General features: G+C 69.0%; 54 protein-coding genes (1 of these 54 cut by a window edge). 30 read left to right on the forward strand and 24 right to left on the reverse strand.

All coding sequences use genetic code 11. The features are described from left to right. A protein-coding gene (gene gltB, locus PARJ55_RS0111280; protein ID WP_028713137.1) for a glutamate synthase large subunit crosses the window boundary here: on the forward strand, positions 1–1,774 show its final stretch. Its footprint begins 2,774 nt before the window's first position; 1,774 of the gene's 4,548 nt are visible here — the last part of the coding sequence; the start codon falls outside the window, past its left edge; the stop codon is at positions 1,772–1,774. Positions 1,775–1,994: 220 nt separating this feature from the next. Beyond that, positions 1,995–2,882, forward strand: coding sequence for a cation diffusion facilitator family transporter (locus PARJ55_RS0111285; RefSeq protein ID WP_028713138.1), 888 nt, complete (start codon positions 1,995–1,997; stop codon positions 2,880–2,882). 9 nt (positions 2,883–2,891) lie between these two features. Here the strand turns inward: PARJ55_RS0111285 and PARJ55_RS0111290 are convergent, their stop codons facing one another. The 5 genes from PARJ55_RS0111290 to PARJ55_RS0111310 all read right to left on the reverse strand — a co-directional run bounded on the left by PARJ55_RS0111290 (position 2,892) and on the right by PARJ55_RS0111310 (position 7,977). Next, positions 2,892–3,884, reverse strand: coding sequence for an ABC transporter ATP-binding protein (locus tag PARJ55_RS0111290; protein ID WP_028713139.1), 993 nt, complete (start codon positions 3,882–3,884; stop codon positions 2,892–2,894). A 25-nt stretch (positions 3,885–3,909) separates the two neighbouring features. Beyond that, a complete protein-coding gene (locus PARJ55_RS0111295) occupies positions 3,910–4,749 on the reverse strand; it encodes a carbohydrate ABC transporter permease (protein ID WP_028713140.1) in 840 nt (279 codons plus the stop codon). Positions 4,750–4,759: 10 nt separating this feature from the next. Continuing rightward, positions 4,760–5,677, reverse strand: coding sequence for a carbohydrate ABC transporter permease (locus tag PARJ55_RS0111300; protein ID WP_028713141.1), 918 nt, complete (start codon positions 5,675–5,677; stop codon positions 4,760–4,762). A 113-nt stretch (positions 5,678–5,790) separates the two neighbouring features. Further along, positions 5,791–7,050 (reverse strand): ABC transporter substrate-binding protein, encoded by a 1,260-nt coding sequence (locus PARJ55_RS0111305; protein ID WP_028713142.1) that lies wholly within the window; start codon positions 7,048–7,050, stop codon positions 5,791–5,793. A gap of 48 nt (positions 7,051–7,098) precedes the next feature. After that, positions 7,099–7,977: an N-acetylmuramic acid 6-phosphate etherase gene (locus PARJ55_RS0111310; protein ID WP_028713143.1), complete on the reverse strand. Its 879-nt coding sequence runs from the start codon at positions 7,975–7,977 to the stop codon at positions 7,099–7,101. A gap of 153 nt (positions 7,978–8,130) precedes the next feature. Between PARJ55_RS0111310 and PARJ55_RS0111315 the strand changes: the two genes are divergently transcribed. From PARJ55_RS0111315 to PARJ55_RS0111335, 5 genes are all read left to right on the forward strand, one after another. Then, complete coding sequence (locus tag PARJ55_RS0111315) at positions 8,131–8,964, forward strand: BadF/BadG/BcrA/BcrD ATPase family protein (RefSeq protein ID WP_028713144.1); 834 nt, start codon at positions 8,131–8,133, stop codon at positions 8,962–8,964. Next, a complete protein-coding gene (locus PARJ55_RS0111320) occupies positions 8,964–9,731 on the forward strand; it encodes a GntR family transcriptional regulator (protein WP_036698233.1) in 768 nt (255 codons plus the stop codon). Before PARJ55_RS0111315 ends, PARJ55_RS0111320 begins: the two co-directional genes overlap by 1 nt. Continuing rightward, positions 9,731–10,756, forward strand: coding sequence for an SIS domain-containing protein (locus tag PARJ55_RS0111325; RefSeq protein ID WP_028713146.1), 1,026 nt, complete (start codon positions 9,731–9,733; stop codon positions 10,754–10,756). The genes PARJ55_RS0111320 and PARJ55_RS0111325 overlap by 1 nt, the downstream gene beginning before the upstream one ends. After that, positions 10,756–11,880 (forward strand): N-acetylglucosamine-6-phosphate deacetylase, encoded by a 1,125-nt coding sequence (nagA, locus tag PARJ55_RS0111330; RefSeq protein WP_028713147.1) that lies wholly within the window; start codon positions 10,756–10,758, stop codon positions 11,878–11,880. The genes PARJ55_RS0111325 and nagA overlap by 1 nt, the downstream gene beginning before the upstream one ends. A gap of 93 nt (positions 11,881–11,973) precedes the next feature. Next, positions 11,974–12,648, forward strand: a complete 675-nt coding sequence (locus PARJ55_RS0111335; protein ID WP_028713148.1) for a Crp/Fnr family transcriptional regulator — start codon at positions 11,974–11,976, stop codon at positions 12,646–12,648. 45 nt (positions 12,649–12,693) lie between these two features. On the opposite strand, the gene PARJ55_RS0111340 is transcribed toward PARJ55_RS0111335, so the two are convergent. The 8 genes from PARJ55_RS0111340 to PARJ55_RS0111375 form a co-directional block, all read right to left on the reverse strand. Next, on the reverse strand, positions 12,694–12,927 hold the full coding sequence (locus PARJ55_RS0111340) for a cytochrome C oxidase subunit IV family protein (RefSeq protein WP_028713149.1): 234 nt from the start codon (positions 12,925–12,927) through the stop codon (positions 12,694–12,696). Positions 12,928–12,930: 3 nt separating this feature from the next. After that, positions 12,931–13,467, reverse strand: coding sequence for a cytochrome c oxidase subunit 3 (locus tag PARJ55_RS0111345; RefSeq protein ID WP_028713150.1), 537 nt, complete (start codon positions 13,465–13,467; stop codon positions 12,931–12,933). Beyond that, positions 13,467–15,383 carry a nitric oxide reductase activation protein NorD gene (locus PARJ55_RS0111350; RefSeq protein ID WP_028713151.1) on the reverse strand — a complete coding sequence of 639 codons (1,917 nt, stop codon included), beginning with the start codon at positions 15,381–15,383 and terminating at the stop codon, positions 13,467–13,469. The genes PARJ55_RS0111345 and PARJ55_RS0111350 overlap by 1 nt, the downstream gene beginning before the upstream one ends. Before the next feature lie 15 nt (positions 15,384–15,398). Further along, a complete protein-coding gene (locus PARJ55_RS0111355) occupies positions 15,399–16,211 on the reverse strand; it encodes a CbbQ/NirQ/NorQ/GpvN family protein (RefSeq protein ID WP_028713152.1) in 813 nt (270 codons plus the stop codon). Positions 16,212–16,214: 3 nt separating this feature from the next. Beyond that, positions 16,215–17,603, reverse strand: coding sequence for a cbb3-type cytochrome c oxidase subunit I (locus PARJ55_RS0111360; protein WP_028713153.1), 1,389 nt, complete (start codon positions 17,601–17,603; stop codon positions 16,215–16,217). Between the two features lie 13 nt (positions 17,604–17,616). Next, complete coding sequence (locus PARJ55_RS0111365; protein WP_028713154.1) at positions 17,617–18,069, reverse strand: cytochrome c; 453 nt, start codon at positions 18,067–18,069, stop codon at positions 17,617–17,619. Positions 18,070–18,159: 90 nt separating this feature from the next. Continuing rightward, a complete protein-coding gene (locus PARJ55_RS0111370) occupies positions 18,160–19,056 on the reverse strand; it encodes an FAD:protein FMN transferase (RefSeq protein ID WP_028713155.1) in 897 nt (298 codons plus the stop codon). Further along, a complete protein-coding gene (locus tag PARJ55_RS0111375) occupies positions 19,053–21,098 on the reverse strand; it encodes a NosR/NirI family protein (RefSeq protein WP_051416246.1) in 2,046 nt (681 codons plus the stop codon). The genes PARJ55_RS0111370 and PARJ55_RS0111375 overlap by 4 nt, the downstream gene beginning before the upstream one ends. Positions 21,099–21,225: 127 nt before the next feature. Here PARJ55_RS0111375 and PARJ55_RS0111380 point away from each other — a divergent pair, with 127 nt between their 5' ends. From PARJ55_RS0111380 to katG, 11 genes are all read left to right on the forward strand, one after another. Then, the gene (locus PARJ55_RS0111380) at positions 21,226–23,016 is read left to right on the forward strand and encodes a nitrite reductase (protein WP_028713157.1); all 1,791 of its coding nucleotides are present in this window, start codon (positions 21,226–21,228) and stop codon (positions 23,014–23,016) included. Between the two features lie 65 nt (positions 23,017–23,081). Beyond that, a complete protein-coding gene (gene cobA / locus PARJ55_RS0111385) occupies positions 23,082–23,996 on the forward strand; it encodes a uroporphyrinogen-III C-methyltransferase (RefSeq protein ID WP_028713158.1) in 915 nt (304 codons plus the stop codon). Continuing rightward, positions 23,989–24,300 carry a cytochrome c gene (locus PARJ55_RS0111390; RefSeq protein ID WP_028713159.1) on the forward strand — a complete coding sequence of 104 codons (312 nt, stop codon included), beginning with the start codon at positions 23,989–23,991 and terminating at the stop codon, positions 24,298–24,300. Before cobA ends, PARJ55_RS0111390 begins: the two co-directional genes overlap by 8 nt. Further along, positions 24,297–25,448: a cytochrome D1 domain-containing protein gene (locus PARJ55_RS0111395; protein ID WP_036698254.1), complete on the forward strand. Its 1,152-nt coding sequence runs from the start codon at positions 24,297–24,299 to the stop codon at positions 25,446–25,448. Before PARJ55_RS0111390 ends, PARJ55_RS0111395 begins: the two co-directional genes overlap by 4 nt. 2 nt (positions 25,449–25,450) lie before the next feature. Beyond that, complete coding sequence (locus PARJ55_RS0111400; protein ID WP_036714057.1) at positions 25,451–26,422, forward strand: AsnC family transcriptional regulator; 972 nt, start codon at positions 25,451–25,453, stop codon at positions 26,420–26,422. Further along, complete coding sequence (locus PARJ55_RS0111405; protein WP_028713162.1) at positions 26,419–26,892, forward strand: Lrp/AsnC family transcriptional regulator; 474 nt, start codon at positions 26,419–26,421, stop codon at positions 26,890–26,892. Before PARJ55_RS0111400 ends, PARJ55_RS0111405 begins: the two co-directional genes overlap by 4 nt. Further along, positions 26,889–27,371 carry an AsnC family transcriptional regulator gene (locus tag PARJ55_RS0111410; RefSeq protein WP_028713163.1) on the forward strand — a complete coding sequence of 161 codons (483 nt, stop codon included), beginning with the start codon at positions 26,889–26,891 and terminating at the stop codon, positions 27,369–27,371. The genes PARJ55_RS0111405 and PARJ55_RS0111410 overlap by 4 nt, the downstream gene beginning before the upstream one ends. A 13-nt stretch (positions 27,372–27,384) precedes the next feature. Further along, entirely contained in the window at positions 27,385–28,608 is a 1,224-nt protein-coding gene (gene nirJ / locus PARJ55_RS0111415) for a heme d1 biosynthesis radical SAM protein NirJ (RefSeq protein WP_028713164.1), read from the forward strand. Continuing rightward, positions 28,583–30,037, forward strand: coding sequence for a nitrite reductase (locus PARJ55_RS0111420; protein ID WP_028713165.1), 1,455 nt, complete (start codon positions 28,583–28,585; stop codon positions 30,035–30,037). Before nirJ ends, PARJ55_RS0111420 begins: the two co-directional genes overlap by 26 nt. Further along, a complete protein-coding gene (locus PARJ55_RS0111425; protein WP_028713166.1) occupies positions 29,994–30,260 on the forward strand; it encodes a hypothetical protein in 267 nt (88 codons plus the stop codon). The genes PARJ55_RS0111420 and PARJ55_RS0111425 overlap by 44 nt, the downstream gene beginning before the upstream one ends. A 209-nt stretch (positions 30,261–30,469) precedes the next feature. Beyond that, the gene (gene katG / locus PARJ55_RS0111430; RefSeq protein WP_028713167.1) at positions 30,470–32,647 is read left to right on the forward strand and encodes a catalase/peroxidase HPI; all 2,178 of its coding nucleotides are present in this window, start codon (positions 30,470–30,472) and stop codon (positions 32,645–32,647) included. A 193-nt stretch (positions 32,648–32,840) separates the two neighbouring features. Here katG and PARJ55_RS0111435 read toward each other — a convergent pair whose 3' ends face one another. Beyond that, positions 32,841–35,042 carry a primosomal protein N' gene (locus tag PARJ55_RS0111435; RefSeq protein WP_028713168.1) on the reverse strand — a complete coding sequence of 734 codons (2,202 nt, stop codon included), beginning with the start codon at positions 35,040–35,042 and terminating at the stop codon, positions 32,841–32,843. A gap of 289 nt (positions 35,043–35,331) precedes the next feature. On the opposite strand from PARJ55_RS0111435, the gene fsa reads away from it, so the two are divergent. The 4 genes from fsa (at position 35,332) to PARJ55_RS0111460 (ending at position 38,528) form a co-directional block, all read left to right on the forward strand. Continuing rightward, positions 35,332–35,985 carry a fructose-6-phosphate aldolase gene (gene fsa, locus PARJ55_RS0111445; RefSeq protein ID WP_024843021.1) on the forward strand — a complete coding sequence of 218 codons (654 nt, stop codon included), beginning with the start codon at positions 35,332–35,334 and terminating at the stop codon, positions 35,983–35,985. Then, entirely contained in the window at positions 35,985–36,695 is a 711-nt protein-coding gene (locus PARJ55_RS0111450; RefSeq protein WP_028713169.1) for a DUF484 family protein, read from the forward strand. The genes fsa and PARJ55_RS0111450 overlap by 1 nt, the downstream gene beginning before the upstream one ends. Beyond that, positions 36,692–37,630: a tyrosine recombinase XerC gene (locus PARJ55_RS0111455; protein WP_028713170.1), complete on the forward strand. Its 939-nt coding sequence runs from the start codon at positions 36,692–36,694 to the stop codon at positions 37,628–37,630. The genes PARJ55_RS0111450 and PARJ55_RS0111455 overlap by 4 nt, the downstream gene beginning before the upstream one ends. 139 nt (positions 37,631–37,769) lie before the next feature. Then, the gene (locus PARJ55_RS0111460) at positions 37,770–38,528 is read left to right on the forward strand and encodes a TSUP family transporter (RefSeq protein ID WP_028713171.1); all 759 of its coding nucleotides are present in this window, start codon (positions 37,770–37,772) and stop codon (positions 38,526–38,528) included. A 211-nt stretch (positions 38,529–38,739) separates the two neighbouring features. On the opposite strand, the gene PARJ55_RS0111465 is transcribed toward PARJ55_RS0111460, so the two are convergent. Further along, positions 38,740–39,558, reverse strand: a complete 819-nt coding sequence (locus PARJ55_RS0111465) for a calcium-binding protein (RefSeq protein ID WP_051416244.1) — start codon at positions 39,556–39,558, stop codon at positions 38,740–38,742. A gap of 139 nt (positions 39,559–39,697) precedes the next feature. Beyond that, positions 39,698–40,684 (reverse strand): asparaginase, encoded by a 987-nt coding sequence (locus PARJ55_RS0111470; protein ID WP_028713173.1) that lies wholly within the window; start codon positions 40,682–40,684, stop codon positions 39,698–39,700. Between the two features lie 151 nt (positions 40,685–40,835). On the opposite strand from PARJ55_RS0111470, the gene PARJ55_RS0111475 reads away from it, so the two are divergent. After that, complete coding sequence (locus PARJ55_RS0111475) at positions 40,836–41,363, forward strand: invasion associated locus B family protein (RefSeq protein ID WP_028713174.1); 528 nt, start codon at positions 40,836–40,838, stop codon at positions 41,361–41,363. A 109-nt stretch (positions 41,364–41,472) separates the two neighbouring features. Then, the gene (gene rlmN, locus PARJ55_RS0111480) at positions 41,473–42,672 is read left to right on the forward strand and encodes a 23S rRNA (adenine(2503)-C(2))-methyltransferase RlmN (protein WP_028713175.1); all 1,200 of its coding nucleotides are present in this window, start codon (positions 41,473–41,475) and stop codon (positions 42,670–42,672) included. A 107-nt stretch (positions 42,673–42,779) separates the two neighbouring features. On the opposite strand, the gene PARJ55_RS0111485 is transcribed toward rlmN, so the two are convergent. Continuing rightward, positions 42,780–43,727, reverse strand: a complete 948-nt coding sequence (locus PARJ55_RS0111485; protein ID WP_028713176.1) for a metallophosphoesterase — start codon at positions 43,725–43,727, stop codon at positions 42,780–42,782. 174 nt (positions 43,728–43,901) lie between these two features. On the opposite strand from PARJ55_RS0111485, the gene gpmI reads away from it, so the two are divergent. Genes gpmI through PARJ55_RS0111505 form a run of 4 tightly spaced genes read left to right on the forward strand, consistent with a single transcriptional unit; the run spans position 43,902 to position 48,557 of the window. Beyond that, on the forward strand, positions 43,902–45,425 hold the full coding sequence (gpmI, locus tag PARJ55_RS0111490) for a 2,3-bisphosphoglycerate-independent phosphoglycerate mutase (RefSeq protein WP_028713177.1): 1,524 nt from the start codon (positions 43,902–43,904) through the stop codon (positions 45,423–45,425). Further along, positions 45,422–46,657, forward strand: coding sequence for a murein hydrolase activator EnvC (locus PARJ55_RS0111495; protein ID WP_028713178.1), 1,236 nt, complete (start codon positions 45,422–45,424; stop codon positions 46,655–46,657). The genes gpmI and PARJ55_RS0111495 overlap by 4 nt, the downstream gene beginning before the upstream one ends. Continuing rightward, positions 46,654–48,069 carry a S41 family peptidase gene (locus PARJ55_RS0111500; RefSeq protein WP_028713179.1) on the forward strand — a complete coding sequence of 472 codons (1,416 nt, stop codon included), beginning with the start codon at positions 46,654–46,656 and terminating at the stop codon, positions 48,067–48,069. The genes PARJ55_RS0111495 and PARJ55_RS0111500 overlap by 4 nt, the downstream gene beginning before the upstream one ends. Beyond that, a complete protein-coding gene (locus PARJ55_RS0111505) occupies positions 48,066–48,557 on the forward strand; it encodes an RNA pyrophosphohydrolase (protein ID WP_028713180.1) in 492 nt (163 codons plus the stop codon). The genes PARJ55_RS0111500 and PARJ55_RS0111505 overlap by 4 nt, the downstream gene beginning before the upstream one ends. 81 nt (positions 48,558–48,638) lie before the next feature. Here the strand turns inward: PARJ55_RS0111505 and PARJ55_RS0111510 are convergent, their stop codons facing one another. Together PARJ55_RS0111510 and PARJ55_RS0111515 are read right to left on the reverse strand one after the other, a co-directional pair. Next, on the reverse strand, positions 48,639–49,889 hold the full coding sequence (locus tag PARJ55_RS0111510) for a lytic murein transglycosylase (protein ID WP_028713181.1): 1,251 nt from the start codon (positions 49,887–49,889) through the stop codon (positions 48,639–48,641). A 91-nt stretch (positions 49,890–49,980) separates the two neighbouring features. Beyond that, positions 49,981–50,301, reverse strand: a complete 321-nt coding sequence (locus PARJ55_RS0111515) for a hypothetical protein (protein ID WP_028713182.1) — start codon at positions 50,299–50,301, stop codon at positions 49,981–49,983. A gap of 56 nt (positions 50,302–50,357) precedes the next feature. On the opposite strand from PARJ55_RS0111515, the gene PARJ55_RS0111520 reads away from it, so the two are divergent. Continuing rightward, a complete protein-coding gene (locus PARJ55_RS0111520; protein ID WP_028713183.1) occupies positions 50,358–50,828 on the forward strand; it encodes a YbaK/EbsC family protein in 471 nt (156 codons plus the stop codon). Positions 50,829–50,863: 35 nt separating this feature from the next. Here PARJ55_RS0111520 and PARJ55_RS0111525 read toward each other — a convergent pair whose 3' ends face one another. Beyond that, positions 50,864–51,115, reverse strand: coding sequence for a GlsB/YeaQ/YmgE family stress response membrane protein (locus tag PARJ55_RS0111525; protein ID WP_028713184.1), 252 nt, complete (start codon positions 51,113–51,115; stop codon positions 50,864–50,866). Between the two features lie 106 nt (positions 51,116–51,221). After that, positions 51,222–52,046: a 2,3,4,5-tetrahydropyridine-2,6-dicarboxylate N-succinyltransferase gene (gene dapD, locus PARJ55_RS0111530; protein WP_028713185.1), complete on the reverse strand. Its 825-nt coding sequence runs from the start codon at positions 52,044–52,046 to the stop codon at positions 51,222–51,224. A 94-nt stretch (positions 52,047–52,140) separates the two neighbouring features. Here dapD and PARJ55_RS0111535 point away from each other — a divergent pair, with 94 nt between their 5' ends. Beyond that, on the forward strand, positions 52,141–52,968 hold the full coding sequence (locus tag PARJ55_RS0111535; protein WP_028713186.1) for an LOG family protein: 828 nt from the start codon (positions 52,141–52,143) through the stop codon (positions 52,966–52,968). A 651-nt stretch (positions 52,969–53,619) separates the two neighbouring features. On the opposite strand, the gene PARJ55_RS0111540 is transcribed toward PARJ55_RS0111535, so the two are convergent. The 3 genes from PARJ55_RS0111540 to rsfS all read right to left on the reverse strand — a co-directional run bounded on the left by PARJ55_RS0111540 (position 53,620) and on the right by rsfS (position 55,196). Continuing rightward, positions 53,620–54,153 (reverse strand): hypothetical protein, encoded by a 534-nt coding sequence (locus PARJ55_RS0111540; RefSeq protein ID WP_028713187.1) that lies wholly within the window; start codon positions 54,151–54,153, stop codon positions 53,620–53,622. A 116-nt stretch (positions 54,154–54,269) separates the two neighbouring features. Further along, the gene (gene rlmH / locus PARJ55_RS0111545; protein ID WP_028713188.1) at positions 54,270–54,737 is read right to left on the reverse strand and encodes a 23S rRNA (pseudouridine(1915)-N(3))-methyltransferase RlmH; all 468 of its coding nucleotides are present in this window, start codon (positions 54,735–54,737) and stop codon (positions 54,270–54,272) included. Positions 54,738–54,740: 3 nt separating this feature from the next. Continuing rightward, positions 54,741–55,196, reverse strand: a complete 456-nt coding sequence (gene rsfS, locus PARJ55_RS21930; RefSeq protein ID WP_084637832.1) for a ribosome silencing factor — start codon at positions 55,194–55,196, stop codon at positions 54,741–54,743. Positions 55,197–55,206 lie beyond the last annotated feature (10 nt).

The following is a 55,206-nucleotide window of genomic DNA, read 5'->3' on the forward strand; positions in this document are numbered from 1 at the left end:
CAGCCACCCGCTGCCGAATGGTGACAACCCCTGCGCCAAGATCAAGCAGGTCGCCTCGGGCCGCTTCGGCGTCACCGCCGAATACCTGAACGCCTGCGAGGAGCTGGAGATCAAGGTCGCGCAAGGGGCCAAGCCCGGCGAGGGCGGCCAGCTTCCGGGCATGAAGGTCACCGACCTGATCGCCCGGCTGCGGCATTCGACCAAGGGCGTGACGCTGATCTCGCCCCCGCCGCATCACGACATCTATTCGATCGAAGACCTTGCGCAGCTGATCTATGACCTCAAGCAGATCAACCCGCGCGCCAAGATCACCGTGAAGCTGGTGGCCTCCTCGGGTGTCGGCACCATCGCGGCGGGCGTGGCCAAGGCCAAGGCCGACGTGATCCTGATCTCGGGGCACAATGGCGGCACCGGGGCCAGCCCGGCGACCTCGATCAAGTTCGCCGGCCTGCCGTGGGAGATGGGCCTGACCGAGGCGCATCAGGTGCTGGCGATGAACCGGCTGCGCGACCGCGTCACGCTGCGCACCGACGGCGGGTTGCGGACCGGCCGCGACATCGTCATGGCGGCGATGATGGGGGCCGAGGAATTCGGCATCGGCACCGCCGCGCTGATCGCCATGGGCTGCATCATGGTGCGCCAGTGCCAGTCGAACACCTGCCCGGTCGGCGTCTGCACCCAGGACGAGAAGCTGCGGGCGATGTTCAACGGCTCGGCCGACAAGGTGGTGAACCTGATCACCTTCTACGCCACCGAGGTGCGCGAGATCCTGGCCCTGATCGGCGCGCGTTCGCTGGACGAGATCATCGGCCGCGCCGATCTGCTGACCCAGGTCAGCCGGGGCGACAAGTCGCTGGACGACCTGGACCTGAACCCGCTGCTCATCACCGTCGATGGTTCGGACAAGATCGTCTACGACCGCTCGAAGCCGCGCAACGCCGTGCCCGACACGCTGGACGCCGAGATCATCCGCGATGCCGGCCGCTTCTTCTCGGATGGCGAGAAGATGCAGCTGTCCTATGCGGTCAGGAACACCCAGCGGACGGTGGGCACGCGGACGAGCTCGATGATCGTGCAGACTTTCGGCATGCGCAACACGCTGCAGCCCGATCACCTGACCGTGCGCCTGACCGGCTCGGCCGGGCAATCGCTGGGCGCCTTCGCCGCGCCCGGGCTGAAGATCGAGGTCTCGGGCGATGCCAACGACTATGTCGGCAAGGGGCTTTCGGGCGGCACCATCGTGGTGCGGCCGCCGATGGGCAGCCCGCTGAACGCGGCCGAGAACACCATCATCGGCAATACCGTGCTTTACGGCGCCACCGACGGCCATCTTTTCGCGGCCGGCCGCGCGGGCGAGCGGTTTGCCGTCCGCAACTCGGGCGCCAAGGTGGTGATCGAGGGCTGCGGCAGCAACGGCTGCGAATACATGACCGGCGGCGTCGCCGTGATCCTGGGCCGGATCGGCGCCAATTTCGGCGCCGGCATGACCGGGGGCATGGCCTATCTCTACGACCCCGAGGGCGTGGCGCGCGACTACATCAATGCCGAAACGCTGGTCCTGTGCCCGGTGACGCAGGCGCATTGGGAAGCGGAGCTCAAGGGCCTGATCGAGCGGCACCACCAGGAAACCCGCTCGCGCCGGGCCGAGGAGATCCTGCAGAACTGGGAGGAGGAGAAGCTGAACTTCCTGCAGGTCTGCCCCAAGGAGATGCTGCCGCATCTGAAGCATCCCATCGCCCCGGTCGAGGATCTGGCGGCGGTGCCGGCAGAGTAAACGCAGCGCGGATGACGACAGCGGGGGCCCTTTCGGCCCCCGTTTCGTTTCGGGACGATGAATCGCGGCTCCTGCGGCGGGGGATCGGCGGCGATTGCCGGGCTGCGCCGCTGGACCGGCCCCGCACCGCCATGATGCGGCCTTTTTCCGCGATGGCGGTTGGCCCGCCTCGCAATCGCGGCTAAACCCCCGCGCGACGGATTCGGAAAAGGAAGCGCCCATGTCCGCGACCGAAAAGATCGCCCTCGGCAGCATCCTTGTCGGCCTGGTCGTGCTGGCGCTCAAGAGCTTCGCCTGGTGGCTGACCGGCTCGGTCGCGCTGCTTTCGGACGCGCTGGAAAGCACGGTGAACGTCGCCACCGCCGTCGCCGCGCTGATCGCCATCCGCGTCGCCGCCAAGCCCGCCGACCGGGACCACCCCTATGGCCATCACAAGGCGGAATTCTTCAGCGCCGTGCTGGAGGGGGTGATGATCATCGTCGCCGCGCTGCTGATCCTGCGCGAGGCGTATCACGGCTTCCAGAACCCGCGCATGCTGGATGCGCCGCTGGAGGGGCTGCTGGTCAACGGCCTGGCCAGCGTGCTGAACGGGCTGTGGTGCTGGGTGCTGGTCAGCCGCGGGCGCCGGCTGAAATCGCCGGCGCTGGTCGCGGACGGGCGTCACCTGCTGTCGGACGTGATCTCGTCGGTGGGCGTGGTGGCCGGGGTGGCGCTGGCAGTCGTGACCGGCTGGGCGGTGCTGGACCCGGCGCTGGCGGCGCTGGTCGCGCTGAACATCCTGTGGTCGGGCTGGAAGGTGATGACCAGCTCGCTCTCGGGTCTGATGGACGAGGCGGTGTCCGAGGACACGCTGGCCGATATCCGCGCCACCATCTCGGACGCCGCCACCGGCGCCATCGAGGCGCATGACCTGCGCACCCGCCATGCCGGACCGCGCACCTTCATCGACTTCCACCTGGTGGTGGACGGCCAGACGACCGTCGATGCCGCCCACGACATCTGCGACCGCATCGAGCAGGCGCTGAAGCGCAAGCTGCCCGAGGCGCTGATCACCATCCATGTCGAGCCGGAGCACAAGGCCAAGCATTCCGGCGTCCTGGTGATCTAGCACAGTGATCTAGCGCAGCCGCCGGCCCTCGGCGTCGAAATGAAAGGCGCGGTTCGGCTCGAAGCCCAGGCCCACCACCTCGTCCACGGCATAGTCCTGCTCGCCGAACAGCCGCACGGTCAAGAGGCCGTGGTCCTCCGAGGAAAGATAGACCAGCGTCTCGCCGCCCAGCTTCTCGACATGGCTGACGCGGCCGCTGATCTGCCCGCCGCCGGGCACCAGATGCTCGGGGCGGATGCCCAGCCTGTCCGAGCGCAGGCCCAGCTTGCCGGCATCCAGGAAATTCATCTGCGGGCTGCCGATGAAGCCGGCGACGAAGGTGTTGTCGGGGTCGTTATACAGGTCCATCGGCCGGCCCACCTGCTCGACCACGCCGCCGCGCAGGACGACGATCTTGTCAGCGAGCGTCATCGCCTCGACCTGGTCATGGGTGACATAGATCATCGTCGCGCCCAGCTCGCGATGCAGCCGGGCGATCTCGATCCGGGTCTGCACGCGCAGCGCGGCGTCGAGGTTCGACAGCGGCTCGTCGAACAAAAACAGCTTGGGCCGCCGCACGATGGCGCGGCCGATGGCGACGCGCTGGCGCTGGCCGCCCGACAGCTCGGCCGGACGCCGCTCCAGCAGATGGTCCAGCGCCAGCATCTCGGCCGCCTTCCCGGTCGCCGCCTCGATCTGCGCGCGGGGCGTGCCGGCCTGCTTCAGCGCCAGCCCCATGTTGTCGCGCACGGTCAGGTGCGGATAAAGCGCATAGCTCTGGAACACCATGGCGATCTCGCGCCGGGCCGGGGCCAGGTCGTTCACGCGCGCGCCGTCGATGGTCACGTCGCCCGAGGTCACATCCTCGAGCCCGGCGATCATGCGCAGAAGCGTGGACTTGCCGCAGCCCGAGGGGCCGACGAAGACGCAGAACTCGCCATCCTCGACATTCAGGTCGACGCCCTTGATGACCTGGGTGGCGCCGAAGGACTTGGTGACTTGGGTAAGGGTCAGGGCTCCCATCGGGATCTCCTTGCTGCAAGACGGATCATTTGACGGCGCCGGCGGTGATGCCGCGGATCAGCTGGCGCGAGAAGATCAGGTAAAGCACCAGCACCGGCAGGATGGCGAGGCTCAGCGCCGCCAGCACGGCGTTCCAGTTGGTGACGAACTGGCCGATGAAGACCTGGCTGCCCAGGGTGACGGTCTTGGTCGCCTCGCTGGGCGCCAGGATCAGCGGGAACCACAGGTCGTTCCAGATCGGGATCATGGTGAAGACGGCGACGGTGGCCATGGCCGGCCGCACCAGCGGCAGCACCAGCCGGAAGAAGATGGTGTATTCCGACAGCCCGTCGATGCGCCCGGCATTCTTCAGATCGTCCGAGACGCCGCGCATGAACTCGGACAGGATGAACACCGCCAGCGGCAGCCCCTGCGCGGTATAGACCAGCACCAGCGCCGTCAGCGTGTTCACCAGCCCGGAGGCCACCATCATCTGCAGGATGGCGACGGTGCCCAGCCGGATCGGGATCATGATCCCCAGCGCGAGGTACAACCCCATCAGCATGTTGCCGCGAAAGCGGTATTCCGACAGCGCGAAGGCCGCCATGGCGCCGAACAGCAGCACGAAGAACAGGCTGGCCACGGTCACGATCAGCGAGTTCTGGAAATAAAGGACGAAATCCCCCTGCGCCAGCACCGTGCGATAGCCGATCAGGTCGAAGCTTTCCGGCGTCGGCACGGCCAGCGGATCGGCGAATATCGCCCGGCGGTTCTTGAAGCTGTTGATGACCACGACGAAGACCGGGAACAGCGCGATCACCGTGTAAAGGATCAGCACGGCATGGGCGGCCAGGCTGCGGGCGGTGGAATGGCGGGCTTGGCTCATGGCTCTCCCCTCAGAACTGATAGCGGCGCAGCCGGCGCTGGATGGCGAACAGGTAGAAGCCGACGCCCAGCAGGATGATGCCGAACATGGCGGTGGCGATGGCCGCGCCCATATGCGGGTCGCCGATCTGCAGCTGGAAGCCGAAGAAGGTCCGGTAAAGGAACGTCCCCAGAATGTCGGTCGAGAAATTCGGCCCGGCCAGCGCGCCTTGCGTCACATAGATCAGGTCGAAGGCGTTGAAATTGCCGACGAAGGTCAGGATCGAGATGATGCCGATCGAGGGCAGGATCAGCGGCAGCTTGATCTTCCAGAACTGCGACCAGCCGGTGACGCCGTCGATCTCGGCCGCCTCGATCACCTCGTCGGGGATCGACAGCAGCGCGGCATAGATCAGCATCATCGGGATGCCGACGAACTGCCAGACCGAGATCAGCGCCAGCGTGGTCAGCGCCGTGCCCTCGCGGCCCAGCCAGGGCGCGAACAGCGACTTCAGCCCGACGGCGTCCAGCATCCCCGGCGCGATGCCCCAGATCGGCGACAGGATCAGCTTCCAGACGAAGCCGACGATCACGAAGCTCAGGATGGTCGGGATGAAGATGGCGGTGCGATAGAACGCCGCCCCCCGCAGCCGCGGCGAGCTCAGCAGCGCCGCCAGCGCCACGCCGACCGGGTTCTGCACCAGCATGTGCACCAGGAAGAACCAGGCGTTGTTGCCGAGCGCGTTCCAGAAGCTCGCAGACCAGCGCGGATCGCCGAACAGCGTGGCGAAGTTCCGCAGACCCACAAAGACCCGCCCCTCCTCGCCGATGTTGAACAGCGACAGGTTCAGCGTCCCGAACAGCGGAACGATCATGATGGCGGTATAGACCAGTACCGCGGGGGCAAGAAACACCGCGATATGCCAGCGAAACGCTTTCCGCTGCGCCATGACGCCCTCCTTCTCTGTTTGAAAAATACCCTCGGGGGGGGCGGAAGGCCCCCCGCCGCCGGGCCGTCAGGCCCGGCCAGCATTCACTTCGGGCCGTCAGGCCCGGCAGGCCGTCACTTCTGCTGCGGCGCGTACCACGAGGCCAGGCCCTGCTGCAGCCGCTCGGCCGCGGCCTCGGGCGTCTCGGCGCCGGTGATGACATTGGCCGAGGCGGTCCAGGTCTCGTTCTCCAGGTTCGGCGTGCCGCGCGACAGGATCTGGTAGGTCGAGCGGATGGTCGGCTCGCAGCTTTCGCGCCAGCCGACGAATTCCTTCGCCAGCGGATCTTCCATCTCGACCGGGGCCGAATTCAGCGAGAAAAAGCCCGGCAGCGCATTGGCGTAAAGCGCGGCGAATTCCGACGAGCCGACCCATTCCAGGAATTTCCGCGCCTCTTCCGGATGCTTCGTCGCGGCATTCATCCCCAGCGCGATATCGGTATGGTCGCTGATATAGCAGGTGTCGCCCTCGGCCGGGACGGGGGGCGGAAACGCGCCCATCTCGAAGGCGCCGCCGATCTGCGGGCCGAAGACGCCGATTTCCCAGGACCCGGCCGGATAGATGGCGGCGCGGCCCAGGGTGAACAGGTTCTGGCTGTCGGGATAGGTCTGCGCCTCGAACCCGTCGCCCAGATAGTCCTTCCATTTCGCCAGCTGGCGGAAGGGCGCGACCCAAGGCTCGTCGGTCAGCTTTTGCGTGCCCTCGATCAGCGCCTTGCGGCCTTCCTCGCCTTTCCAGTAGGTCGGGCCGATGTTCTGGTAGCCCATGGTCGCGGCCTCCCACTGGTCGGCGGTGCCCATGGCCATCGGGATATAGCTGCCGTCTTCCTTGATCTTGTCGAGCAGGGCAAAGAACTCCGCCTCGGTCTTGGGCGGGGTCAGGCCCAGCTCGTCGAAGGCGGTCTTGTTGTAGATGAAGCCATGGATCACCGAGGCCATCGGCACGCAGAAGGTCTGGGCGCCGTCATCGGTCTGCCAGGCCGATTTCGCCACGTCCGAGAAATTCGCCATCGCCGCCAGGTCGCTCAGATCGGCCAGCTTGCCCTTCTTGAACAGCTCCAGCGAGGCATCGAAGGGCCGGCAGGTGATCAGGTCGCCGGCCGAGCCCGCATCCAGCTTGGAATTCAGCACCGCGTTGTATTCCGGCGGCGCCGAGGGCGCGAAATTGATCTTGATGCCGGGATTGGCCGCCTCGAAGGCCGGGATGATCTTTTCCTGCCAGATGGCGAGGTCGTCGTTGCGCCAGCTTTCGATGGTCAGCGTCACGTCCTGGGCCCAGGCGGCGCTGCCCAGCAATGTGCTGGCCAGCAGCGCCAGGCGGATGGTCTTGGTCATGGTCTTCTCCCTTCGGCATCGGGTCTCTCGCGGACCCTCTGGTTGCAATCAGATCAGCGGGGCCAGCAGGCCCCCGGTTTCGGCCAGCCGCGCCCGGGCCATGTCGGGCGCCATGCCGCGCGCGACCAGGATGGCGGGCTTGACCGCGCCGCCGGTGTGCGACAGCGCCGCCTCGGCCGCCTCGCGCCCGACCCCCGCGACGGCGGCGACGATGCGGGCAGCGCGGTCCACCAGCTTGATGTTGTCGGCCACCAGGTTGACCATGTAGCCGTCATGGACATGGCCCAGCCGGATCGCCACCAGCACCGAGAGCATGTTCAGCGCCACCTTCTGCGCCGTGGCCGCCCCCATGCGGGTCGAGCCGGAAACCACCTCGGCCCCCGTCTCGATCAGCACCGGGATATCGGCGCGTTGCAGCAGGGCCGAGCCCGCCACATGGGCGAGGCCGGCGACGGTCACCCCCCGTTCCTGCGCCGCCGCGCAGATCGCCAGCGCATAGGGCGTCCGCCCCGAGGCCGAGAGGCACAGAAGCACATCCCCCGCCGCCAGCCCGGCACGATCCAGGTCGGCCAGCGCGAGTTGCGGGTCGTCCTCGACGCTGCCTTGCAGGTGCAAAAGCGCCTCGGCCCCGCCGGCGAACATCATCGGCGTGCGCTCGGGCGCGATGCCGAAGGTGCCGGCCAGTTCCAGGCAATCCGCCAGCGCCATCAGCCCCGAGGAGCCGGCCCCGGCATAGCCGAGCTTGCCGCCCCGGCGCAGCGCCTCTGCTGCGGCCTCGGCTGCGCGTTCCAGCGCGGGCAGCGCGGGCTGCAGCGCGCCCAGCGCCGCGACCTGCGCGTCCAGCAGGACACGCAGCACCTCGCCGCCCGGGCGGGCGTGAAGCCCTGCGGATGCCGGATGCCTTGCCTCGGTGCCGGATGCGGTCATGTGATTCCCCCTGTTCCGTTGATAATGCCAAAACAATACCACTTGTAAAGACCCTTCTTCAATATCCGCCAAAATTGGCGTTTCATGGCGCTTCCGAAAATAGCTCTTCCCTTTTGGTATTGTTTTGGTATCGTGCAGTCAAAGGGAGTCGCCATGTCATATTTCCTGGGCATAGACGGAGGGGGGACCGGCTGCCGCGCAGCCATCGCGGACGGCGCGGGCCGGATCATCGGCCAGGGCGCGGCCGGGCCGGCCAATATCTCGGTCGAGACCGAGGGGGCCTGCGCCAATATCCTCGCCGCCGCCCGCGCCGCGCTTCAGGACGCCGGACAGGGCCATCTGGACGAACTGACCGCCGTGCTGGGGCTGGCCGGGGCCAATGTCACCGCCGCCGCCCGCAGCCTTCGGGCCATGCTGCCCTTTCGCCGCACCCGCATCGTCACCGATGCGGTGACCGCCGCCACCGGCGCGCTGGGGGGCGGGGACGGCATCGTCGCCGCCATGGGCACCGGCTCGGTCTTCGCGGTGCAGATCGGCGGCGAGATGCGGCAATATGGCGGCCGCGGCTTCGTCCTGGGCGACGAGGGCAGCGGCGCGGTGCTGGGCCGGGCGCTGCTGGCCGAGGCCCTGCGCGCCGAGGACGGCTTCGCGCCGATGACCCCGCTGCTGCAGGCGGTGCTGGACGAGCTGGGCGGGATCGAGGGGGTGATCTCCTTCGGCTTCCGCGCCCGGCCGGCCGAATTCGCGCAATTCGCGCCGCGCATCATTGCCGGCACCGACCCGGCGGGCGAACGCATCTTTGCCGCCGCCGTGGCCGAGATCCGCGCCATGATCGACAGGCTGCAAGCCGGCCGCGGCCTGCCGGTGGTGTTCCTGGGCGGACTGGGCCCGCATTACGCCGCCCGCCTGCAGGGGCTATGGCCCATCCAGCCGCCCAGGGGCTCGGGCGTCGACGGGGCGCTGCATCTGGCCCGGCAGGAGGCGTGATGGGCGAGCTGTTCACCCCCGAGGCCTTCGAGGAAACCGGCGGCGGGCCGCTTTACCTGCAATTGCACCGGCTGATCGCCGAGGCCATCGCCTCGGGGCGGCTGCAACCCGGCGACAGCCTGCCGTCCGAGCGCGAGCTGGCAGCGATGACCGGCCTGTCGCGCGTCACCGTACGCAAGGGGGTGGCAGAGCTGGTCGCCTCGGGGCAGCTGGTGCAGAAGCGCGGCTCGGGCACCTTCGTGGCGCCGAAAGTCGAGAAGCTGGAGCAGGCGCTGTCGCTGCTGACCTCCTTCACCGAGGACATGGCCCGGCGCGGCCGCAGCGTCGAAAGCCGCTGGATCGCCCGCGGGTTGCACGCCCCGGCGCCCGAAGAGGTGATGGCGCTGGGACTGGGCGTCGGCGAGAAGGTGGCACGGCTGGAACGGGTGCGCAGCTCGGACGGGGTGCCGCTGGCCATCGAGCGCGCCTCGCTGTCGCAGGCGATCCTGCCCGATCCCGAAGGCGTCGATGCCTCGCTTTACGCGGTGCTGGAAGCGCGCGGCATGCGGCCGGTGCGGGCGGTGCAGCGCATCTCGGCCGCGAACCTGAACGCCAAGGACGCCGATCTGCTGGGCGTCAGCCCCGGCGTGGCCGGGCTGCGCATCGAACGCATCTCCTACCTGCCCTCGGGCAAGGTGGTCGAGTTCACCCGCTCGCTCTATCGCGGCGATGCCTATGACTTCGCCGTGGAACTGAAACTTGCCCCGGAAGGCGAAAGGAACCCGTGATGAGCCAGACCCATATGGCGCGCGAAGTGGCCGAGATCCCCGAAGCCGCCGCCCGATTCCTGGAACGCTCGCGCGATGCGGTGGCGGACGCGGCCAGCGCCCTGCGCCGCAAGGACCCCGACCTGGTGGTGACGGTGGCGCGCGGGTCGTCGGACCATGCCGCGACCTATCTGAAATACGCCATCGAGCTGGAGGCCGGGGTGCCGGTCGCCTCGGTCGGCCCCTCCATCGCCTCGATCTATCGCCGGCCCCTGCGGCTGGGCAAGGCGGCCTGCATCGGCATCTCGCAATCCGGCCGCAGCCCGGACGGGGTCGAGATGATGCGCGCCTCGGGGCAAGGGGGGGCGCTGTCCATCGCCATCACCAATGTCGAGGACAGCCCGATGGCGCAGGTCTCGGCCCATTGCCTGCCCCTGCAGGCGGGCGAGGAGAAAAGCGTCGCCGCCACCAAGACCTTCGTCTGTTCGGTGCTGGCCGGGCTGTCGCTCTTGGCGGAATGGCGCGAGGATCACGCCCTGCAGGATGCCGTCGCCGCCCTGCCCGAAGCGTTCGGGCAGGCCGTGGGGCTGGACTGGTCGCCCTTGTCGGCGCGGCTGGCGCGGGCCAGCTCGGCCTTCGTGCTGGGCCGCGGTCCCAGCTTCGCCATCGCCTGCGAATCGGCGCTGAAGTTCAAGGAGACCTCGGGCATCCATGCCGAGGCCTATTCCGCCGCCGAGGTTCTGCACGGCCCGGCCGCCATCGTGCAGGCCGGCTTCCCGGTGCTGGCGCTGGGGATCGAGGATGCCGCCCTGCCCCAGCTCAAGGCCACGGCCGAGCGGCTGGCGGCCCAGGGCGCGGATGTGTTCGTGACTGGCACCGAGGTCGGCGGCGCCATCACCCTTCCCTCGGTTCCCGGCCTGCATCCGCTGGTGGCACCGCTGGTGACCATCGCCGGCTTCTACGCCTTCATCGAGGGGCTGGCGCGGCGGCGCGGCTTCGACCCGGACACGCCGCCGCATCTGCGCAAGGTGACGGAGACGGTGTGATGGCGCGCGAGGTCCTGACCGGCGCGCGGATCTTCGACGGCGCGCGTTTCCTCGACGGCCATGCGCTGGTGGTCGAGGCGGGCAAGATCGCCGCCATCCTGCCCGAGGCCGAGGCGCCGGCCGAGGGGCGGCGGGCGGTGTCGGGCATCCTCGCCCCGGCTTTCCTGGATTTGCAGGTGAACGGCGGCGGGGGGCTGATGCTGGACGGTACGACCGATCTGGGGGGGCTGCACCGCATCTGCGCCGCACATCGCGCGCTTGGCACCGCCGGCGTGCTGCCGACGCTGATCACCGACACGCCCGAGGCCACCGCCCATGTCATCGCGCTGGGGATCGCGGCGGCCGAGGCAGGGGTGCCGGGCTTCCTGGGCCTGCATCTGGAGGGGCCGCATCTCGACCCGCGCCGCAAGGGCGCGCATGACCCGGCGCTGATCCGGCCGATGACCGACGATGATCTGGCCCGGCTTTGCGACGCCGCGCGGCGGCTGCCGGCGCTGATGGTGACGCTGGCGCCCGAGGCGGCAAGCCCGCAGCAGATCGCGGCGCTGGCCGGGGCCGGGGCGGTGGTCAGCCTGGGCCACAGCGATTGCAGCCATGACGAGGCGCAGGCCGCCTTTGCCGCCGGCGCCCGCTGCGCCACACATCTCTTCAACGCCATGAGCCAGATCGGCAACCGCGCGCCGGGACTGGCCGGCGCGGTGCTGGCCGGCGATGCGGGTGCCGGCCTGATCGCCGACGGCATCCATGTGCATCCGGCGGTGATGCGGCTGGCGCTGGGGGCGCGGCCCGAGGGCATCTTCCTGGTCAGCGATTGCATGGCCTTCGCCGGCACCGACCTGGCCGAGATGGAGCTGGGCGGCCGCAAGGTGCTGCGCCGCGACGGGCGGCTGACCCTGGCCGACGGCACGCTGGCCGGGGCCGACCTGACGCTGCCCCAGGCCATCGGCGTGCTGGTCCATCAGGTCGGCATCGCGCCGGAACGGGCGCTGCGCATGGCCTCGGCCATCCCGGCGGCGCTGCTGGGCCTGCAGGACCGCTACGGCGCCCTGGCCCCCGGCCGCGCGGCCGATCTGGTGCTGCTGGACGAGGATTTCGGCCTGCGCGAGCATTGGTTGTCGCCTTGAACGCCGGGAAAGGCCAAGCGGAATGCGCGGTCTTTCCCTCGCCGGCCGGGCGTGCCAGACTTGGGCGGCGCGAAACCATGGATGAGGAATCCGATGAACGCCCCCCTGCCCGAGGCGGTAAAGAAGTCCGTTCTGCTGAACGGGCTGGCCCCCGACATGCGCGACAAGCTGCTGAAGGACGCCCAGCGCCGCAGCTATCGCGAGGGCGAGACCATCTTTCTGCAAGGCGATCCGGCGCGGGCGGTGTTCATCGTCCTGAACGGATTCGTCAAGCTGTCGCGGCTGACGCCGAACGGAACCGAGGCGGTGGTGGCGATCCTGGGCCGCAACCGCAGCTTTGCCGAGGCGATGGTGCTGCGCGGCGAACCCTATCCGGTCTCGGCCGAGGCGATCTCGGACTGCACGCTCCTGCAGATCGACGGCGCCCGGCTGCGGCAGTTCCTGCTGGAGAACCAGGAATTCGCCATCAGGATGCTGGCCTCGACCTTCGTGCATCTGCAAGGGCTGGTGGACCAGATCGAAAGGCTCAAGGCCCATACCGGGGTGCAGCGCGTGGCGCAGTTCCTGGCCGACCTTTCCGATGCCGAGGCCGGCCCGACCGAGGTGCGGCTGCCCTATAACAAGCGGCTGATCGCCGGCCATCTGGGCATGCAGCCGGAAAGCCTGTCGCGCGCCTTCGCCCGGCTGCGCCAGCACGGGGTCGAGATCGAGGCCGACAAGGCCATCATCGCCGATATCGCCGAATTGCGCATGATGGCGATGGATTGACGGCCGCGGGCGCCGCAAGCTGCGAAAGCGCCGGGCCCCCGCGCCTCAGATGACATGCAGCCCCCAGATCAGCACCAGCCAGATCGCCAGCGGCACGGTGAAGGCGGCGCGCCAGCCCGTTGCCCGGTCGAGATGCAGAAAACCGGCAAGGATGGTGCGGGCCTTGAGCAGCGCCACCGCCAGCAGCGCCGCGGCGGCGGCGGGGCCGGGCACGAAGGCCAGCGCCGTGGTCGCGGCGGTCAGCGCCAGCAGCATCAGCCAGATGCGCGTCAGTCCCATCCCCTACCCCAGCAGATAGACGGGCGGCAGCAGCAGCACCCAGACCAGATCGACCATGTGCCAGAAGGCGGCGCCGGCCTGCACCTCCTCGGCGCGCAGCCGGATCGCCACCAGCGCCAGCACGCCGATGCCGAACAGCACATGCGCGGCGTGAAAGCCGGTCAGGAGGTAGTAGAAGGTGAAGAACGGGTGGCTCTCCATGCCCAGGCCGGCGCGCAGGTCGCCGGCATATTCCACCGCCTTCACCGCCAGAAAGCCCGCGCCGCCCAGCGCCGCCAGCGCCAGCCCGACGCGCGCCCGGCGCCGGTCGCCCAGGCGGCAGGCGCGCTCGGCCCGGGCAGCAAAGAAGCCCGAGGTGACCAGGATCGCCGTGTTCAGCGCCGCCATCCAGCCATGCAGCTGCGCCTGCGCCGCGGCAAAGCCGGCCGGGTCGGTCAGCCGGACCGCAGCCATGGCGGTGATGCCGGCGGCAAAGACCAGCAGCTCGGATGCGATAAGCACCCAGATGATCGGCTCGCCCGGCAGGTCCTGGACGCGCATCACGCCACCAGTTGCCGATAGATCACCGGCAGCGCCGCCAGCAGCCGGTCGGGATGCGGGATCAGCGAAAAGCCGCCCTGGCCGAAGATGCGGGGAAACCAGCTTTTCCCGTCGCGGTCCACGGTGATCCCGTGCACGGCATGGCCGGCCATGCGCGCCTCGCGCACGGCGCGGGCGCTGTCCTCGATGCCGTGGCGACCCTCGTAATGGTCAAGGTCGTTGGGCTTGCCGTCGGTGATGACCAGCAGCAGCCGCCGGCTGCCGGCCTGGGCCGAAAGCCCGGCCGAGACATGGCGGATGCCGGCCCCCAGCCTTGTGTAGAAGCGCGGCCGCAGCCCGGCGATGCGCCGCTCGACCGCCGCACCCATCGGCTCGTCGAAAGCCTTGCAGGCGCTCAGAAACACCCGGTCGCGTTTCAGCGAGGAAAAGGCGTTGATCGCGAAGCGGTCGCCGCAGGCATCCAGCCCCCAGGCCAGCGCCGCCAGCGCCTCGCGCTCGATCTCGATCACCGCGCGGCCCGTCACCGCGCTTTCGGTCGAGCGCGACACATCGAGCAGGATCGACACCGCAAGATTGCGCGCCAAGGGCCGGGACTGGCGCCAGATCCGGTCGCTGCCCTGGCCGGTGGCGCGCAGGTCGGCGGCGGCGCGCACGGTCAGCTCTGCATCCAGCTCCTCGCCGTCGCGATGGCCGGTCGAGGTCAGGCGGCCGGGGCGCAGGGCCTCGAACTGGCGGCGCACGGCGCGGATGCGCGCCTGCGCGCCGGGATCGGGGGCCGGCGCCTCGTCATGCCCGGGCGCGCGGTTTTCCAGCACGCGCACATGATGGGCCAAGTAGCGCCCGCGCCGCGCATCCCATTCGGGATAGGTGTGGATGCCGGCGACAGCCTCAAGATCCGCGTCCTCGGGCGCAAGATCGAGATGCAGCCGCAGGCGCGTCGCCGGGGCCTTCGACACCTGGCCAAGGCCCAGTTCCTCCTGATCCTCGGCCGCCTTCTTCGCATCGTCCTGATCGTCATCGTCGACATGCCGGTTGAGCTTCATCAGATCGGCCCAGCTCAGCAGGGCCTCGAACTTGTGCAGGATCAGGCTGTCGCGGCGCTGCGGCTGATCGCTGCGACGGCGGCGGGCGCGGAACATGCGCGCGCTGGCCGGATCGGCGGCGATGCCGTCGGGCGCCTCGCCCGGCACGGCGGCGAGCGCCGTCTCGGGCAGGGCCAGATCGGGCCACAGCGGCACCGGCCGCATCGGGCGATAGCCGCGCGGCGCCTGCGCCTGCGGATCGTCCAGCGCCGCCAGCCAGTCGCGGGCCAGCGGCGGCAGCGGCGCCGGATCGCCCAGCAGATGCCGGGCCAGCGCCTCGACCGCCGCCTCGGCCGGCGGCAGCGCGGCGCGGGGGCGCAAGGACAGCACCAGTTCGGCAAGGTCGTCGTAAAGCCCGGTCAGGCCCGGCGCATCCTCCAGCGTGGCGGCGACGGCCCGCTGCGCCGCGCCCAGCCGTGCCAGGTCGCGGCGCAGCGGATCGCCCTGCGCGGGCACCATACTGCCATGCGCCGCGCAAGCTGCGAGCCACAGGAAAAGCGCGCCGTTCGCCTGGCGCGATGGCAGCGCCGACAGCCGCTCCGGCAGGCGCAGGATCTCGCCGTCGAAGCTGGCATGCGGCGTCAGTTCCGCCACCGTGCCCAGCCGGCGGCGCCAGCCGATGCGATGCCGCGACGCCTGGGCGGCGGCGGGCCGGATCTCGACCGCCGCACCGCCGCCCAGCCCCCGGAACAGCACCGCGAGCCGCCCCGAGACCTCGGAAAGCGCCACCGCCTGATCCTCGAATTCCTGCGGCGCGCCGAAGCCGCTGGCCCAGACATGCCAGAGCTTACCGACGGTTTCCTCGGGCTCCCAGGGTTCAAGGTCCAGACCCATGGCACGCTCTCCTTTTCAGCCGAAGATCGCCGCGACCAGGTCGCGCAACCCGCGCTTGACCTCGGCATCGTCGGTCAGGGGCTCGATCATCGCCGCCTCGATGGCGCGGTCGATCGGCATGCCGCCGGCGATCAGGCTGGCGGCATAGACCACCAGCCGGGTCGAGACGCCCTCTTCCAGGTCCTGGCCCTTGAGGCCGCGGATCTTGCCCGCCAGCCGCACCAGCCCGGTCACGCGGTCGCGGTCGAGCCTGCTTTCCCGGGCGACGATCTCGGCCTCGCGCGCCGGTTCGGGAAAGTCGAACTCCATGGCCACGAAACGCTGCCGGGTCGAGGGTTTCAGCGTTTTCAGGATGTTCTGATAGCCGGGGTTGTAGGAGGCGACCAGCATGAAGCCGGGCGCCGCCTCGATCTCTTCGCCGGTGCGGTCGATGGGCAGGATGCGGCGGTCGTCGGTCAGCGGGTGCAGCACCACCGTCACGTCCTTGCGCGCCTCGACCACCTCGTCGAGATAGCAGATCGCGCCCTCGCGCACGGCGCGGGTCAGCGGGCCGTCGGTCCAGACCGTCTCGCCGCCTTTGAGCAGGTAGCGCCCGATCAGGTCGGCGGCGGACAGGTCGTCATGGCAGGCCACGGTATAAAGCGGCCGGCCCAGCCGCGCCGCCATATGGGCGACGAAGCGGGTCTTGCCGCAGCCCGTCGGGCCTTTCAGCAGCACCGGCAGGTCGTTGGCGGCGGCGGCCTCGAAGACCGCGACCTCGTCGCCCTGCGGCAGGTAGAAGGGGGCGTCGGCCGCCCCGTTCCGTTCGGTTTTCACATGCGCGTTCATGGCTTACTCCGCGGCCTCCAGATGGCCGTCCTTGTGCGATTGCACCGGGCCGGGCACGACGACCTCGCGGCGCGGGAACAGCACCGCATAGATGAACAGCAGCGCGCCCAGCACCACGGCGACGCCCGAGCCGAAGCGCATCCAGTAGAACAGCGCCAGCCCGTCCTGCACGTCCATGAAGAACCCGCCCTCGACGCGCTGCAGATGGGTCTGCACCGTTCCGGCGAAGGTCAGCGTCACCGTCATGAACACCATGCCCGAGGACATCAGCCAGAACGAGGCCATGTTCAGCACCTGGTTGTAGGGGTCGCGGTTCTTCATCAGCGGCATGCAATAGGTCACAAGCGCCAGCACCAGGCAGACATAGGCGCCATAGAAGGCCAGGTGGCCATGCGCGGCGGTGATCTGCGTGCCGTGGGTATAGTAGTTCACCCCGTGCAGCGTGTGCAGGAAGCCCCAGACCCCGGCCCCGAAGAAGGCCAGCACGGTGCAGCCCAGGCTCCAGACCAGCGCGGCCTTGTTCGGATGGTCGCGCCGGCCCTTCCAGACCATGACGAAGGCAAAGGACATCATGGCGAAGAAGGGCACGATCTCGAAGCTCGAGAAGATCGAGCCGATCCACTGCCAGTAAGCCGGCAGGCCGATCCAATAGTAGTGGTGCCCGGTGCCCAGGATGCCCGAGAACAGCGCCGTGGCGACGATGACGTAAAGCCATTTCTCGACCACCTCGCGGTCCACGCCGGTCAGCTTGAGCATCAGGAAGGCGAGGATGGCGGCCATGATCAGCTCCCAGACGCCCTCGACCCACAGGTGGATGACCCACCACCAGTATTGCTTGTCCAGCACCAGGTTCGCCGGGTTGTAGAAGGCGAAGAGCCACAGCAGCACCAGCCCCCACAGGCCCATCAGCAGCACGTTGGTCACCGCCGTCCGCCGCCCCTTCAGCGCGGTCATGCTGACATTGTACATGAAGATCACTGCGGCGACGGCGATGCCGAGCTTGACCCATTTCGGCTGTTCCAGAAACTCGCGCCCCTCCTTGCCCAGCAGCCAGTGGCCGTGGAACAGGTCGAACAGATAGGTCACCACCACGCCCGCCGTGCCGAGCACGAAGATGCCCAGCTGGATCCAGGCCAAGAGCGGCGAATGGATCTCGCGCTCGGCCTCTTCGGGCAGGATGTAATAGGTGGCGCCGAAAAAGCCCAGGAGCAGCCAGACCACCAGGCTGTTGGTATGCAGCATCCGGGCGATGTTGAAGGGCAAGAGCTCGGACAGGAAGTTCGGGCTGACATAGATCCAGCCCATGATCAGGCCGATCGTGACCTGCACGGCGAAAAGCACCATGGCCACAAGGAAATAGGCATAGGCGATGCGTTGCGATTGGTATCTCATCGGTGTTTCCCCCTCAGCCCGCCTCGTTCGGCGGCCAGTTCTGGGTGTTGATCGTGCCGGTAAACAGCAGGAAGTCGGTCAGCGCCCGGTATTCCTCGTCCGTCAGCTCGAAGCGGGGCATCTGGCGGCGGCCCTCGATGCCGGTGGGCATGGCTTCCATCCAGCCCTTCAGCGTCTCGACGGCGGTTTCGGGGTCGTCCTGCACGCCCCAGCGTTTCATGACATTGCCCAGTTCGGGCGCGAAATAGGCGCCCTCGCCCAGCAGCGTGTGGCAGTCGATGCAGGCGTTGCGTTCCCAGATATGCTTGCCCTCGGCCACCGAGGCCGTGAGCTGGCTTTCGTCCACGGCCCTGGTGCGGGCGTAGATATGGCTGTGCACCGTCAAGGCGCCAAAAATCAGAATGAAGAATATGGACCCGCCGTAGAAGACGTTCCGGGCCATGTTCTTGGTCATGATGTCGCTCATGACGCGGGTCCCTATCTGTTATTGTCGGATAATGCCTCACTGGACCCGGGGGCCGAGTCGTTCATTGACGGAAGTCAAGCGGCGAAAAACCTAGGCTTTTCCCGAAGAAATCCCGCCCGGCGCGGGGATCGCCAACTCGATCCGGCAGCCCGGCAGCCGCGCCAGCGCCGCGCGGGCCGCCACGGAGGGCATCAGGCAAAGCGCGGTCGAAAGACCGTCCGCCAGCGCCGCGCTGTCGGCGCTGACCGAGACCGTGTCCCAAAGCGGCGCCCCGCCGCCGGGCGCCAGGATATGCGGCAGGCCCCGCGGCCCGATCAGCGTGCCGCCGGGGGAAGAGGTGGCCAGCGCCCGCCCGGTCAGCCGGATGCGGCGATGCTCGCGCCCCGCGGCATCGGCCAGTCCCACGCGCCAGCCCCGCGGTCCCAGCGCCCGGATCTCGCCCGCGTCGATCAGGAGGTCGGTCAGGTCGTGGCGCGCGGCGGCCTCGGCCAGCCGGTCGGCGGCCCAGCCCTGGGCAAGGCCGTTGAAGGTCAGCGCCATGCCGGGGCGAGCCAGCCGCACCTCGGACCGCGACCAGGCGACCGCATCCCAGCCGGCCAAGGCGCGGGCCGCCGCCTCGTCCCCGCCCCGGGCCCGCGCCAGCCACAGCGGCTGCACGGTCGGGTCGAAGGCGCCGCCGGTGGCGCGGTGCAGCCGGTCGGACAGGGCCAGAAGTTCCACCATTCCGGCCGCGGGAAAGCGCAGCCGCCCGTCGCGGTTCAGCCGCACCAGATCGGAATCGCGATGCAGCGAGAACAGGCTTTCGACATGGGCCAGCAGCCGCGCCGCCTCGGCGAAGAAGCCGCGGGCCTGCGCCGGGCTTGCCCCGTGCAGCCGCAGGGCGACATCGGCGCCCATGGCGCGGCCCTGCCATTCCTCGGGCGCGGCCTTCGCCATGGCGGGCAGCGCGGCGCAGGCGGTCAGCAGCAGGAAGCGGCGGCGGTTCATGGCGCATCTCCGGCCGGGGCGGCGCTGCGGGCGCGGCGTTTCAGCACCGGGCAGGTGCCGGGGTTGTTCATCACCACTTGGCAGCGCAGGCACAGCACGCATTCGTTGGGATTGATCCGGCCCAGGGGATCGATGGCGCCGACGGTGCATTTCGTCTCGCACAGCCGGCATTCGCGGCCGCATTGCGGGCGGCGCTTGAGCCAGTCGAAGATCTTCAGCTTGGCCGGGATCGCCAGCCCCGCCCCCAGGGGGCAAAGGTAACGGCAATAGAACCGCTCGATGAACAGCCCGCCGGCCAGCACCGCAAGCGCGAAGAGCACGAAGGGCCAGGCGCGCAGGAAGCGCATCGAGATCGCGGTCTTGAACGGCTCGACCTCGGCCAGGATCAGCGCCTGCTCCATGCTGTAGAAGCTCAGCGCGACGATGGCGACGAACAGCGTGTATTTGATCACCCAAAGCCGCTCGTGCAGCGCCTGCGGCACGGCGATCTGCCGCACCCCCAGCCGCTGGGCGGCGGCATTGGTCAGTTCCTGCAGCGCGCCGAAGGGGCAGAGCCAGCCGCAAAACACACCGCGGCCCCAGAACAGCAGCCCCAGCGCCACGGCGGACCAGATCAGGAAGATGATCGGCTCGATCAGGAAGGTCTCCCAGCGAAAGCCGGAGAGCAGCGCGTTCAGGAAGGCCACCACCTGCACCACGGAAAGCTGGCCGTTCAGCCCCCAGCCCAGCACGAAAAGCGTGGTGGCCAGAAAGCCCAGCCGCACCCGGCGCCACAGCACGGGCCGGCGCACCAGCGCCTCTTGCCCGAACAGGATCAGCGCCAGCACGAATAGCATGGCCCCGACCACGGCGATGCCGGGGATCTTCTTCAGCCAGAACTCCTGCCACAGCGGGACGCTCTCGGGCTCGGCTGCGGCGAAGGCTTCGGGCAGGCGGATGGTGGCGCGGATGGGCAGCGCGGCCTCTCCTCCCGCCACCAGCGGCCGGGTCGCGCTCACCACCAGATCGAAGGGCCGGCGCGGGTCGATGCCGCCGGCGGCGGGGTCGATATTCAGCCGGAACAGGCTGATTTCCTTGAAGGCGGGCGCGTCGGGCAGCGCCAGCTTCTCGACCATGACGAAATCGCCGTCGCCCGGTTCGATCCGCAGCGCGCCCTGTTCGAAACCGATGCGCTCGAACCGGCCCGAGCGGCGCCATTCCGTGCCGCGCGGACTGTAAAGCCCGCGCGACAGCACCGCGACCAGCGCCTGACCGGGTTGCAGCGCGCCCGCGGCGGCGGTGAACGCCTGCGCGCCCAGCAGGTTGCGGCCGACGGTCGGCGGATCGATCAGCCCGGCATAAAGCTCCAGGAAGGGCGCGTCCGAAGGCTCGACCGGCACCTTGGCGCCGGCAAAGGCGCGCGCCGCCTCGGCCATCGAGACCGTGGCATGGCCGAACGCCCCCTCGGCCAGCAGATCGGCCCAGGTCGCGTGGCGGTAGCCGACGCGGTCGATGCCGCCGCCGCCCAGCCCCTGCGCCTGCGCCAGCACCCGGGCGCTGCGCAGGATGCCGTCGCGGATCACCCCGGTCGAGACCGTGGCGCGCGAGATCACCTCGGGCAGCGCCTGGCCGTCTCCCGGCCCCTGCGACAGATCGACGCCTCGGAAGCCGTCCACATAGGCGGCGATATGCGCCTCGGAAATGCCGAGGCTCAGCACCGGCTCGGTCTGGCGCACCAGCTTCGCACCGGCAATGGCGCCCTGCGGCGTCACCGCGATCAGCACGTCCAGCGGCTTGCCGGAATAGCCGGCGGTCGCCGCGATCTCCCAGGTCGAGCCGATCATGCCCAGCGCCCGGCCGTCGCGGCTGACGTTCCAGCCCGGCACCGGCGTTTCGCGGCGGTCCAGCATCACCGGCCCGTCCGCGCCGAACAGCGCCTGCGCCAGCGCCGCATCGGGAACGGAAAGCGGCTCGGGCCGGGCCGGAAGCGCCAGCAGGACCAGCGCCAGCAGCGCCAGCAGCAGGCGGCAGGGGGCAAGGGATAGATCGCCGGGCATCGCCATCCGCATCCGTGGTTGCCCGCCCCTGATCGCGCAAATGCCGCACCCCGACCTTAACAAAGGTCAAAGCCCCGCGCGCGAAATGCGCCCAGGAACGGCTTGAACGCGCGCCAGCAAATAGGAAAGCCAGATGAGACAAAGGACTCCAATCGCCAGACCGGGCCTGCTGGCCTCGGCAGCCCTGGCCCTTGTCCTTGGGCCGCTTGCGGCTATCGCACAGGAACAGGCCCCCGCCGCCAAGGACCCCAAGGCCGCGCTGGAAGATCACCAGACCAAGACCGACAACCGATACGAACCCTCGCTGGACAATCTGGCGCAGCAGGACGTGGCCGCCCCCGGCGCGCCCGAGGGCATCCCGGCCCTGTCGGACGCCCAGTATAACGAGGCCAACAAGATCTATTTCGAACGCTGCGCCGGCTGTCACGGCGTGCTGCGCAAGGGCGCGACCGGCAAGGCGCTGACCCCCGACCTGACGCGCGAGCTGGGCTTCGACTACCTGCAGACCTTCATCACCTACGGCTCGCCGGCGGGCATGCCGAACTGGGGCACCTCGGGCGAGCTTTCGGCCGAACAGGTCGACCTGATGGCGAACTACCTGCTTCTGGACCCGGCCGCGCCGCCGGAATTCGGCATGAAGGAGATGCGCGAGACCTGGAAGGTCCATATCGCCCCCGAGGACCGGCCCCAGGCGCAGGAGAACGACTGGGATCTTGACAACCTGTTCAGCGTCACCCTGCGCGACGTGGGCCAGATCGCGCTGATCGACGGCCAGACCTACGAGATCAAGTCGGTGCTGGATACCGGCTATGCAGTCCATATCAGCCGCCTCTCGGCCTCGGGCCGCTACCTGTTCGTCATCGGCCGCGACGGCAAGGTCAACATGATCGACCTGTGGATGAAGGAACCCGCCACGGTGGCCGAGATCAAGATCGGCTCGGAGGCGCGTTCCATCGAGACCTCGAAGATGGAGGGCTGGGAGGACAAATACGCCATCGCCGGGGCCTATTGGCCGCCGCAATACGTCATCATGGACGGCGAGACGCTGGAGCCGATGAAGATCCAGTCCACGCGCGGCATGATCTATGACGAGCAGGAATACCACCCCGAGCCGCGCGTCGCCGCGATCCTCGCCAGCCATTACCGGCCCGAGTTCATCGTCAACGTCAAGGAGACGGGCAAGATCCTGCTGGTCGACTATACCGACCTCAAGAACCTCAAGACCACCGAGATCGAGGCGGAACGCTTCCTGCATGACGGCGGCCTGGACGGCTCGCACCGCTACTTCATCACCGCCGCCAACGCCCGCAACAAGCTGGTGGTGATCGACACCAAGGAAGGCAAGCTGGTCGCGATCGAGGATACCGGCGGCCAGACCCCGCATCCGGGACGCGGCGCGAACTTCGTCCACCCGACCTTCGGCCCGGTCTGGGCGACCTCGCATATGGGCGACGATTCGGTGGCGCTGATCGGCACCGATCCCGAAGGCCATCCGGACAATGCCTGGAAGATCCTGGACAGCTTCCCGGCGCTGGGGGGCGGTTCGCTGTTCATCAAGACGCACCCGAATTCGCAGTATCTCTATGTCGATGCGACCCTGAACCCCGAGGCCGAGATTTCCGGCTCGGTCGCGGTCTTCGACATCAAGGCGATGACCGGCGACGGCTCGGACCCCGACTTCGTCACCCTGCCCATCGCCGAATGGGCCGGCATCACCGAGGGCCAGCCCCGCGTCGTGCAGGGCGAGTTCAACAAGGAGGGCACCGAGGTCTGGTTCAGCGTCTGGAACGGCAAGGACCAGCAATCGGCGCTGGTCGTGGTGGACGACAAGACGCTGGAGCTGAAGCACGTCATCAAGGACGAGCGGCTGGTGACCCCCACCGGCAAGTTCAACGTCTACAACACCAAGACCGACACCTACTGAGCGGTCACGACCCAGGCGGGGGCGTTCGCGCCCCCGTCCAGGCAGATTTTCCGAGGGGGTCCGACATGGCCGGCAAGATGGTGACGAACGGCGCGGCGACAAGCGGGGCGGCGGCCCGACCGCCCGGCAAGACGGCGCGCGAGGCGGTGCAGGGCCTGGCCGCGCACGAGGCGGCGGCCCGGACGGCGGCATCCGGCGGGGGGGTGGGCCGCGTCCACCTGATCGGCGCCGGTCCCGGCGATCCCGAGCTGCTGACGCTGCGGGCCCTGCGGCTTTTGCAACAGGCGGACGTGGTGGTGCACGACCGGCTGGTCTCGGACGAGGTGATGGCCTGCATCCCCGCCCATGTCCGGCGCATCCCGGTGGGCAAGGCGGCGGGCTTCCATCCCGTCCCGCAAGAGCAGATCAACGCCCTGCTGGTCGAGCTGGGCCTTTCCGGCCTGACCGTGGCGCGGCTCAAGGGCGGCGATCCGACGATCTTCGGCCGCGGCGGCGAGGAGTTCGAGGCCGTGACCGCCGCCGGCATCCCCTGCGACTATGTGCCCGGCATCACCGCGGCGCAGGGGGCGGCGGCCTCGGCCCGCTTTCCGCTGACGCATCGCGGGCTGGCGACCGGGCTGCGCCATGTCACCGGCCACCGGGCCCGGGACGCGGCGCTGGATCTCGACTGGGCCTCGCTGGCCGATCCGCAGACCACGCTGGCCGTCTATATGGGCGCGGCCAACATGGCCGAGATCGCGGCCGAGCTGATCCGCCACGGCATGCCCTCCGACCTGCCGGTGCTGGCCGTGTCTCAGGCCAGCACCCCGCAAGAGCAGCGGCTGCACGCCACGCTTCAGGATATCCCCGACGCCCTCGCGCGCCGACCGCTGCCGGCGCCGTTGCTGTTCATCCTCGGCCATGTCGCGGCGCTGGCCGAGGATTGCGCCCTGCCCCAGGGGGTCGGCCGCCCGGAATGGCGGCTGGTGGCGCATGGCTAGGCTGGCGCTCCTGCTGGCGCTGCTGGCCGGGACCGCGGTCGCGGGACCGCCCGACGCCGCGCGGCAGGATCAGCTGCGCCATCTGGTGCGGCAGGATTGCGGCTCGTGCCACGGCTTGCGGCTGACCGGCGGGCTGGGCCGCCCGATCACCGCCGGGGCGCTGGCTGGGCGCGATGCCGAGGATCTGGCCGGCCTGATCCTGGACGGCATGCCCGGAACCGCCATGCCGGGCTGGCGCCCGCTGCTGACCGAGGACGAGGCGCGCTGGATCGCCGATTACCTTCTGACGACGGAGACGCAATGATGCTCAAGGCAATTCTCGCCGCCCTGATGATCGCCGCCCCGGCGCTGGCCGGGGAGCTGCGCGGCACCGGCGATCTGGGCCTGATCGTCGAGCGCGAGGCGGGCTCGCTGCTGGTCGTGGACCGCAGCGAACGCGCCGCGCTCGGCCGGATCGAGGGCCTGGGCGACCTGTCCCATGCCAGCCTGGTCTATTCCCCCGACGAACGCTTCGCCTATGTCTTCGGCCGCGACGGCGGGCTGACCAAGGTCGATATCCTGACCCGTCAGGTGGTCCGCCGCGTGGTGCAGGCCGGCAATTCCATCGGCGGGGCCATTTCGGACGACGGCCGGCTGGTCGCGGTGGCGAATTACGAGCCGGGCGGCGTCCGGGTCTTCGACGCCGAGACGCTGGAGCCGGTGGCGGATGTGCCGATGGGCTCGAAAACCGTGGGCATCGCCGATGCGCCGGGCTCGCGCTTCGTCGTCGCGACCTGGGACACGGGCGAGGTCTGGATCCTCGACCATGCCGCCGATCCGGCACAGCCTGGGGTGACGAAGCTGGAGGGCATCGGCGCCAATCCCTATGACGCGCTGCTGACCGGCGACGGGCGGCGCTATATGGTCGGGCTGTTCGGCGAAAAGGGGCTGGTGCAGGTCGATCTGTGGCAGGACCCGCCCGAGGTCACGCGCTTCCTGCCCGATTACGGCAAGGACCAGCCGGACCTGCCGGTCTACAAGATGCCGCATCTGCAGGGCTGGACGCTGGCCGAGGGGGTCTTTGCCCTGCCCGCCGTGGGGCTGCACCAGCTGCTTTGGGTCGATGCCGACGGGCTGGCCGAGATCGCCCGCACCGACCTGGCCGGGCAGCCGGTCTTTGCGCTGGCCCGCCCCGACAAGCGCGAGATCTGGGTGAATTTCGCCCCGCCCGACAATGACAAGCTGCAGGTGGTGGACGCGCTGACCCATGAGGTCATCGACACGCTGACCCCCGGCAAGGGCGTGCTGCACATGGAGTTCGCCCCGCGCGGGCGCGAGGTCTGGCTGTCGGTCCGCGACGAGAACCGGGTCGAGATCCGCGACGCCCGCTCGCGCGCGGTGCTGGGCGAGATCGAGGCGCGCGCGCCCTCGGGGATCTTCTTCACCGACCGCGCGCATCGGACGGGGCTGTGACCATGGACGACCTGGACCTGCGCCTGCTCGACGGCTTCCAGCGCGACCTGCCGCTGGAGACCCGGCCCTTTGCCGCCATGGCCCACCGCCTCGGGACCAGCCAGGCCGAGGTCATCGCCCGCCTGACCCGGCTGCGCGACGAAGGCATCGTCTCGCGCATCGGCGCCACCTGCCGGCCGAACACCGCCGGCGCCTCGACGCTGGCGGCGCTGCGGGTGCCCGACCGGCGCATGGAGGAGGTCGCGGCGCTGGTCGGGGCCGAGCCGGGCGTCAACCATGCCTATCTGCGCGAGGGCAGCGAATGGAACCTGTGGTTCGTCGCCACCGCCCCCGATGCCGCGGCGCTGGCCGAAAGCCTCGCCCGGATCGAGGCGGCGACGGGCCTTGCCGTGCTGTCCCTGCCGCTGGTGCGCGCCTTCAACATCGACCTGGGCTTTCCGCTGATCGGCCCGCGCCGCGCCATGGCGCTGGACCGGCCCGCCGACCTGGACGCCCTGCGCCCGCGCGACCGCGCGCTGATGCAGGCGCTTTCGACCGGGCTGGCGCTGATCCCGCGCCCCTTCGTCGCGCTGGGACAGGCGCTTCACCGCAGCGAGGCCGAGGTGATCTCGCGCATCCGCGCGCTGGCCGAGGCGCGCATCCTGACCCGGGTCGGGGTGATCGTGAAGCATCGCGCACTTGGCTGGTGCGAGAATGCCATGGTGGTCTGGCGCCTGCCCGAAACGGCCGTCGAAACCGCCGGCACCGCGCTGGCGGGGGTGCCGGGGGTGACGCTTTGCTATCAGCGGCGCTGCGTGCCCGGGCTGTGGAACTGGCCGCTGTTCTGCATGATCCACGCCCGTTCCCGCGCCGAGGCGATGGCGGTGCTGGCCGAGGCCCGCGCCCTGCCGGAACTGGCCCGCGTGCCGCATCGCATCCTGTTCTCGACCCGCTGCTTTCGCCAGCGCGGCGCCACCATCGAGGTCGCCGCATGAGACGCCGGACCCTGCCGCCCGAGGCGCTGGACGATACCGACCGCGCCATCCTGAACCGCCTGCAAGAGGGGTTTCCCCTGACTCCGCGGCCCTTCGACGATGCCGGCGCGGCGCTTGGCCTGACCGGGACCGCGCTGATCGAGCGGCTGGAACGGCTGCGCGAGATCGGCGCCATCACCCGCTTCGGCCCCTTCTACGATGCCGCGGCGATGGGCGGGGCCTTCTGCCTTTGCGCGCTCTCCGCGCCCGAGGCGGATTTCGACCGCATCGCCGCGCTGGTCAACGCCCATCCCGAGGTGGCGCATAACTATGCCCGCGACCATGCGCTGAACATGTGGTTCGTGCTGGCCACCGCCACGCCCGAGGGCATCGGAGAAACCTGCGCAAGGATCGAGGCCGAGACCGGGCTGACCGTCTGGCGCTTTCCCAAGCTGCGGGAATTCTTCATCGGCTTCCGGGTGGCGGCATGACGGCGCTGGACGATACCGACCGCCGGCTGATCGCCGCCACGCAGGCCGGGCTGCCGCTGGTCGAAGCGCCCTATGCCCGGATCGCCGCCGATCTGGGCCTGACCGAGGCGCAGGTCATCGCCCGGCTGGCCGCCATGCAGGCCAAGGGCGTGATCCGCCGCATCGCCATCGCGCCCAACCATTACGCGCTGGGAATGACCGCCAACGGCATGAGCGTCTGGGACGTGGACGACGCGCGGGCGGAAGCCCTGGGCGAAAGGGTGGGCGCGCTGGATTTCGTGACGCATTGCTACCTGCGGCCGCGCGCGCCGGTCTGGCGCTACAACCTCTTCGCCATGCTGCACGGCCAGAGCCGCGCCGAGGTCGAGGACAAGCGCGCCCGGGTCCGCGCCCTGCTGGGCACCGCCTGCCGGGGCGACGACATCCTCTATTCCACCCGCATCCTGAAAAAGACCGGCCTGCGCCTGAAGGACGGCTAAGAAAGGCAAAGCCATGTTCCGCCTGACCCAATACATGCACCAGCTTCTGGACCCCTCGCCGCCGCGCCGCCGCAGCCGGCCGGATGCGGTCCGCCCGGTGGTGATCTGGAACCTGACCCGCAGCTGCAACCTGAAATGCCGCCATTGCTATACCGTCTCGGCCGACCGGCCCTTTCCCGGCGAGCTGACGCATGAGCAGGCCATGGCGGTGCTGCGCGACCTGTCGGATTTCCGCATCCCGGCGCTGATCCTGTCGGGGGGCGAGCCGATGTCGCGCTTCGACTTCTGGGAACTGGCCGAGGAGGCGCGGCGGCTGGACTTCCGCCACCTGTCGCTGTCCACCAACGGCACCAGGATCGACGCCGGCAACGTGGAGCGGCTGGCCGGGCTGGGCTTCGACTATGTCGGCATCTCGCTGGACGGGATCGGGGCGGTGAACGACTGGTTCCGCGGCGTCGAGGGGGCCTTCGACCAAGCGCTGGCCGGCGTACGGGCCTGCAAGGCGCAGGGCGTCAAGGTCGGCCTGCGCTTCACCATCACCGAGGGCAATGCCCATCACCTGCCCGCCATGCTGGACCTGTGCCGCGACGAGGGCGTGGACAAGTTCTACCTGTCGCATCTGGTCTATGCCGGCCGCGGCGACAAGCACCGGGGCGAGGATACCGAACATGCCCGCACCCGCCGCGCCATGGACCTGCTGATCGCCCGCGCCTGGGAGGCGGTCGAGCGGGCCGAGCCGCTGGAGGTGGTCACCGGCAACAACGATGCCGATGCGGTCTATTTCCTGCGTTGGGCCGAGACGCGCTTTCCGCCCGCCGCCGTCGCGCATCTGCGCGCGCATCTGGAGGCCTGGGGCGGCAACTCCTCGGGCCTCGGCGTCGGCAATATCGACCCGCAGGGCCGCGTCCATCCCGACACCTATTGGTCGGACTATACCTTGGGTTCGGTCAAGGAACGGCCGTTTTCCGCGATCTGGACCGGGGACGACCCGATCCTGGCCACGCTGCGCACCCGGCCGCGGCCGCTGAAGGGGCGCTGCGGCGCCTGCGCCTATCAGGCGGTCTGCGGCGGCAATACCCGCATCCGGGCGCTGCAACTGACCGGCGACCCCTGGGCCGAGGATCCGGCCTGCTATCTCTCGGGCTCCGAGATCGGCGCAGAGGGCGCCGACCTGGACCGCCTTGCCGTCACGCCTTTCCGGGGAAAAAGCCATGATCCGGCCCATCGCTTTCTTTAGCCTGCTGCTCGCCCTGCCGCTGGTGGCCCAGGCCGACCCGGCCGCCGACTATGCCGAGCATTGCGCCGCCTGCCATGGCGAGGATCGGCTGGGCGGCACCGGCCCGGCGCTGATCCCCGAGACGCTGGGCCGCGTGCGCGGCATCGACGCGGTGATCGCCCAGGGCCGGGTCTCGACCCAGATGGAGGGCTTTGCCGACCGGCTGTCGCCCGAGGCCATCGCCGCGCTGGTCGGCTATGTCACCGCGCCGCTGGACCAGCGCCCGGACTGGAGCGCCGAGCAGATCGCCGCCAGCCGCGAGATGAATGCCGACTATCAGCCGGCGGACAAGCCGGTCTTTGCCGCCGATCCGCTGAACATCACGCTGGTGGTCGAGACGGGCGACCATCACGTCAGCGTGCTGGACGGCGACACGTTCGAGGTTCTGGACCGCTTCGCCACCCCCTTCGCCGTGCATGGCGGGCCGAAATTCAGCCCGGACGGGCGCTTCGTCTACATCATGTCGCGCGACGGCTGGGTGCAGAAATACGATATCTGGTCGCTGGCCGAGGTCGGCCGCATCCGCGCCGCGCTGAACAGCCGCAACATCGCCATCAGCCCGGACGGCCGGCGCATCGCGGTGGCGAACTACCTGCCGGAAAGCCTGACCATCCTGGATTCGGACCTGAACCCGCTGCGGCTGATCGACACGCAGGTCGACGGCATCCCCAGCCGGGTCAGCGCCGTTTATCAGGCGCCGCAGCGCCACAGCTTCGTGCTGGCGCTGAAGGACGCGCCCGAGATCTGGGAGGTCGCGACCGCCGACCTGTCCATCCGCCGCATCCCCATCGACGAGCCGCTGGACGATTTCTTCTTCTCGCCCGACTATCGCCAGCTGATCGGCGCCAACCGCGACGGCGACAAGGGCGTGGTGATCGACCTGGACGACGGGCACAAGGTGGCGGAGCTGCCCCTGCCGGGGATGCCGCATCTGGGCTCGGGCATCACCTGGGAACGCGACGGCCGCCGGGTCATGGCTACCCCGCATCTGGGCGAGGGCGTGCTTTCGGTCATCGACATGCAGGACTGGAGCCTGGTCAAGCAGATCAAGACCGACGGTCCCGGCTTCTTCCTGCGCGGCCATGCCACCAGCCCCTATGTCTGGGCGGACGTGTTCTTCGGCCCGCACAAGGACGAGATGCACATCATCGACAAGCAGACGCTGGAGATCGTCAGGACCCTCGCGCCCTTCCCGGGCCAGACCTTCGCCCATAGCGAATTCACCCGCGACGGCAGCCATGTGCTGGTCTCGCTGTGGGAGGACGAGGGCGCGGTCGTGGTCTATGATGCCAGGACGCTGGACGAGGTGAAACGGCTGCCGATGCGCAAGCCTTCGGGGAAATACAATGTCTGGAACAAGATCACCTTCGAGGACGGAACCAGCCACTGACGGCTGGCCCGCCTGGAAACTGGCGCTGCTCTTCTATCCCTTCGCGGCGGCGGCGGTCTGGATCAACCTGTTCATGCTGTCGCTGCTGGCCAGCTGGACCGGCCTGCCGGTGCTGGCACCGCTGCGGGCGGCCGGGGCCGCGCTGGTGCTGGGCGTGCCGGCGGCCTGGGCCTCGGGGCGCTGGATCCGCGGCCTGATGGACCGCGCCCGCCCGCACGGCTGAACGGCCAAGGCACCTTGGGCAGGATCATAACTAAAGATTATTATAGCCATACAAACATATAAATTCCAAGTATTTTTAAAGCTGCTAGAACCTGTCGGCAGAGGGAGTGCAGATTCGCACGAGCCATCCGCTGCGGTCGCATGGCGGCCGCAGTCCGCACCCGGTATCTGCGCCGCCCCGGCGGCACGACCCAGCAAAGGAGAGCGATCATGGACGGAAACGACATCAAGACCACCGGCAAGTGCCCGGTGATGCATGGCGGGATGACCGCAATGGGCAGCTCGGTCATGGCGTGGTGGCCGAACGCGCTGAACCTCGACATCCTGCATCAGCACGACAGCAAGACCAACCCGCTGGGCAAGGATTTCAACTATCGCGCAGAGCTGCAGAAGCTGGACGTCGAGGCGCTGAAGGCAGACCTGCGGGCGCTGATGACCGACAGCCAGGACTGGTGGCCGGCCGATTACGGCAGCTATGTCGGCATGTTCGCCCGCACCGCCTGGCATGCCGCCGGCTCCTACCGCACCTCGGACGGCCGGGGCGGCGCCAATACCGGCAACCAGCGTTTCGCGCCGCTGAACAGCTGGCCCGACAACGTCAATACCGACAAGGGCCGCCGCCTGCTGTGGCCGATCAAGAAGAAATACGGCAACAAGATCAGCTGGGCCGACCTGATCGTGCTGGCCGGCACCATCGCCTATGAGCAGGCCGGGCTCAAGACCTATGGCTTCGCCTTCGGCCGCCAGGACATCTGGCACCCCGAGAAGGACACCTATTGGGGCGATGAGAAGGAATGGCTGGCGCCCAGCGATTCCCGCTATGGCGACGTCCAGAATCCCGGCACGCTGGCCAACCCGCTGGCCGCCGTGCAGATGGGCCTGATCTACGTCAACCCCGAGGGGGTGAACGGCAAGTCCGACCCGCAGGCCACCGCCTACCAGATGCGCGAGACCTTCGCCCGCATGGGCATGAACGACGAAGAGACCGTGGCGCTGACCGCCGGCGGCCACACCGTCGGCAAGTGCCACGGCAATGGCAGCGCCGCCGACCTGAGCCCCGATCCCGAGACCGCCGGCCCCGAGTTCCAGGGCCTGGGCTGGATGAACACCAAGGGCCGCGGCATCGGGCGCAACACCGTGGTCTCGGGGCTGGAAGGCGCCTGGACCACCAACCCGACCCAATGGGACAACGGCTTCTTCCAGATGCTGTTCAAGCATGAATGGACGCTGACCCACAGCCCGGCGGGCGCCTCGCAATGGCAGCCGATCTCGATCGCCGAAGAGGACATGCCGGTCGATGTCGAGGATCCCTCGATCCGCGTCATGCCGATGATGACCGATGCCGACATGGCGCTGAAGGTCGATCCGATCTATCGCGAGATCTCGCTGCGCTTCATGAACGACTTCGAGGCGTTCAGCGATGCCTTCGCCCGCGCCTGGTTCAAGCTGACCCATCGCGACATGGGGCCGAAATCGCGCTACCTGGGCCCGGACGTTCCGGCCGAGGACCTGATCTGGCAGGACCCGATCCCCGAGGGCGGCAAGACCTACAACATCGCCGGGCTCAAGGCGCGCATCGCCGACAGCGGCCTGACCATCGCCGAGATGATCGCCACCGCCTGGGACAGCGCCCGGACCTTCCGCGGCTCGGACATGCGGGGCGGGGCCAATGGCGCGCGCATCCGCCTGGCGCCGCAGAAGGACTGGGAAGGCAACGAGCCCGAGCGCCTGGCCCGCGTGCTTGCGGTGCTTGAACCGCTGGCGGCCGAATTCGGCGCCAGCCTGGCCGACACCATCGTGCTGGCCGGCAATGTCGGGGTCGAACTGGCGGCCAAGGCGGCGGGCTTCGACATCGAGGTGCCCTTCGCGCCGGGCCGCGGCGATGCCACCGCCGAGATGACCGATGCCGAAAGCTTCGCGGTGCTGGAGCCGATCCATGACGGCTATCGCAACTGGCTGAAGCAGGACTATCTGGTCAGCCCCGAGGAGCTGATGCTGGACCGCACCCAGCTGATGGGCCTGACCGCGCCCGAGATGGTGGCGCTGGTCGGCGGCATGCGGGTCCTGGGCACCAACCATGGCGGCAGCCGCCACGGCGTCTTCACCGACCGCGTCGGCCAGCTGACCACGGATTTCTTCGTGAACCTGACCGACATGGGCAACAGCTGGAAGCCGCTGGAAAACGGCCTCTACGAGATCCGCGACCGCAAGACCGACGCAGTGAAATGGACGGCCACGCGGGTGGACCTGGTATTCGGCTCGAACTCGATCCTGCGCTCCTATGCCGAGGTTTACGCCCAGGACGACAATGCCGGCAAGTTCGTCAACGATTTCGTCGCCGCCTGGACGAAGGTGATGAACGCGGATCGCTTCGATCTGCAAGCCTGATCGGGTCCGGCACTTCCGGGACGGGAACGTCCCGGGGGGCCTGTTTGCGTAACGATTGCAGCCCGGGGCCCGGCGACGGTTCCCGGGTGTTTTCATCAGCGGCAGGGCGCGAAGGCACCGGCCGGCATGGCCTTGCGCGGCCGCCCCCGCCGCCGCCGGCATGAGCGGCCGGCGGCCCCGCCCGGACCATTCGTCACAGGAAGCTTTGCGGGTCGATATCGACGGCAAGCCGCAGGTTGGCCGGCGGCTTCGGCGCCCGGGCCAGCCATTGCGCGATGGCACCCTGCACCGGCGCCTGGCGCGGCGCGCGGATCAGCATCCGCACCCGGAAGCGGGCGCGGATGCGGGCGATGGGCGCGGGCGCCGGGCCGAACAGTTCGGCGCCGATGCTGCGCAGCGGCTCGGCGCGGCGGGCCAGGTCGCGGGCATAGTCCTCGACCACCGGCTGGTCGGGATGCGACAGGATGATCCCCGCCAGCCGGCCGAAGGGCGGCATCCCCGCCGCCTGCCGCGCCGCCGCCTCGGCATCCCAGAACGCCTCGTCCTCGCCCGAGAGGATGGCGCGGATCACCGGATGCTCGGGCTGATAGGTCTGCAGAAGCGCCAGCCCCCGCGCATCGCCGCCCTCGCGCCCGGCCCGTCCCGCCACCTGCCGCATCAGCTGGAAGCTGCGCTCGGCCGCGCGCAGGTCGGCGCCCTGCAGGCCCAGGTCGGCATCGATCACGCCCACCAGCGTCAGGCGCGGGAAGTTGTGGCCCTTGGCGACGATCTGCGTGCCGATGATGATATCGGTCCCGCCCGCGCCGATCTCGGCGATTGCCTCCTTCAGCGCCCGCGCCGAGTGGAACAGGTCCGAGGACAGCACCGTCGCCTTCGCCTCGGGGAAACGCTCGGCCACTTCCTCGGCCAGCCGTTCCACCCCCGGCCCGATGGCGGTCATCTTGCCCTCGACGCCACAGCTCGGGCAGGCCACCGGGATCGGCTTGGTCGCGCCGCATTGGTGGCAGACCAGGCGGTTCTGGAAGCGGTGCTCGACCATGCGGGCGTCGCAATGGTCGCAGCCGATCTGCTGGCCGCAGGCGCGGCAGGCGGTGATCGGCGCATAGCCGCGCCGGTTCAAGAACAGCAGCGACTGCTCGCCGCGTTCCTTGCGGGCGCGGATTTCGGCGGCAAGCCGGGGGCTGATCCAGCGGCCCTTCTCCATCTCCTGCTGGCGCAGGTCGATGGTGCCCATCTCGGGCAGGTCCGCCGTGCCATAGCGCGCCCGCAGGTCCAGACGGCGGTATTTCCCCGAGGCCGCATTCACCCAGCTTTCGACCGAGGGCGTGGCCGAGGCCAGCACCACCTGCGCGGCTTCGATGCTGGCGCGCAGCACCGCCATGTCGCGGGCGCTGTAATAGACCGCATCCTCCTGCTTGTAGCTGGAATCGTGTTCCTCATCGACGACGATCAGGCCCAGATCGGCAAAGGGCAGGAACAGCGCCGAACGCGCGCCCACCACCAGCCCGACATGGTTTTGCGCCGCCATGGTCCAGAGCCGCCGGCGTTCGCTGCGGGTGATGCCGGAATGCCATTCCCCGGGCCGGGCGCCGAAGCGCGCCTCGACCCGGTCGAGGAACTCGGCCGAAAGCGCGATCTCGGGCAGCAGCACCAGCGCCTGCCGGCCCTGCCGCAGGCATTCCGCGACCGCCTCAAGGTAAACCTCGGTCTTGCCCGAGCCGGTGACGCCGCGCAGCAGCGTGGTGCCATAGCCGCGGGTCTTCAGCGCCGCGCGCAGGGTCTCGGCCGCCTCAAGCTGATCGGGGGCCAGCGGCTTGCCCGGCAGGCCGGCGTCCAGCCGCGGATAGGGCACGTCGCGCGGCGCCAGCACCTCGGCCAGCGTGCCGGCCTTGACCAGCCCCTGCACCACCGACGCGCTGACCCCGGCCAGCTGCGCCAGCTCGCCCGGGGCGAAGCCGGCGCCGCCGTGATCCTCGATCACCCGCAGCACGGCGGCGCGGGCATCGGTCATGCGCGCGGGCTCGGGCCCGGCGCGATGGATGATGCGGCGCGCCGAGGGCGGCTGGTCCAGATCCGGCGCCCGCGTCGCCATGCGCAAAAGCGACGGCAGCGGCGTCAGCGTGTATTCGCCCATCCGGGCCAGGAACTCGATCATCCCCGGCGCCAGCGGCGGCGCATCGATCAGCCGCGCCACCGGCCGCAGCTTCGCCGCATCGAAATCGCCGATCCCCGGCCCCCAGACCGCGCCCATCACCCGGCGCGGGCCCAGCGGCACCACCACCAGCTGGCCCAGCCGCACGCCGCCCTCGGGCGCGAGATAGTCGAGGATGCCGACCACCTCCTGCGTCAGCACCGCGATGCGCGCGCCATGGGGATAGAACAGCGGCGGGGACATCTCAGGCCGGCAGCGCCGCCCAGCCGATCAGCAGCAGCAGCGGCCAGTTTCCCACCAGGAACGGACCGGCGGCCAGGGCCGGCAACAGGTCGATAAGATCGGGCTGAAGGGCTTCCAAGTGCATTCCTCCTGCGGCAACGGCGGATAAGCGTGATCCAAAAGGTCCGCCACTAGTGGCATGTCGGCGCCCTGCCCCGCAAGCCGGGCCCGCAAGCCGCGCAGGCCGGACTTCACGCGCCGGCTGTTATGCGCTAAACCCACGGCAAAACCGCAAGAAGGGCTCCCTCCCATGAAATTCTTTGTCGATACCGCCGACGTCGCCGCGATCCGCGAACTGAACGACCTTGGCATGGTGGACGGCGTCACCACCAACCCGTCGCTGATCCTGAAATCGGGCCGCGACATCCTGGAAGTCACCAAGGAGATCTGCGACATCGTCGAGGGTCCGGTCAGCGCCGAGGTCGTCGCCCTGAAGGCCGAGGACATGATCCGCGAGGGCGAGCACCTGGTGAAGATCGCCCCGAACATCACCGTCAAGGTGCCGCTGACCTGGGACGGGCTGAAAGCCTGCAAGGCGCTGTCGTCGCAGGGCCACAAGGTCAACGTGACGCTGTGCTTCAGCGCCGCGCAGGCGATCCTTGCCGCCAAGGCCGGCGCCACCTTCATCAGCCCCTTCATCGGCCGGCTCGACGACATCAACTTCGACGGCATGGAGCTGATCGCCCAGATCCGCGAGATCTATGACAATTACGACTTCCAGACCCAGATCCTGGCCGCCTCGATCCGCTCGGTGAACCACATCACCGACGCCGCCCGCATCGGCGCCGACGTCATCACTGCCCCGCCCGCGGTCATCAAGGCGATGGCGAATCACGTGCTGACCGACAAGGGGCTGGAGCAGTTCACCGCCGACTGGGCCAAGACCGGGCAGAAGATCGTCTGATGACCGAGCAGACCGCGGCCGAACTGCCCGAGGACATCCGCGCCCGGCTGCTGGCGCAGCCCGAGCTGATCCTCGCGGATCGCGACCTGATGCGCGCGCTGATCGGCGCGCGCGAGGCCGAGGTGGGCGAGAACGTCATCGACATCCGCGGCCGCGCCATGCAGGCGCTGGAATCGCGGCTCGACCGGCTCGAGGCGGCGCATGAATCGGTGATCTCGGCCGCCTATGACAACCAGTCGGGGATGAACACCATCCACCGCGCCGTGCTGTCGCTGCTGGAACCGACGGATTTCGAGGAGTTCCTGGAAAACCTCGACGTCGCCGTGGCGCCGATCCTGCGGGTGGAAACCCTGCGGCTGGTGATGGAATCGGGCGGCGAGATCCCGGCGCCGGAAGCCAGCGGCCCGCTGGTGATCGCGCCCTCCGGCACGGTGGCCCGGCTGATCTCGGGCGGGCGGCGGATGCCGCGCGGCGACGACATCGTGCTGCGCCGCCTGGCGCGCGAGACCCTGCCCTTCCATGGCGAGGCCCGCGCCCCGATCCGCTCCGAGGCGCTGCTGCCCATCGACCTCGGGCCCGGCCGCTTCCCGGCGCTGCTGCTGATGGGCTCGGCCGATCTGGGGCGCTTCAACCCGGCGCAGGGCACGGATCTTCTGCGCTTCTTCGGCCAGGCCTTCCGGCTGGTGCTGATCTCCTGGCTCAGGAAATGACCGGCGGGGCCGAGCCTTTGGCGCTGGCCCCGGCCATGGCCGACGATCTCGCGCGCTGGCTCGACAGCGAACGCGCGACGCGCGACCGTTCCGACCACACGATCCGCGCCTATCAGGCCGACCTGCTGGCCTTTCTGGCCTTTCTCGGCGGCTATCACGGCACGCCCGCCTTGCCGGCGACGCTGGGCCAGCTGACGCAATCCGACATGCGCGCCTTTGCCGCCGCCGAGCGCGGGCGCGGGCTTTCGGCCCGCTCGCTGGCGCGCAGGCTTTCGGCGACGCGCAGCTTCATCCGCTGGATGTCGGACCGCCACGGCTTCGACGCCTCCAGGGCGCTGGCCTCGCGCGGGCCGAAATTCACCCGCTCGCTGCCGCGCCCGCTGGCCCCGGACCAGGCCGAGGCGCTGCTGGAAATCACCGGCGACACCCATCCCGAAGCCTGGATCGCCGCCCGCGACGTGGCGGTGCTGACGCTGCTCTGGGGCTGCGGGTTGCGCATCTCCGAGGCGCTGGGGCTGGACGGCGCCGACTGGCCGCTGCGCGAGGCGCTGACCATCCGCGGCAAGGGCGGCAAGGAACGCCAGGTGCCGGTGCTGCCCGCCGCCCGCGAAGCGATCGCCGAATACCTGCGCCTTTGCCCCTATCCGCTCGAACCGGCGGCGGCGCTGTTTCGCGGCGCGCGCGGCGGCCGGCTGAACCCGGCGCTGATCTCGGGGGCCATGCGCCACGCCCGGCAGGTGATGGGCCTGCCGCCAAGCGCGACGCCGCATGCCCTGCGCCATTCCTTCGCCACGCATCTGCTGGCAGCAGGCGGAGACCTGCGCACCATCCAGGAACTGCTGGGCCATGCCAGCCTGTCCACCACCCAGGTCTATACCGGCGTGGACGACGCCCACCTGCTGGCCGTCTATCGCGCCGCCCATCCCCGCGCCTGAACGGGTTCGCCGTTTCCCGAATACTTCTGCAATCCGCACCCGGCGCAGGGCGCGAAGGCCATCCCCGCTCCCGAATACTCGCCCGCCCGCGCTATCGGCCCGGCTTTACATTTTCCGAACGGCGCCCCAAAGGGGCGGCATGTTCGAACTCTCCCTCGACCTCGTGCTGCTGCTGGCCGGCGCCGCCTTCGCGGCCGGTTTCGTCGATGCCATCGCCGGCGGAGGCGGGCTCATCACCGTGCCCGCGCTGATGCTGGCCGGAGTGCCGCCCGCCCAGGCGCTGGCCACCAACAAGGTCCAGGGCGTGTTCGGCGCGGCGACGGCGGCGATCGCCTATGCGCGGCGTGGGCTGGTGGACCTGCGCGGACAGATCGGCGCGGCGGCGGTGGCCTTCGCCGCCGGGCTCTGCGGCGCGGCTCTGGTCACCTGGATCCCCACGCAGGCGCTGCGCTACGGGCTGCCGCTGGTGCTGATCGGCATCGCCGTATTCTTCGCGCTGAAGCCGGGGCTGGACGATACCGACCGCATGCGCCGCATCACGCCGCTGGGTTTCACCGCCTGCGTGGTGCCCGTCGTGGCCTTTTACGACGGTCTGGTCGGCCCGGGAACCGGCTCGTTCTTCATGCTGGGCTTCGTCATGCTGGCGGGCTACGGCATCCTCAAGGCGACGGCGCATACGAAACTGCTGAACTTCGCCTCGAACCTCGGCGGACTGGTCGCCTTCGCCGCGGTGGGCAAGCCGCTCTGGCTGCTCGGCGGCGCCATGGCCGTGGCGCAGATCGCCGGCGCGATGCTGGGCGCGCGGCTGGCGATGCGGATCGGCGCGCGGGTGATCAAGCCGCTGCTGGTCGCCACTTCGACCGTTCTGGCGCTGCGGCTGATCTGGCAGCTTCTTTAGAAATGGGGGCTTTGCGCCCCCACGCCCGCCGGGCAGGCCCGACGGGCTTCCCCCGCAGGATATTTCTCCAAGAAAGAAGCATGGCGAAGGGCACCCCCAACCGCCCGGTTTCTTTCTTGTCCAAATATCCTGGGGGAGCGCGGAACGCGCGGGGGCAAAGCCCCCTTTTGGGTCGAAGCGGGCAAGGCGCAAGGCCCTGCCCGTCCCCCGGTCAGGCGAAGACGAACATCGTCTCGTCCAGGTCGGCCAGCGCCACGCCCTGCAGCACCAGCGCATTGCCGCCGCCGAAGTCGAAGACGGTATCGCCGCCGACCTGTTCGGCAGCTGCCATCAGATCGGCATGGCTGTCCAACCCGGCGATGTCGATGCGGATCAGCTCGGCCTCGTGACCGGTGCCGCAGCCGCAGGCCGCGCTGCCGGTCTCGAAGTCGATGATCCGGTCCCGGCCGCCGTTGAAGACAAAGGTGTCGCGCCCGTAACCGCCGGAAAGCAGGTCGTTGCCGGCACCGCCGTCGATCAGGTCGTCGCCGAAACAGCCGTTGAGCGTGTCGTTGCCGGCGCCGCCGAACAACTGGTCGTCGCCGAAGCCGCCATGCAGGAAATCATGCCCCGCTTCGCCCCGCATGGTGTCGTTGCCGAAACAGCCGTGCAGGCGGTCATTGCCCAGGCCGCCCCAGATCTGGTCGTGACCCAGACCGCCATGCATGAAGTCGTTGCCGGCCTGGCCCCACATCTGGTCGTTGCCGTTGCAGCCATGCATGGAATCGCCGCCGTCGCCGCCCCACATGCGGTCGTTGCCCAGACCGCCATGCAGGAAATCGTTGCCGCCAAAGCCGCGCATCACGTCGTTGCCGGCACCACCCAGCAGCGCGTCGTCGCAATCGGTGCCGTCCAGCCGGTCGTTGCCCGCGGTCCCGGCGATGCGGTTGATCGTCGGCAGCCGCGCCATCTGCGCGGCAAGCTCGGCCGCGACATCGGCAAGGGTGGTGGAATAGACCGACCAGTAAAAATCATAGGAGAGGGTCGCCATGCTGATACCTCGTCAAAAAATTACCAAGAATTTTGCCCAATTTGTCTGGACCTGTCGGCTATGCCATATCCGCAGGCGAAACGCGATGCGCCCCGTCGCGCATCGGCAGCGGATCGCCTGTCCCGCGAGGGACGGGATGTCAGACCGGGAAGCCCTCGGCGCGGCGCAATTCGCCCGTTTCCAGGCCGCGCCAGTTGCGCAGCGGGCCGGTCAGGTATTTCCGCACCACCGGATCGCCTTCCCCGAGCAGGCCCAGATGGACCAGCAAGGCCGCGATCGCGGCCTCGGCGCCGCGGGTGCCGCCGTCCGAGACCTTCAGCGCGATGCCGAGCCCACGTTCGGGAACGATGCCGACGAAGACCGCTTCGGCACCGGTCTTGACCACGGCCCGGCCCTTCATGGCGCGCATGAGTTCCGTGCAGGCCCGCCCCTCGCCGGCGACCAGTTCGGGATGGGCCAGCATGGCCTCGACCAGGCGCCGCTGGGCCTGGCCCCGCGCGCCGGCGCCGGGACGGGCGAAACCGGCCATGGCATGGGCCAGCCCCTCGACCGTGCAGGCGAAGTTCGGCGCCGAGCAGCCGTCGACGCCCCAGCCGGCGGCGGTCTCTCCCGTCGTCTCCTCGAAGGCGCGGCGCACGGCGCGCTGCACGGGGTGGTCGATCTCGACATATTCCGGCCCGGCCTTCATGTGCCGCTTGAGCGTCAGGAAACCGGCATGCTTGCCCGAGCAGTTGTTGTGGATCTGGCAGGGCCGGCTGTCCGAGCAGAGCAGCCGGCGATGCTCCTCGGGGTCGCGCGGCATGTGGGCGCCGCAGCGCAGGTCCTCCTCCTCGAAGCCCAGGGCGGAAAGCCAGGCCGCGACCCGTTCGGTATGGATGCGTCCGCCGTTATGGCTGGCGCAGGCCAGGGCCAGATGCTCGCTTCCCAGCCCCGCCTGATCGGCGGCGCCGCTTTCGACCAGGGGCAGGGCCTGGATCATCTTGCAGGAGGAGCGCGGATAGATCACCGCGCCGGGATTGCCCCAGGCTTCGACGATGCCGTTCGCATCCGAAATCACCACATGGCCCAGATGACTGCTTTCGCGCAGCCCGCCACGCCACAATTCGATGAGTCTGGCAGCGGTCATGGCTGTGTTTCCTCTGACAATCGCGCGATTTTCCGCAAACGGGGGTTTTTCACCGCTTCCTTTTCGCATTATCTTGCCGCCAGATGGTTGAAAACACCACCATCATCGGCAACAAGCCGGATCGAACCGGACCATGGCAGGAGGCCAGAGCATGTTGAAATTCGCGCCGCGCGCCGCAGCGGCAGCCGCCGCACTCGCGATCGCCGCGTCTTCGCCAGTCCTGGCCCAGGACTCGACGAACGTAATCGGGACCGAGGGCGACTGGACCGTCTTCTCGGCGAACAGTCCCAAGGAATGCTGGGCCGTCTCGGCCCCGAAATCCACCCAGAACCTGGACACCAGCGGCAAGCCCAAGGAAGTGACGCGCGGCGACATCCGGCTTTACGTCGCCTATCGCCCCGGCCAGAACGGCGAGGTCTCGTTCTCGGGCGGCTACCCCTTCGCGCCGGATTCGGCGGTCGAGGTGAATATCGGCGGCAATGTCTTCAAGCTGTTCACCGAGGGCGAAAGCGCCTGGACCGGCTCGCCGGCCGAGGATGCCAAGCTGGTCTCGGCGCTGCGGGCCGGCTCGTCGGCGGTCATCACCGGGCGCTCGGCGCGCGGCACGGTGACCAAGGACACGTTCAGCCTGTCCGGCATCACCGCCGCGACAAACAAGGCGCAGGCGGCCTGCAAATAAGCCGCACCCGACCGATTCGGCACAGGCAGGGGCTTCGGCCCCTGTTTTCTTTTGGGCCGTCCTGCCCTATATAGGCCCATTGCCCCCTCCCCGCCCGGACAGCCCAGCCATGAACGCCCCGTCGCCCGTCACGCCCGCCCCGATCACCCAGGACCTGCTGACCATCCCGCGCAAGCTGCCCGAGACGGCGCGGCGGAACCTGATCGGCCTGACCCGCGCGCAGCTGCACGAGGCGCTGATCGAGGCCGGCACCCCGGAACGGCAGGCGAGGATGCGCGTCGGCCAGGTCTGGCAATGGCTCTATCACTGGGGCGTGCGCGATTTCGCGCAGATGACCAACCTGGCCAAGGACTACCGCGCCCTGCTGGCCGAGAAGTTCGAGATCGCCCTGCCCGAGATCGTCACCCGTCAGATCTCGGCCGACGGCACCCGCAAATACCTGCTGCGCATCAGCGGCGGGCACGAGGTCGAGACTGTCTACATCCCCGAGGAGAACCGCGGCACGCTGTGCATCAGCTCGCAGGTCGGCTGCACGCTGACCTGTTCCTTCTGCCACACCGGCACGCAGAAGCTGGTGCGCAACCTGACCGCGGCCGAGATCGTCGGCCAGGTCATGGTCGCCCGCGACGACCTGGGGGAATGGCCGAAGCCCGGCGCGCCCAAGGACGAGACGCGGCTGGTTTCCAACGTCGTGCTGATGGGCATGGGCGAGCCGCTGTATAATTTCGACAATGTCCGCGACGCCATGAAGGTGGTGATGGATGGCGAGGGCATCAGCCTGTCGCGCCGCCGCATCACGCTGTCGACCAGCGGCATCGTGCCCGAGATCGCCAAGACCGCCGAGGAGATCGGCTGCCTGCTGGCGGTCAGCTTCCACGCCACCACCGACGAGACCCGCGACCGGCTGGTGCCGGTGAACAAGAAGTGGAACATCGAGACGCTGCTGAATGCGCTGCGCGACTATCCGCGCCTGTCGAACAGCGAGCGCATCACCTTCGAATACGTGATGCTGGACGGGGTGAACGACAGCGACGAGGACGCCCGCCGGCTGGTCAAGCTGATCCGCGGCATCCCGGCCAAGGTGAACCTGATCCCGTTCAACGAATGGCCCGGCTCGCCCTATCGCCGGTCGAGCTGGGAGCGGATCGAGGCTTTTGCCGACATCGTCCACAAGGCCGGCTATGCCTCTCCGATCCGCACGCCGAGGGGCGAGGACATCATGGCGGCCTGCGGCCAGCTGAAATCCGCGACCGAGCGCGGCCGCAAGTCGCGGGCCGAGATCGCGGCCGAGGCGGGCGGAGCGGCCTGATCCGGGACCGCCTGCATCGACGGCGCACCGGAGGGACTTCGCGTCCCCCGTCCGCCGCAGGCGCGGCGGACTCCCCTGCGGGGTATTTGGGCAACGAAGAAGCGGCCTCAGGCCAGGTCCAGCACCCGGCTTTCCTCGCGGCCGAAGCCCTGGATCTCGATCCGGTCCTGCTGGATCGTGACGATGGCGAAGCAGGACTGGTCGGGCGTATCCACCATGCCGCGGAAGTTCACGAAATGCTGCTTGCCGATGGCGGCGTAATTGCCGGCATGGTTGTGGCCGTTGAACCAGGCCAGGCAATGCGGATGCGCCTTGACCAGCTCGACGATGCGCTCGCTGTCCCAGAGATTGTGCTCGTTCGCCGGATAGACCGGGTAGTGGCACAGCAGGATGGCGCGCTCGCCCGCCCCCGCCGCCGCCTTCAGCCGCTCCTCGAGCCAGGCGAATTGCTGGTCCGACAGCGAGCCGTTCCAGCTTTGCGCGTTCTCGGCGCCGCTTTCCTTCAGCTTCGCCAGCCGCTCCTCGGCCAGGGTGCGGCGTGGATCGTCCTGGGGCGGCGCGAAGGTCGAGACGTCGTTGCCGTCCACCACGATGAAGCGGATGCCCTTGACCGCGAAATCGTAATAGGGCGCCGGCATGCCCACGGTGCGGACCACCGAGGGAATCCATTCCGGCGGATAGTCGTAATCGTGATTGCCAAGCAGGAAATGCTTGCGATGCCTGAGCCGGTCATAGACCGGCAGGATATGGCCGTAGCTTTCCCAGTGCCGGTCGATGATGTCGCCCAGCGTCACCACGAATTCCAGGTCGTCGTGCTGGTTCAGCTCGGCGATGGCCGCGTCCAGCTTCCACAGCGAATTGCCATAGAAGCGGGTGGCGGTGGCGTTCGGGACGACCGGGGCGAATTGCGGATCGCTGATCACCCCGAAGCGGAAGGGGGTGAAGCCGGCCGATGCGGTTTCGCCCTCCTGCGCCAGCGCGGCCGTGCCGGCGGCGGTCGAGACGAGGGCGGCGGCGGCCGGTGCCGCTGCCAGCAGATCGCGACGGGTGAACATGGTCGGTCCTCCTGAGACGGATGATGGAATGCGTCCCGCTTAGCGGGCTTCCTTGACGGCAGGGTGACATCGCCGCCCGCCGGCCGGCTTCACGATTCCGGCACAATCGCGCCCGAACTTGCCCCCCGCCGCCTGCGGTCGTAGAAGCGTCACGACCCGCGAAAGAGGTGCCGCATGACCCGTCCGAAACCCGTCGTCCTTTGCATCCTCGATGGCTGGGGCATTTCCCCGCGCCCCGAGCAGAGCGCGCCCGACCAGGCCAGGACGCCGAATTTCGACCGGCTGATGCGCGACTGCCCGCATGGGACGCTGGTGACCTTCGGCCCGGATGTCGGCCTGCCCAAGGGGCAGATGGGCAATTCCGAGGTCGGCCACACCAATATCGGCGCCGGCCGCGTCGTCGCCATGGACCTGGGCCAGATCGACCTGGCGATCGAGGACGGCAGCTTCTACGAGAACCCTGCCCTGGGCGAGTTCATCCGCAAGCTCAAGGCCAGCCGCGGCACGGCGCATCTGATGGGCGTCGTCTCGGATGGCGGGGTGCACGGCCATGTCCGGCATGTCGTCGCCGCCGCCCGCGCCATCGCCGACAAGGGCGTGCCGGTCGTGGTCCATGCCATCACCGACGGCCGCGACGTGCCGCCGAAATCCGCCTCGGGCTTCGTCACCGAGTTGCTGCGCGGCCTGCCCGAAGCCGCCCGGATCGGCACCGTCATCGGCCGCTATTACGCCATGGACCGCGACAACCGCTGGGACCGCGTCGCCCGCGCCTATGCCGCCATGGTGCGGGGCGAGGGGCTGCCCGCCCCCGATGCCGCCCAGGCCGTGGCCGATGCCTATGAGCGCGACGAGACCGACGAGTTCATCCAGCCCACGGTGATCGACGGCTATGCCGGCGCCGGGGACGGCGACGGGTTCTTCTGCCTCAACTTCCGCGCCGACCGGGCGCGCGAGATCCTCGCCGCCATCGGCCAGCCGGATTTCGCCGCCTTCGATACCGGCAGGCGGCCGCAATGGGCGGCGCTGCTGGGCATGGTCGATTATTCCGCCAGCCATGACGAATACATGGACGCCGCCTATCCCAAGCGGCAGGTGGTGAACACGCTGGGCGCCTGGGTCGCCGCCAAGGGCCTGCGCCAGTTCCGCCTGGCCGAGACCGAGAAATACCCGCATGTCACCTTCTTCCTGAACGGCGGCAAGGAAACCCCCGAGCCGGGTGAGGACCGCTTCATGCCGGCCAGCCCCAAGGTCGCGACCTACGACCTGGCGCCGGAAATGGCGGCGCCCGAGGTCAGTGCCAAGCTGGTCGAGGCGATCGAGGCCGGCTACGACCTGATCGTGGTGAACTATGCCAACCCGGACATGGTCGGCCATACCGGCAGCCTGCCCGCCGCGATCCGCGCCTGCGAGGCGGTGGACAAGGGGCTGGGCATGATGCTGGAGGCGCTGGAAAAATCCGGCGGCGCCGCCGTGATCATCGCCGACCACGGCAATTGCGAGACCACCATCGACCCCGAGACCGGCGGGCCGCATACCGCCCACACCACCAACCCGGTGCCGGTGATCGTCTTCGGCGGCCCCGAAGGCGCGCGGCTGCGCAACGGCCGGCTGGCCGACGTGGCGCCGACCGTGCTGGACCTGATGGGCCTGGGCCTGCCGCCCGAGATGACCGGCTCCTCGCTGATCGAGCACGCATGAAACACGGGCTGCTCCTGCCGCTGCTGATGGGCGTCGCCATCGGCTCGATGGCCCTGGCCCAGCCGGCGACGCCCGCGCAGGGCGATTCGCAGCTGAGCCAGGCCGCGCAGGAGGCGGCGCAGGCCGCAACCATGCTGCGCGAGGCGGCGGGCCAGCTCGACGAGGCGCTGACCGAGGACGACCAGGTCGTCGCCCTGACCCGGATGATCCGCGCCTACGAGCAGGGCATGGCGGCCCTGCGCGACGGGCTGCGCCGCGCCGGCATCCGCGAGCAGGAGATCCGCACCGAATTCGACGCCCGGCGCGAGCGGCTGGGCCGGGTGCTGGGGGTGATGACCTCGATGCAGCAATCGCCCGAGACCATGCTGCTGCTGCATCCCTCGGGGCCGGAATCCTCGGCCCGGGCGGGGATGATCCTGTCCTCGGTCGCCCCCGGGCTCGAGGGCGAGGCGCGCGAGATGCAGCAGAAGCTGGAGGAAATCCGCGCCGTGCGGACCATCCAGCTGAACGCCGCCAACACGCTGGCGCAGGGGCTGGGGCAGGTGCAGGAGGCGCGGCGTCTGCTGGCCTCGGCCGTCACCGACCGCTCCAGTCTGCCGGTGCGTTTCGGCGAGGACCCCAAGGAGCTGACGGCGCTGGTGCAATCGGCCGACACGCTGGACGCCTTCGCCTCGGGCATCGCCGGCATGGAGCAGGATGTCGGCCCGCCCATGGCCGATTTCGAGGGGGCGCAGGGCAGCCTGGCGCTGCCGGTGCTGGGCACGGTGCTGCGCCGCTATGGCGAGGCCGACGCCTCGGGGGTGCGGCGCCCGGGCATGGTCATCGCCACCTCGCCCGCCGCGCTGGTGACGGTGCCCTGGCCGGCGACGATCCGCTATCGCGGGCCGCTGCTCGATTACGGCAATGTGATGATCGTTGAGCCCGCGCGGGGGTATCTGATGATATTTGCCGGGCTGGCGCAGGTCTTCGGCGAGACGGGCGACGTGCTGGCGGCGGGCGAGCCGGTCGGGCTGATGGGCGGGCAGGAACCGCCCGCGCAGGAGTTCGGCGCCGAATTCGTCGCCAATGCCGCCGCCGGAGGCGGTGCTGGACAGACCGAGACACTGTATGTTGAACTCCGCAAGGGCAAGGAAACTCTGGACCCGGCAGAATGGTTCGTGATGAATCCCATTGTCGGAGAGGCCACGGACGGGACAGGCCGCAACGCAACCGGGCAGGACGGAACTGAATGAAACATTATCTTCTGGCAGGGGCGATCGGCACGCTTGCGGGCATCACCGTCGCCACCCAATTCGCCGGCCCGCTGGTCGCGCAGGAATCGGGCAAGAACGCCTCGGTCTATGAACAGCTGGACCTGTTCGGCAACGTCTTCGAGCGCGTGCGCGCCGATTACGTCGAGCAGGTGGACGACAAGAAGCTGATCGAGGCCGCGATCAACGGCATGCTGACCTCGCTCGACCCGCACAGCTCGTTCCTGTCGGCCAAGGACTACAACGACATGCAGACCCAGACCCGGGGCAGCTTCGGGGGCCTGGGCATCGAGGTCGGGCAGGAGGACGGGCTGGTCAAGGTCATCTCGCCCATCGACGACACGCCCGCCGCCGAGGCCGGGGTGAAGGCCGGCGACTACATCACCCATGTGAACGGCGAATCGCTGATGGGGCTGAACCTCGACGAGGCGGTCGAGAAGATGCGCGGCCCGGTCGGGTCCGAGATCAAGATCACCATCCTGCGCGAGGGCGAGAAGGAGCCCTTCGACCTGACCATCACCCGCGACATCATCAAGCTGACGGTGGTCAAGACCCGGATCGAGGGCCATGCCGTGGTGCTGCGCGTCACCACCTTCAACGACGAGACCATGGAGACGCTGCGCACCGAGATGGCCAAGGCGATCAAGGATGCCGGCGGCATCGACAAGGTCACGGGCTTCGTGCTGGACCTGCGCAACAATCCCGGCGGCCTGCTGAACCAGGCCATCGAGGTCTCGGACGCCTTCCTCGACAAGGGCGAGATCGTCTCGACCCGCGGCCGCAAGTCCGAGGACAGCGAACGCTGGAACGCCAAGGCGGGCGACCTGGCCGAGGGCAAGCCCATGGTGGTGCTGATCAATGGCGGCTCGGCCTCGGCCTCGGAAATCGTCACCGGGGCGCTGCAGGACCACCGCCGCGCCATCGTCGTCGGCACCAAGAGCTTCGGCAAGGGCTCGGTGCAGACGGTGATGCCGGTGACCGCCGAAAGCGCCATCCGCCTGACCACGGCGCGCTACTACACGCCCTCGGGCCGCTCGATCCAGTCGCTGGGCATCCAGCCCGACATCATCGTCGAGCAGCCGGCGCCGAAGCCGCAGGAGGAGGACGAGGACGGCAAGCCGCGGACCGAGTCGAAATTCCTGAACTCGGAAGCCGACCTGCGCGGCGCGCTGAACAACGATTCGATCAGCGACGAGGAGCGCAAGCAGATCGAGGAAGAGGCCAAGCAGGTCGAGGCCACCGCCAAGCTGCGCGAGGAGGACTACCAGCTGGCCTATGCCGTCGATATCCTCAAGGGCCTGGCGGCGGTGGATTACCATGCCCAGGCCGTGCCCGAGGCCGCGAAACCCGCCGTCACCGGCGAGGACGCGGCCCAGGGGGCGCAAGCGGAATGAGCGGCGATCTGCTGGGCCCCTCGGGCCTGCCCTACCGGCCCTGCGCCGGGGTGGTGCTGATCAACCCGGCGGGGCTGGTCTTTGCCGGGCAGCGCATCGACAATCCCGGCCCGGCCTGGCAGATGCCGCAAGGCGGCATCGACCGCGGCGAGACCCCGCGCGAGGCGGCCCTGCGCGAGCTGGTCGAGGAAACCGGAGTGACCACCGATCTGGTCGATGTGGTGGCGGAAACGCCCGATTGGGTGACCTACGACCTGCCGCCCGAGCTGCTGGGCAAGGTCTGGAAGGGCAAATACGGCGGGCAGAAGCAGAAATGGTTCGCCATGCGCTTCCTCGGCCCCGACGACGCCATCCGCATCGCGACCGCGCATCCCGAATTCGACCGCTGGCAATGGATGCGGGCGGTGGATCTGGTCGACAGCATCGTGCCCTTCAAGCGCGAGGTCTATGCGCGGGTGCTGGGCGAGTTTCGCGGAATCCTGGCCTGACCGCGCCGGTTGCGCGGCCGGTTTGGGTATTTGTGAAACAGAGAAAGCAAGAAGGGCGGCTTTCGGGGCCGCCCCTTTTCCTTAGCTGCGCAGCATGGCCAGCAGGCGGGTATCGGCATAGCCGTCGGGCGTCACGCCGCGGGAACGCTGGAAGGCCTTGATCGCCTCGGTCGACTGGCTGCCGAGCTTGCCGTCCACGCCGCCGGTGTCGAAGCCGCGGGCCATCAGCAGGCGCTGGATCTCGGCCTTTTCGCTGTTCGACAGCGTGCGGTCGCCGCGCGGCCAGCTGCCCTGGATGCCGCGGCGGCCGGCGATGGCCTCGCCCAGATAGGCCACGCCGAGGGCGTAGCTGTCCGAGGCGTTGTATTTCAGGATGGCGCGGAAGTTTTCCGTGATCAGGAAGGCCGGGCCGCGCGATCCCGCCGGTGCGAGGATCGAGCCCGAGGGCACCGGCGCGCCGCTGACCGTGCGCACGCCCATCGCCGCCCATTGGCTGCCGGAATGCTGCACCGACTTGCCGGCCTGGTTGAAGTCGAAGCCCTGCGGCAGGATGACCTCGGTCCCCCAGCTCTGGCCGGGGCGCCAGCCGTTCTGGCGCAGGTAGCTGGCCGTCGAGGCCAGCGCGTCGGTCGGGTCGTCCGACCAGATGTCGCGGCGGCCGTCGCCGTTGAAATCGACGGCGTGGGAGAGGAAGGACGAGGGCATGAACTGCGTATGCCCCATGGCCCCGGCCCAGCTTCCGACCATATGGGCGCTGTCCACGTCGCCGGACTGGATGATGCGCAGCGCCGCCACCAGCTCGCCGGCGAAGAATTCGCCGCGCCGGCCATCATAGGCCAGCGTCGCCAAGGCCGGCACGATCCGGGTATTGCCGCGATTGGCCCCGAAATTCGACTCCATGCCCCAGACCGCCAGCACGATCTCGCGCGGGACGCCGTAGCGCGCCTCGATGGCCGAAAGCGTGCCGGCATATTGCGCGGCCTTCGCCCGGCCGGTCGCGCCGCGGGTGCCGATGGCCCCGTCGAGATAGTCCCAGATCGGCTTGGTGAATTCGCTTTGCTTGCGGTCCAGCGCCACGATGCTGGGCTGGTAATGCGCCCCCGCCATGGCGCTGTCGAAGGTGCCGGGCGAGACGCCGGCCGCCAGGGCGCGCGGGCGGAAGCTTTGCACCCAGTTCTGGAAGCCGGCCTCGGAGCCCTGCCCGCCCGCCGTGGGCAGCCCGCCGAAATTGCCGCCGACACCGCCCGGGCCCTGGTTCATCGACACGCCGCAGCCTGCCAGGGCGATGGTCAGCACGGCCGAGGTCGCGATGCGGGAAATGCGTCTGGTCATTCTGCCTGTCCGTTCCGTTGCTCGTTCATGGGCTTTTCTTCTGGTTGCGGCCAGTCTAGCCCAGCCCGGCGCGGCTGGATAGGGGCCCCGATCAGCCGTCCTCCTCGGCAAAGAGCGGCTCCATCTGGGCGACGATCACCGCGTTCTCGTTCAGCGCGCGGTCCATCAGGGCGCGCTCCTCCTCGGGGATCTCGTGGCCCTCGGCCAGCCGCTCGTCGATGCTGCCATGGCCGGTGACCTCGATGGGCGCCAGCCCGGCCTGCTTGAGGATGGCGACGGTCTCGCGCACCGCCTCCTCCTCGGTCACGCCCGAGGCGTAGCAGACCAAAGCCGCGCCGCTGGCGCCTTCGGGCAGTCCGTCATCCGCGGCGCGGCCGACCTCGACCAGAAGCGTGTAGACCTGCTGGGCCATGGCTTTTCCTTTGCTGCATTTTCGCGTCATATCGCCCGAAACCGGAGGGAGAGACAATGAGCAAGAGCTTGAAGCGGGTGCAATCGGCGCTGCAGGCGGCCGGGCTTGCCGTCGAGATCCGCGAGACCGACGACAGCGCCCGCACCGCCGAGGGCGCGGCGGCCGCGGTCGGCTGCGCGGTCGACCAGATCGCCAAGTCGATCATCTTCCGCGGCGAGACGACCGGCCATGTCGTGCTGTTCCTGACCGCCGGCGGCAATCGCGTCGATCCGGCCAAGGCGACGGCGCTGGCGGGGCAAAGCCTCGGCAAGGCCGATGCGGACCTGATCCGGGCCGAGACCGGCTTCGCCATCGGCGGCGTCGCGCCGGTCGGGCATCTGCGGCAGGTCCAGGCCTGGCTGGACCCGCGACTGCTGGATTTCGAGACGGTCTGGGCGGCGGCCGGGACGCCGCGCCACGTCTTCGCCATCGCGCCGGAGGATCTGGTCCGCATCACCGGGGCGAAACGGGCGGATTTCACCGCCTGACAGGAAAAGGGGCGGGAAACCCCGCCCCGTTTTCGCTATCCGGCCACTGCCCGGTAAAGCCAGATCAGCACCACCGCGCCGATGAGCCCGGCGACCCCCTGCGCGAGCCAGCTGCCGGCCTGGGCGTTCAGCCCGACCAGACCCAGAAGCGCATTGCCGACGATGGCGCCGACGATGCCCAGGATGACGTTGAGGATGATCCCCGTATCCGCCTTCATGATGCTGCTGGCGATCCAGCCCGCAAGACCGCCGACGATGATCGCGGCCAGCCAACCCAAACCCTGCATGTGAAACTCCGCTTTCAGGATACCTGTGCGGGTTGAACGCAGCGGCGGCGCTTGGGTTTCACGCCGGTCTCACGCAGGGGTGAGTCCGGTGCAGGGCTGCAACAGGTCAGTCGCGCAGCAGCTCGTTGATCGAGGTCTTGGAGCGGGTCTGCGCATCGACGCGCTTCACGATCACCGCGCAGTAAAGGTTCACGCCGTTCTTCGAGGGCATCGAGCCGGCGACCACCACCGAACCGGCCGGCACCTCGCCATACATGACCTCGCCGGTCTCGCGGTCGACGATCTTGGTGGACTTGCCGATGAAGACCCCCATGCCCAGGACCGAGCCCTCGCGCACGATGCAGCCCTCGACCACTTCCGAACGCGCTCCGATGAAGCAATTGTCCTCGATGATGGTCGGACCGGCCTGCATCGGTTCCAGCACGCCGCCGATGCCGACGCCGCCCGAAAGATGCACGTTCTTGCCGATCTGCGCGCAGGAGCCGACGGTGGCCCAGGTGTCGACCATGGTGCCCTCGTCGACATAGGCGCCCAGGTTCACGAAGCTGGGCATCAGCACCACGCCCTTGGCGATATAGGCCGAGCGGCGCACCACGCAGTTCGGCACGGCGCGGAAGCCGGCGGCCTGCCATTGCGCCTGGCCCCAATGGGCAAACTTGCTGTCCACCTTGTCCCACCAGGTGCCGCCCTGCGGGCCGCCCATATGCACTTCCATGTCCTTCAGACGAAAGCCCAGCAGCACGGCCTTTTTCGCCCATTGGTTCACATGCCAGTCGCTGCCGCGCTTTTCGGCGACGCGCAGAGCGCCCTTGTCCAGCGCCTCCAGCGTGGCCTCGACGGCGTCGCGAACCTCGCCCTTGGTCGCGGGGGTGATCTGGTCGCGGATCTCCCAGGCGGATTCGATGGCGGCTTCAAGTGCGTCATTCGACATGGTCTGGCCTCTCAACGGTGGAAACTCCTGTCCAAGGGCTATAAGCCGAGGGGTGCAGCCGCGCAATGTGCGGCGGTCCCCGCCAGAGGTTTGGATGACAGAACTAGAAGAGCGCAGCCACCCGTTCCGCGACAGCCATCAGGACGTGGCGGTGGCCGAGATCACCCCCGACACGGCCCAGACCCGCGCGCCGGCCTATCGGCTGGCCTTTACCGATACCGAATTCCTGCTGCGCGAGGAACTGCGCCCGGTGCGGCTGCAGCTTGAACTGCTGAAGCCGCAGATGATCATGGACGCGCGCGGCATCCGCTCGACCGTGGTGATGTTCGGCGGCGCCCGCATCCCCGCGCCCGAGCGGCGGGAAGGCGCGCGCACCCCGGAGCTGGCCGCCCTGTCGCATTACTATGACGAGGCGCGGCGCTTTGCCCGGCTGATGACGGAACGCAGCCTGGAAAGCTATGGCGCCGAGAACGTGATCTGCACCGGCGGCGGGCCGGGGGTGATGGAGGCCGGCAACCTGGGCGCGCATGAGGCGGGCGGCGCCTCGATCGGCCTGTCCATCGTGCTGCCGCACGAGCAGACGCCGAACGCCTATGTCACGCCCGACCTGTGTTTCAACTTCCATTATTTCGCCATCCGCAAGATGCATTTCCTGATGCGGGCCAAGGCGGTGACGATCTTCCCCGGCGGCTTCGGCACCATGGACGAGATGTTCGAGGCGCTGACCCTGATCCAGACCGGCCGCATGAAGCGGGTGCCCTTCATCCTGTTCGGGCCGGAGTTCTGGCACAAGGTGATCAACTGGCAGGCGCTGGCCGAGGCCGGCACCATCAGCCCCGAGGACCTGGAGCTGATCAGCTTCGTCGAAAGCGCGGACGAGGCGGTCGAGATCATCGACAACTGGGTGGTGCCCTGCCCCTGACGGGGCACCCCTTGCGCCGGCAGCCCCTCGCGGGCCTTCGCTTTCGGGCCCGATGGACGACTCGCTCCGGCCATGTCCCGCCGACGGCGATGCGCCGAGCCGAAGCCCGGCCGCCGCGCCTCGCCGCCCGGCCCGCTCTTGCGGCGAACCGCAAGGCCGGCAACGGGCGAGCCTGCGACCATCGCGTCGCACCGGCGCAGTAAAACCGTTAAAAGGCCGCTGGAAAACTCTGAAAAGGCTATGGTGCCGGAAATCGTTCCGGATCTGGTGAAGATCCGCCTCAGCATCGGGAATTTCCGGTCGAGTCTGTGGCGGGTTTTCTGGTTCCTGGCGCAGGCTGTCCCGACGCGTGGACTTTTTCAGCAGACAGTTAAGGCTTCTGCTCCGGCCGGGCCCCAGAGCGGGATACGCCGCAAACCCGTTCGCCGCAAACCTGCTCTGGCGAACCTGTCGACCGCCTGTGACGCCCGGGCGAGCCGTGATCTCGAAATTGCGCCGGCAATCGACCGTCACCCGGTCCAGCCCAGTGCCCCCTGTGCACCGCCTGATTTCAGTCGGCGAGCCATGACAGCCGCCACCCGCTCGCCGCTGCCATTCGGGCTGCGACGGTGCCGGGCAACGCAATTCCGGACGCGACGATTGCAATCGTCGCTATTTCGGCCACCAGGCGATGAAATCGGTCGCGCCGACAGCTTGCGGCTGGCCGCCTGAGCTGCGCTCGGGCAGAGGCTCGGCAGGCGGATCCGCCTGCTCTGCGCCATGACGATAGATCGCAAGGGAAAGCTCGGGCCGCAATTCGGGGTCGGGCGGATCCTCGGCGGCGCGGATCACGATGGTGCCGAGTTTCAGCGCCCGCCGAAAGGATTCGTCATCGCCATAGATCGCGGTCAGGAACCTGATCACCTTGGCACGGAACACGGCGCGATCCTGGGGGCCGTCCATATCCTCGGCCGCCCTGGCCGGCTTGACGGCCTGCCGCCGGGGCGGGGCCGCTTCGGTCTGCTGCGAGCGGTCGATGCCTCCGCGCCCAAGCGGCACGTCGCCGGCGGCGGCACCGGATTCCTCGACCACCGGCACTTCGGGCTGGGCGCGGGCGATGGTTGGACCGACGACCTCGACCTCTCGCGCCGCCTGGGGGGTGGCGGGGCCGGCCCGGCTGTGGATCTGATTGACGATTGGGATCATGACATACCCCGGAAACTGATGACCTTGATGGCCCATCCTAGCAGAAAGGCCCGGGAAATTCACCTGGGCCCTCCCGGCATTCTGCCTAAAAACTTAATCGTTCAAAGGCGTTGCACTCATTCGCGATGATAGGGGCTGCCGGCGAGGATGGTGGTGGCGCGATAGATCTGCTCGGCCAGCATGACGCGGACCAGCATATGCGGCCAGACCATGCGGCCGAAGCTGATCGCCAGGTCGGCCCGGTCGCGCAGGCCGGGGTCGATGCCATCCGCGCCGCCGATCACGAAGGCCACATCCCGGGCCTGGTCGCGCCAGCCGGCGATTCGCGCCGCGAATTCCGGAGAGCTGAGCATCTGGCCGCGCTCGTCCAGCACCACCAGGGCCGCGCCGTCGGGGACGGCCCTGGCCAGCAGCGCCGCCTCGGCCGCCATGCCGCCGCCGCGCCGGTCCTCGACCTCGGCCAGCGTCACGGGGGGCAGGCCCAGGCTGCGGCCCGCCTTGGCCTGACGGTCCAGGTAATCGGCGATCAGCTTCGCCTCGGGGCCCTGCCGCAGCCGCCCGACCGCGGCAATGACCATGCGCATGGGTCAGTTCTGGGTCTTGCGGGCCTCTTCGGCCGCGTGTTCGGCACGCATCCGGTCAAGCGTGGCCGAGCGCAGCGCGTCGGCCGGCATCCACATCTTTTCCAGCTGGTAGAATTCCCGGACTTCGGGACGGAAGACATGGACGATCACGTCGTCGGTGTCGATCAGCACCCAATCGCCGGTTTCCTTGCCCTCGATCCGGGCCGAGCGGCCGGTCTGCTCTTTCAGGCGCTCGACCAGCTTTTCGGCGATCGAGGCCACCTGCCGCGCGTTGCGGCCCGAGGCGATCACCATGTGATCGGCCATGGCCGAGCGGCCGCGCAGGTCGATGGTCACGACATCTTCGGCCTTGTCGTCGTCAAGAGAGGCAAGAATGCGGCCCAGTAGCTGATCGCTCGTCAGCCCGGACTCCGCGGTGGTCGCAGCCGGCGCAGAAGCCGGCGAGACGGTATTGGACAGGGGTTCATCC

The organism is Paracoccus sp. J55, assembly GCF_000513975.1.
Classification (GTDB): domain Bacteria; phylum Pseudomonadota; class Alphaproteobacteria; order Rhodobacterales; family Rhodobacteraceae; genus Paracoccus.

Coding starts and splice junctions, on each gene's coding strand:
- PARJ55_RS0111495 (WP_028713178.1), top strand. CDS start 45,422: ATGAAACACGGGCTGCTCCTGCCGCTGCTGATGGGCGTCGCCATCGGC.
- PARJ55_RS0111390 (WP_028713159.1), top strand. CDS start 23,989: ATGGCTAGGCTGGCGCTCCTGCTGGCGCTGCTGGCCGGGACCGCGGTC.
- PARJ55_RS0111295 (WP_028713140.1), bottom strand. CDS start 4,749: ATGAGCCAAGCCCGCCATTCCACCGCCCGCAGCCTGGCCGCCCATGCC.
- PARJ55_RS0111285 (WP_028713138.1), top strand. CDS start 1,995: ATGTCCGCGACCGAAAAGATCGCCCTCGGCAGCATCCTTGTCGGCCTG.
- gpmI (WP_028713177.1), top strand. CDS start 43,902: ATGACCCGTCCGAAACCCGTCGTCCTTTGCATCCTCGATGGCTGGGGC.
- PARJ55_RS0111510 (WP_028713181.1), bottom strand. CDS start 49,889: ATGACCAGACGCATTTCCCGCATCGCGACCTCGGCCGTGCTGACCATC.
- PARJ55_RS0111320 (WP_036698233.1), top strand. CDS start 8,964: ATGGGCGAGCTGTTCACCCCCGAGGCCTTCGAGGAAACCGGCGGCGGG.
- PARJ55_RS0111290 (WP_028713139.1), bottom strand. CDS start 3,884: ATGGGAGCCCTGACCCTTACCCAAGTCACCAAGTCCTTCGGCGCCACC.
- PARJ55_RS0111540 (WP_028713187.1), bottom strand. CDS start 54,153: ATGATCCCAATCGTCAATCAGATCCACAGCCGGGCCGGCCCCGCCACC.
- PARJ55_RS0111370 (WP_028713155.1), bottom strand. CDS start 19,056: ATGAACCGCCGCCGCTTCCTGCTGCTGACCGCCTGCGCCGCGCTGCCC.
- PARJ55_RS0111360 (WP_028713153.1), bottom strand. CDS start 17,603: ATGAGATACCAATCGCAACGCATCGCCTATGCCTATTTCCTTGTGGCC.
- PARJ55_RS0111485 (WP_028713176.1), bottom strand. CDS start 43,727: ATGTTCACCCGTCGCGATCTGCTGGCAGCGGCACCGGCCGCCGCCGCC.
- PARJ55_RS0111340 (WP_028713149.1), bottom strand. CDS start 12,927: ATGGGACTGACGCGCATCTGGCTGATGCTGCTGGCGCTGACCGCCGCG.
- PARJ55_RS0111460 (WP_028713171.1), top strand. CDS start 37,770: ATGTTCGAACTCTCCCTCGACCTCGTGCTGCTGCTGGCCGGCGCCGCC.
- PARJ55_RS0111525 (WP_028713184.1), bottom strand. CDS start 51,115: ATGCAGGGTTTGGGTTGGCTGGCCGCGATCATCGTCGGCGGTCTTGCG.
- PARJ55_RS0111310 (WP_028713143.1), bottom strand. CDS start 7,977: ATGACCGCATCCGGCACCGAGGCAAGGCATCCGGCATCCGCAGGGCTT.
- PARJ55_RS0111520 (WP_028713183.1), top strand. CDS start 50,358: ATGAGCAAGAGCTTGAAGCGGGTGCAATCGGCGCTGCAGGCGGCCGGG.
- PARJ55_RS0111435 (WP_028713168.1), bottom strand. CDS start 35,042: ATGTCCCCGCCGCTGTTCTATCCCCATGGCGCGCGCATCGCGGTGCTG.
- cobA (WP_028713158.1), top strand. CDS start 23,082: ATGGCCGGCAAGATGGTGACGAACGGCGCGGCGACAAGCGGGGCGGCG.
- PARJ55_RS0111355 (WP_028713152.1), bottom strand. CDS start 16,211: ATGAACGCGCATGTGAAAACCGAACGGAACGGGGCGGCCGACGCCCCC.
- PARJ55_RS0111515 (WP_028713182.1), bottom strand. CDS start 50,301: ATGGCCCAGCAGGTCTACACGCTTCTGGTCGAGGTCGGCCGCGCCGCG.
- dapD (WP_028713185.1), bottom strand. CDS start 52,046: ATGTCGAATGACGCACTTGAAGCCGCCATCGAATCCGCCTGGGAGATC.
- PARJ55_RS0111380 (WP_028713157.1), top strand. CDS start 21,226: ATGAGACAAAGGACTCCAATCGCCAGACCGGGCCTGCTGGCCTCGGCA.
- PARJ55_RS0111350 (WP_028713151.1), bottom strand. CDS start 15,383: ATGGGTCTGGACCTTGAACCCTGGGAGCCCGAGGAAACCGTCGGTAAG.
- PARJ55_RS0111505 (WP_028713180.1), top strand. CDS start 48,066: ATGAGCGGCGATCTGCTGGGCCCCTCGGGCCTGCCCTACCGGCCCTGC.
- PARJ55_RS0111325 (WP_028713146.1), top strand. CDS start 9,731: ATGAGCCAGACCCATATGGCGCGCGAAGTGGCCGAGATCCCCGAAGCC.
- PARJ55_RS0111335 (WP_028713148.1), top strand. CDS start 11,974: ATGAACGCCCCCCTGCCCGAGGCGGTAAAGAAGTCCGTTCTGCTGAAC.
- PARJ55_RS0111465 (WP_051416244.1), bottom strand. CDS start 39,558: ATGGCGACCCTCTCCTATGATTTTTACTGGTCGGTCTATTCCACCACC.
- nagA (WP_028713147.1), top strand. CDS start 10,756: ATGGCGCGCGAGGTCCTGACCGGCGCGCGGATCTTCGACGGCGCGCGT.
- PARJ55_RS0111500 (WP_028713179.1), top strand. CDS start 46,654: ATGAAACATTATCTTCTGGCAGGGGCGATCGGCACGCTTGCGGGCATC.
- fsa (WP_024843021.1), top strand. CDS start 35,332: ATGAAATTCTTTGTCGATACCGCCGACGTCGCCGCGATCCGCGAACTG.
- PARJ55_RS0111450 (WP_028713169.1), top strand. CDS start 35,985: ATGACCGAGCAGACCGCGGCCGAACTGCCCGAGGACATCCGCGCCCGG.
- PARJ55_RS0111410 (WP_028713163.1), top strand. CDS start 26,889: ATGACGGCGCTGGACGATACCGACCGCCGGCTGATCGCCGCCACGCAG.
- PARJ55_RS0111475 (WP_028713174.1), top strand. CDS start 40,836: ATGTTGAAATTCGCGCCGCGCGCCGCAGCGGCAGCCGCCGCACTCGCG.
- PARJ55_RS0111365 (WP_028713154.1), bottom strand. CDS start 18,069: ATGAGCGACATCATGACCAAGAACATGGCCCGGAACGTCTTCTACGGC.
- PARJ55_RS0111345 (WP_028713150.1), bottom strand. CDS start 13,467: ATGCGCGTCCAGGACCTGCCGGGCGAGCCGATCATCTGGGTGCTTATC.
- rlmH (WP_028713188.1), bottom strand. CDS start 54,737: ATGCGCATGGTCATTGCCGCGGTCGGGCGGCTGCGGCAGGGCCCCGAG.
- PARJ55_RS0111535 (WP_028713186.1), top strand. CDS start 52,141: ATGACAGAACTAGAAGAGCGCAGCCACCCGTTCCGCGACAGCCATCAG.
- PARJ55_RS0111455 (WP_028713170.1), top strand. CDS start 36,692: ATGACCGGCGGGGCCGAGCCTTTGGCGCTGGCCCCGGCCATGGCCGAC.
- PARJ55_RS0111425 (WP_028713166.1), top strand. CDS start 29,994: ATGTCTGGAACAAGATCACCTTCGAGGACGGAACCAGCCACTGACGGC.
- PARJ55_RS0111400 (WP_036714057.1), top strand. CDS start 25,451: ATGGACGACCTGGACCTGCGCCTGCTCGACGGCTTCCAGCGCGACCTG.
- PARJ55_RS0111420 (WP_028713165.1), top strand. CDS start 28,583: ATGATCCGGCCCATCGCTTTCTTTAGCCTGCTGCTCGCCCTGCCGCTG.
- PARJ55_RS0111305 (WP_028713142.1), bottom strand. CDS start 7,050: ATGACCAAGACCATCCGCCTGGCGCTGCTGGCCAGCACATTGCTGGGC.
- katG (WP_028713167.1), top strand. CDS start 30,470: ATGGACGGAAACGACATCAAGACCACCGGCAAGTGCCCGGTGATGCAT.
- nirJ (WP_028713164.1), top strand. CDS start 27,385: ATGTTCCGCCTGACCCAATACATGCACCAGCTTCTGGACCCCTCGCCG.
- PARJ55_RS0111405 (WP_028713162.1), top strand. CDS start 26,419: ATGAGACGCCGGACCCTGCCGCCCGAGGCGCTGGACGATACCGACCGC.
- PARJ55_RS0111470 (WP_028713173.1), bottom strand. CDS start 40,684: ATGACCGCTGCCAGACTCATCGAATTGTGGCGTGGCGGGCTGCGCGAA.
- PARJ55_RS0111395 (WP_036698254.1), top strand. CDS start 24,297: ATGATGCTCAAGGCAATTCTCGCCGCCCTGATGATCGCCGCCCCGGCG.
- rlmN (WP_028713175.1), top strand. CDS start 41,473: ATGAACGCCCCGTCGCCCGTCACGCCCGCCCCGATCACCCAGGACCTG.
- PARJ55_RS0111300 (WP_028713141.1), bottom strand. CDS start 5,677: ATGGCGCAGCGGAAAGCGTTTCGCTGGCATATCGCGGTGTTTCTTGCC.
- PARJ55_RS0111375 (WP_051416246.1), bottom strand. CDS start 21,098: ATGGCGATGCCCGGCGATCTATCCCTTGCCCCCTGCCGCCTGCTGCTG.
- PARJ55_RS0111315 (WP_028713144.1), top strand. CDS start 8,131: ATGTCATATTTCCTGGGCATAGACGGAGGGGGGACCGGCTGCCGCGCA.